At 75.3% G+C, this 45,886-nt stretch carries 39 protein-coding genes and 1 pseudogene; 29 read left to right on the top strand and 11 right to left on the bottom strand.

Annotated elements, in window-relative coordinates:
* The first annotated feature begins 1 nt into the window (after position 1).
* The 8 genes from ACIF8T_RS07675 (at position 2) to kynU (ending at position 8,080) form a co-directional block, all read left to right on the top strand.
* Complete coding sequence (locus ACIF8T_RS07675; protein WP_400032233.1) at positions 2-1,657, top strand: polyamine aminopropyltransferase; 1,656 nt, start codon at positions 2-4, stop codon at positions 1,655-1,657.
* Between the two features lie 271 nt (positions 1,658-1,928).
* On the top strand, positions 1,929-2,876 hold the full coding sequence (locus ACIF8T_RS07680; protein ID WP_400032234.1) for an SRPBCC domain-containing protein: 948 nt from the start codon (positions 1,929-1,931) through the stop codon (positions 2,874-2,876).
* 49 nt (positions 2,877-2,925) lie between these two features.
* Complete coding sequence (locus ACIF8T_RS07685; RefSeq protein WP_400032236.1) at positions 2,926-3,714, top strand: aldose 1-epimerase; 789 nt, start codon at positions 2,926-2,928, stop codon at positions 3,712-3,714.
* A gap of 10 nt (positions 3,715-3,724) precedes the next feature.
* Entirely contained in the window at positions 3,725-4,273 is a 549-nt protein-coding gene (gene pyrE / locus ACIF8T_RS07690) for an orotate phosphoribosyltransferase (RefSeq protein ID WP_400032238.1), read from the top strand.
* A gap of 124 nt (positions 4,274-4,397) precedes the next feature.
* A complete protein-coding gene (fbaA, locus tag ACIF8T_RS07695) occupies positions 4,398-5,420 on the top strand; it encodes a class II fructose-bisphosphate aldolase (RefSeq protein ID WP_400032240.1) in 1,023 nt (340 codons plus the stop codon).
* Between the two features lie 76 nt (positions 5,421-5,496).
* Entirely contained in the window at positions 5,497-5,910 is a 414-nt protein-coding gene (locus ACIF8T_RS07700; protein ID WP_400032242.1) for a DUF3151 domain-containing protein, read from the top strand.
* Between the two features lie 144 nt (positions 5,911-6,054).
* On the top strand, positions 6,055-6,894 hold the full coding sequence (locus ACIF8T_RS07705) for a tryptophan 2,3-dioxygenase family protein (protein ID WP_400032244.1): 840 nt from the start codon (positions 6,055-6,057) through the stop codon (positions 6,892-6,894).
* Positions 6,887-8,080 carry a kynureninase gene (gene kynU / locus ACIF8T_RS07710; protein WP_400032245.1) on the top strand — a complete coding sequence of 398 codons (1,194 nt, stop codon included), beginning with the start codon at positions 6,887-6,889 and terminating at the stop codon, positions 8,078-8,080. Before ACIF8T_RS07705 ends, kynU begins: the two co-directional genes overlap by 8 nt.
* 10 nt (positions 8,081-8,090) lie before the next feature.
* Here kynU and ACIF8T_RS07715 read toward each other — a convergent pair whose 3' ends face one another.
* The gene (locus ACIF8T_RS07715; RefSeq protein WP_400032247.1) at positions 8,091-8,714 is read right to left on the bottom strand and encodes a TetR/AcrR family transcriptional regulator; all 624 of its coding nucleotides are present in this window, start codon (positions 8,712-8,714) and stop codon (positions 8,091-8,093) included.
* 261 nt (positions 8,715-8,975) lie between these two features.
* On the opposite strand from ACIF8T_RS07715, the gene ACIF8T_RS07720 reads away from it, so the two are divergent.
* From ACIF8T_RS07720 to ACIF8T_RS07735, 4 genes are all read left to right on the top strand, one after another.
* Entirely contained in the window at positions 8,976-9,860 is an 885-nt protein-coding gene (locus tag ACIF8T_RS07720) for an alpha/beta hydrolase (protein ID WP_400032249.1), read from the top strand.
* Positions 9,861-10,003: 143 nt separating this feature from the next.
* A complete protein-coding gene (locus ACIF8T_RS07725) occupies positions 10,004-11,344 on the top strand; it encodes a sensor histidine kinase (RefSeq protein ID WP_400032251.1) in 1,341 nt (446 codons plus the stop codon).
* Positions 11,341-12,006, top strand: a complete 666-nt coding sequence (locus tag ACIF8T_RS07730) for a response regulator (protein WP_400032253.1) — start codon at positions 11,341-11,343, stop codon at positions 12,004-12,006. The genes ACIF8T_RS07725 and ACIF8T_RS07730 overlap by 4 nt, the downstream gene beginning before the upstream one ends.
* A 68-nt stretch (positions 12,007-12,074) precedes the next feature.
* Positions 12,075-13,295: a cytochrome P450 gene (locus tag ACIF8T_RS07735; protein WP_400032255.1), complete on the top strand. Its 1,221-nt coding sequence runs from the start codon at positions 12,075-12,077 to the stop codon at positions 13,293-13,295.
* A gap of 352 nt (positions 13,296-13,647) precedes the next feature.
* On the opposite strand, the pseudogene ACIF8T_RS07740 reads toward ACIF8T_RS07735, so the two are convergent.
* Both ACIF8T_RS07740 and ACIF8T_RS07745 read right to left on the bottom strand, forming a co-directional pair.
* Positions 13,648-14,144, bottom strand: a pseudogene (locus ACIF8T_RS07740) (ABC transporter permease); the annotation flags it as partial.
* Positions 14,145-14,317: 173 nt separating this feature from the next.
* Positions 14,318-15,178 carry a diacylglycerol kinase family protein gene (locus ACIF8T_RS07745; RefSeq protein ID WP_400032257.1) on the bottom strand — a complete coding sequence of 287 codons (861 nt, stop codon included), beginning with the start codon at positions 15,176-15,178 and terminating at the stop codon, positions 14,318-14,320.
* Positions 15,179-15,372: 194 nt separating this feature from the next.
* On the opposite strand from ACIF8T_RS07745, the gene ACIF8T_RS07750 reads away from it, so the two are divergent.
* Positions 15,373-16,656, top strand: coding sequence for an adenylosuccinate synthase (locus tag ACIF8T_RS07750; RefSeq protein WP_400032259.1), 1,284 nt, complete (start codon positions 15,373-15,375; stop codon positions 16,654-16,656).
* A gap of 116 nt (positions 16,657-16,772) precedes the next feature.
* On the opposite strand, the gene ACIF8T_RS07755 is transcribed toward ACIF8T_RS07750, so the two are convergent.
* From ACIF8T_RS07755 to ACIF8T_RS07765, 3 genes are all read right to left on the bottom strand, one after another.
* Positions 16,773-17,423 (bottom strand): hypothetical protein, encoded by a 651-nt coding sequence (locus ACIF8T_RS07755; RefSeq protein WP_400032261.1) that lies wholly within the window; start codon positions 17,421-17,423, stop codon positions 16,773-16,775.
* 130 nt (positions 17,424-17,553) lie between these two features.
* Positions 17,554-18,261, bottom strand: a complete 708-nt coding sequence (locus ACIF8T_RS07760) for a GntR family transcriptional regulator (RefSeq protein WP_400032263.1) — start codon at positions 18,259-18,261, stop codon at positions 17,554-17,556.
* A gap of 105 nt (positions 18,262-18,366) precedes the next feature.
* Positions 18,367-19,722, bottom strand: a complete 1,356-nt coding sequence (locus tag ACIF8T_RS07765) for an aspartate aminotransferase family protein (protein ID WP_400032265.1) — start codon at positions 19,720-19,722, stop codon at positions 18,367-18,369.
* A 163-nt stretch (positions 19,723-19,885) separates the two neighbouring features.
* On the opposite strand from ACIF8T_RS07765, the gene ACIF8T_RS07770 reads away from it, so the two are divergent.
* The 5 genes from ACIF8T_RS07770 (at position 19,886) to ACIF8T_RS07790 (ending at position 25,368) form a co-directional block, all read left to right on the top strand.
* Positions 19,886-20,509 (top strand): DJ-1/PfpI family protein, encoded by a 624-nt coding sequence (locus ACIF8T_RS07770; RefSeq protein WP_400032266.1) that lies wholly within the window; start codon positions 19,886-19,888, stop codon positions 20,507-20,509.
* Entirely contained in the window at positions 20,506-20,985 is a 480-nt protein-coding gene (locus tag ACIF8T_RS07775; RefSeq protein WP_400032268.1) for a MarR family winged helix-turn-helix transcriptional regulator, read from the top strand. The genes ACIF8T_RS07770 and ACIF8T_RS07775 overlap by 4 nt, the downstream gene beginning before the upstream one ends.
* A gap of 81 nt (positions 20,986-21,066) precedes the next feature.
* Positions 21,067-23,049, top strand: a complete 1,983-nt coding sequence (locus ACIF8T_RS07780) for a protein kinase (protein WP_400032270.1) — start codon at positions 21,067-21,069, stop codon at positions 23,047-23,049.
* A 124-nt stretch (positions 23,050-23,173) separates the two neighbouring features.
* Complete coding sequence (locus tag ACIF8T_RS07785; protein WP_400032272.1) at positions 23,174-24,778, top strand: PstS family phosphate ABC transporter substrate-binding protein; 1,605 nt, start codon at positions 23,174-23,176, stop codon at positions 24,776-24,778.
* A gap of 158 nt (positions 24,779-24,936) precedes the next feature.
* The gene (locus tag ACIF8T_RS07790) at positions 24,937-25,368 is read left to right on the top strand and encodes a transglycosylase family protein (RefSeq protein WP_400032274.1); all 432 of its coding nucleotides are present in this window, start codon (positions 24,937-24,939) and stop codon (positions 25,366-25,368) included.
* A gap of 44 nt (positions 25,369-25,412) precedes the next feature.
* Here ACIF8T_RS07790 and ACIF8T_RS07795 read toward each other — a convergent pair whose 3' ends face one another.
* The gene (locus ACIF8T_RS07795) at positions 25,413-26,162 is read right to left on the bottom strand and encodes an SLATT domain-containing protein (protein ID WP_400032276.1); all 750 of its coding nucleotides are present in this window, start codon (positions 26,160-26,162) and stop codon (positions 25,413-25,415) included.
* Between the two features lie 287 nt (positions 26,163-26,449).
* Here ACIF8T_RS07795 and ACIF8T_RS07800 point away from each other — a divergent pair, with 287 nt between their 5' ends.
* The 7 genes from ACIF8T_RS07800 (at position 26,450) to ACIF8T_RS07830 (ending at position 32,964) form a co-directional block, all read left to right on the top strand.
* A complete protein-coding gene (locus ACIF8T_RS07800; RefSeq protein ID WP_400032278.1) occupies positions 26,450-26,791 on the top strand; it encodes a YbaB/EbfC family nucleoid-associated protein in 342 nt (113 codons plus the stop codon).
* 58 nt (positions 26,792-26,849) lie between these two features.
* A complete protein-coding gene (gene recR, locus ACIF8T_RS07805) occupies positions 26,850-27,449 on the top strand; it encodes a recombination mediator RecR (RefSeq protein WP_400032280.1) in 600 nt (199 codons plus the stop codon).
* The gene (locus tag ACIF8T_RS07810) at positions 27,442-28,101 is read left to right on the top strand and encodes a DUF5063 domain-containing protein (RefSeq protein ID WP_400032282.1); all 660 of its coding nucleotides are present in this window, start codon (positions 27,442-27,444) and stop codon (positions 28,099-28,101) included. Before recR ends, ACIF8T_RS07810 begins: the two co-directional genes overlap by 8 nt.
* Before the next feature lie 213 nt (positions 28,102-28,314).
* Positions 28,315-29,592 carry an aspartate kinase gene (locus tag ACIF8T_RS07815; protein ID WP_400032284.1) on the top strand — a complete coding sequence of 426 codons (1,278 nt, stop codon included), beginning with the start codon at positions 28,315-28,317 and terminating at the stop codon, positions 29,590-29,592.
* Complete coding sequence (locus ACIF8T_RS07820; RefSeq protein ID WP_400032286.1) at positions 29,592-30,662, top strand: aspartate-semialdehyde dehydrogenase; 1,071 nt, start codon at positions 29,592-29,594, stop codon at positions 30,660-30,662. The genes ACIF8T_RS07815 and ACIF8T_RS07820 overlap by 1 nt, the downstream gene beginning before the upstream one ends.
* Before the next feature lie 530 nt (positions 30,663-31,192).
* Positions 31,193-31,768, top strand: a complete 576-nt coding sequence (locus tag ACIF8T_RS07825; RefSeq protein WP_400032288.1) for a SigE family RNA polymerase sigma factor — start codon at positions 31,193-31,195, stop codon at positions 31,766-31,768.
* Positions 31,765-32,964 carry a hypothetical protein gene (locus ACIF8T_RS07830; RefSeq protein WP_400032290.1) on the top strand — a complete coding sequence of 400 codons (1,200 nt, stop codon included), beginning with the start codon at positions 31,765-31,767 and terminating at the stop codon, positions 32,962-32,964. The genes ACIF8T_RS07825 and ACIF8T_RS07830 overlap by 4 nt, the downstream gene beginning before the upstream one ends.
* A gap of 80 nt (positions 32,965-33,044) precedes the next feature.
* On the opposite strand, the gene ACIF8T_RS07835 is transcribed toward ACIF8T_RS07830, so the two are convergent.
* Positions 33,045-33,836, bottom strand: coding sequence for an SURF1 family protein (locus ACIF8T_RS07835; RefSeq protein ID WP_400032292.1), 792 nt, complete (start codon positions 33,834-33,836; stop codon positions 33,045-33,047).
* Positions 33,837-34,046: 210 nt separating this feature from the next.
* Here ACIF8T_RS07835 and ACIF8T_RS07840 point away from each other — a divergent pair, with 210 nt between their 5' ends.
* Positions 34,047-35,918: a prolyl oligopeptidase family serine peptidase gene (locus ACIF8T_RS07840; protein ID WP_400032294.1), complete on the top strand. Its 1,872-nt coding sequence runs from the start codon at positions 34,047-34,049 to the stop codon at positions 35,916-35,918.
* Positions 35,919-36,020: 102 nt separating this feature from the next.
* Here the strand turns inward: ACIF8T_RS07840 and ACIF8T_RS07845 are convergent, their stop codons facing one another.
* Positions 36,021-37,922 carry an NAD-binding protein gene (locus ACIF8T_RS07845; RefSeq protein WP_400032375.1) on the bottom strand — a complete coding sequence of 634 codons (1,902 nt, stop codon included), beginning with the start codon at positions 37,920-37,922 and terminating at the stop codon, positions 36,021-36,023.
* Between the two features lie 587 nt (positions 37,923-38,509).
* On the opposite strand from ACIF8T_RS07845, the gene ACIF8T_RS07850 reads away from it, so the two are divergent.
* From ACIF8T_RS07850 to ACIF8T_RS07860, 3 genes are all read left to right on the top strand, one after another.
* Positions 38,510-39,439, top strand: coding sequence for a permease (locus ACIF8T_RS07850; RefSeq protein ID WP_400032377.1), 930 nt, complete (start codon positions 38,510-38,512; stop codon positions 39,437-39,439).
* Positions 39,436-40,173, top strand: coding sequence for a TIGR03943 family putative permease subunit (locus tag ACIF8T_RS07855; RefSeq protein ID WP_400032296.1), 738 nt, complete (start codon positions 39,436-39,438; stop codon positions 40,171-40,173). The genes ACIF8T_RS07850 and ACIF8T_RS07855 overlap by 4 nt, the downstream gene beginning before the upstream one ends.
* A 142-nt stretch (positions 40,174-40,315) precedes the next feature.
* Complete coding sequence (locus tag ACIF8T_RS07860; protein ID WP_400032298.1) at positions 40,316-40,504, top strand: ferredoxin; 189 nt, start codon at positions 40,316-40,318, stop codon at positions 40,502-40,504.
* Positions 40,505-41,111: 607 nt separating this feature from the next.
* Here ACIF8T_RS07860 and ACIF8T_RS07865 read toward each other — a convergent pair.
* Together ACIF8T_RS07865 and ACIF8T_RS07870 are read right to left on the bottom strand one after the other, a co-directional pair.
* Positions 41,112-45,131, bottom strand: coding sequence for an AAA family ATPase (locus ACIF8T_RS07865; RefSeq protein WP_400032300.1), 4,020 nt, complete (start codon positions 45,129-45,131; stop codon positions 41,112-41,114).
* Between the two features lie 364 nt (positions 45,132-45,495).
* Positions 45,496-45,744, bottom strand: coding sequence for a hypothetical protein (locus ACIF8T_RS07870; protein ID WP_400032301.1), 249 nt, complete (start codon positions 45,742-45,744; stop codon positions 45,496-45,498).
* Positions 45,745-45,886: the final 142 nt, after the last annotated feature.

Here is a 45,886-nt window from a genome sequence, read left to right on the forward strand (position 1 = left end):
CGTGATCGAAGCGCACGCGCCCGCTCCGCCCGGCGCCCCGACGCCCTGGGGCGGTCCCCCCGGCGGCCCCGAAGCCCCGGCGCGGCTGCCCGTCCGGCCGGGCACGGCCAGGTTCCTGGTCCTGGCGGGCGTGTTCGTCTGCGCGGCCTGCGGACTCGTGTACGAGCTCGAACTCGTCGCCCTCGCCTCCTCGTTGATGGGCGACTCGGTCACCGAGGCCTCCGTCGTGCTGTCCGTCATGGTCTTCGCGATGGGCATCGGCTCCCTCGCCGCCAAGCGGCTGTGCGGGCACGCGGCGGCCGGTTTCGGCGCGGTGGAGGCCGTCCTCGCCCTCATCGGCGGATGCAGCCCGATGGTCCTGTACGCCGTGTTCGCCTGGACCGGCGACTGGGGCGGCCTGTGGGCGGGCGGCCCCCGCGTCGTCCTGGTCGCCTTCTCCCTCGCCTGCGGCGTGCTGATCGGCGCCGAGGTGCCGCTGCTGATGGAGCTGATCCAGCGCATCCGCCGCCAGGACGCGGGCGGCGCGGTGGCCGACCTGTTCGCCGCGGACTACGTCGGCGCCCTCGTCGGCGGCCTCGCCTTCCCGTTCCTGCTGCTGCCGCTCCTCGGCCAGCTGACCGGCGCGCTGCTCACCGGCACGGTCAACGTCGTCGTCGGCGGCGCCCTCGTCCTCGGCCTGTTCCACCGGGACCTGTCCCGCCGGGACCGCCGGCTGCTGACGGCCGCCGGCGCCGCCGTCCTGGCGGTCCTCGCCACGGCCGCGGTCCTCGCCGACGACTTCGAACGGGCCGCGCGCCACGCGGTGTACGGCGAGGACGTGCGGGTGGCGCTGCGGACCGGCGTCCACGAGGTCGTCCTCACCGGCGGCGCCGACGGCCGCTCCTTCGGCCTGTTCCTCGACGGCCGGCTGCGGGTCAGCGGCCGCGACGAGCAGCGCTACCACGAGGCGCTGATCCACCCCGCGATGACCGGCCCGCACGCGCGCGTGCTCGTCCTGGGCGGCGGCGACGGCCTGGCCACCCGGGAGGTGCTGCGCCACCCGGGCGTCGGCCGGGTCGACGTCGTCGAACTCGACGCGGGCCTGGCGCGGCTGGCCCGCCGCGACCCGGCGCTGTCCGCGCGCAACGGGCACGCCCTCGACGACCGGCGCGTCCGGGTGCTGACGGCGGACGCCTTCGGCTGGCTGCGCGGGGCGCCCCCGGCGGGGTACGACGTGGTGGTCTCGGACCTGCCGGACCCGGGCATCACGGCGAGCACCAAGCTGTACTCGCAGGAGTTCTACGGCCTGGCGCGGCGGGTGCTGGCCCCCGGCGGGCGGCTCGTGGTGCACGCCGGCCCGGTCTCGACGCGGCCCCGGGCGTTCTGGACGGTGGAGGCGACCCTGCGCGCGGCGGGCCTGCGCACCGCCCCGTACCGCACGGGCGGCCGCCACGCCGGGTTCCCCGCCGGACCCGACCGCACCGCCTCCCGCGCCCCCCGCGACTGGGGTTTCGTCCTGGCCGCCCGCACGGACCCCGCGCTGCGCCTCGCCCCGGGCGGCCCGCGCCCCCGCACGCTCACGGACGCGTCGCTCGCCGCGGACGCCCGGGCCGCCTCCCGCACCCGGGTCCCGGACCTGCCGCCGTCGACCCTGGTCCACCCCCGCTACACGCACTGACCCGCCCGGACCCGGCGGGTGCCGCCCCGGTCCTGGCGCCCGGCGGCGGACGGGGGCGTTCACCCGGGCGGCCGACGGCACCGCGCCCGGCCCGGCCGCCCGCACCGCCCGGGGACGGAGGCCGCCGGCCGGCCGGTGACGCCGGGCGGGGGCCGACGCCGGACCGTGTCCCGGCCGCCGCGGGCCGGGCGCCGCGGGCCGGGGCCGTACCGCGGTGACTTTGCCGCCGGCGGGGGTGCGAGACCCCGTCGGCTGGGTACGCTCCGGTGACATGGAGCACGAGGTGTTCGTTCCGGTCGCGGCCGAGCGGTTGAGGGCGGTGCTGGACGATCCCGCGCGGGTCGCCCGGGCGGTTCCCGGGCTCCAGCAGGACGCCGGGGCCGGCCCCCTCGCTGGGCGGCTGAAGATCCGCGTCGGCGGCCACTCGGTCACCTACCGGGGCGCGTTGCGGCTGACCGGGCGCGAGGCGGGGGCGTACGCCGTCGAGGGCGACGCGAGCGAGGCGCGCGGCACCGGCTCGGTGAAGTTCGCGCTGCGGCTGCGCCTGCGGGACGCGGCGGGCGGCACGGACCTGGCGTTCGACGGTTCGGCCGGTGCGGACGGGCGGATCACGCAGTTCCCGGCGGACGCGGTGGAGGCGGCCGTGAGCCGGCTGCTGAACCGTTTCGCGGAGAACCTGGCGGACGCGGCGCGGGAGGCCGGGCCGGGGGCGGAGGACGAGCCGGAGGCCGAGACGGACGACTACCTCGCCGCCGGGGACTTCGAGCCCCGGGCGACCGATGACTTCGACACCACCCCGGACGCCGACGACAGCCCGGTCCCGCCGCCCGGCGACGGCCGTCAGGCGTCCCCGCCCGGGGGAGACGGCGGTGGCGACAGCGCCCCCGCCGCCGCGGCGGCCGGGGAGCACGCCGCCGGGGAGGACGCGACGGAGGACGCCGCCGGGGAGGACGTGACGGAGGACGCCGCCGGGGAGGACGCGGTGGAGGACGCGGCCCGGCGCGGTGACCCCGTGGCCGAGGCGGCGCACGCGCGCCGGACGATGATCGGGCGCAGCGCCGAGGAGGTGGACCACGCCCCGCCGCGCGGCCGGTACGCCCCCGTCCCCGCCCCGCAGACCGTCAGCCCGCCCACCTCCCTGCGCTGGGCGGCCCCCGCGGCGGCCCTGGCGCTGGCCTCGGCGATCGTCGCGGTCCGGGCCCTGCGCCGGCGGCGGTGAGCGCGGTGGGCGGGTGAGGCCCTCTTGATCACCGCAGTAGGGTCGTCCCGTGAGTAACGAAGACATCACGCTGACCGCGGGTGACGCGGAGGTGACCGTGCAGCCGGGCAACGGCGGCCGGATCGGAGGACTGCGGGTCGGTGGCGTCGAACTGCTCCGCCAGGGCGAGCGGTTCGGGTGCTTCCCGATGGTCCCGTGGTGCGGGCGCGTCCGCGACGGCCGCTTCCGGGACGGCGCCGCCGTCCACCAGATGCCGCTGAACGCCGCCCCGCACGCCATCCACGGCACGGCCCGCGACGGCGCCTGGCGCACCGCCCGCACGGGCCCCGACGAAGCCGTCCTCACCTACGACCTCGTCGCCCCCTGGCCCTACCCCGGCCGCGTCACCCAGGTGGTCCGGCTGACCCCGGACGCCCTGACGCTGACCATGTCCGTGGAGACGTACGAGTCGTCGTTCCCGGCGCAGATCGGCTGGCACCCGTGGTTCCTGCGCAGCCTGGGCGGCGAGGACGTGCGGATCGACTTCCGCCCCGCCTGGCAGGAGGAGCGCGGCGAGGACCACCTGCCCACCGGCCACCGCGTCGACCCGAAGCCCGGCCCCTGGGACGACTGCTTCGGGATGCCCGACGGCGTCGACGTCACCCTGACCTGGCCCGGGCAGCTGGAGCTGAGGGTGACCAGCCCCGAGCAGTGGGTCGTGCTGTACGACGAGCAGGCCGAGGCCGTGTGCGTGGAGCCGCAGACCGGGCCGCCCGACGGGCTGAACACCCTCCCGCGCCTGGTCACGCCGCTGGAGCCGCTGGAGGCCACCACCACCTGGAGCTGGCGCCGCCTTTAAGCTGGCCACCATGAGTGACGTACGCGGCGCGCTGCTGCAGCAGATCAAGGACAAGGCCGTCGTGCACGGCAAGGTGACCCTCTCCTCGGGTCTCGAGGCCGACTACTACGTCGACCTGCGGCGCATCACCCTGGACGGCGAGGCCGCCCCGCTGGTCGGGCAGGTGCTCCTGGACCTGACCGCCGACCTCGACTTCGACGCGGTCGGCGGGCTGACCATGGGCGCCGACCCGGTGGCCGCCGCGATGCTGCACGCCGCCGCCGCGCGCGGGAAGCGCCTGGACGCCTTCGTCGTCCGCAAGGCCGCCAAGGCGCACGGGCTGCAGCGGCGCGTCGAGGGCCCGGGCATCGAGGGCCGCCGGGTCCTGGTCGTCGAGGACACCTCCACCACCGGCGGCTCCCCGCTCACCGCCGTCGAGGCCGTGCGCGAGGCCGGCGCGGAGGTCGTGGCCGTGGCGACCATCGTGGACCGGGCGACCGGCGCCGCCGAGAAGATCCAGGAGGGCGCCGGGGTGCCGTACCTGTTCGCGTACTCCAAGGACGAGCTGGGCCTCGACTGAGGTCCACTCGGCCCAGCCCGCTTCGTCTGGAAAGATGGGCGCGACGATGACGTCGCACCCAAGGTTCTAGGTCAGGGCCGAAACGCACCCAGCACGCCCACCCGCAGATACAAGGAGCGGACAGATGCCCATCGCAACTCCCGAGGTCTACAACGAGATGCTGGACCGGGCGAAGGCGGGGAAGTTCGCCTACCCTGCCATCAACGTGACCTCCACCCAGACCCTGCACGCGGCCCTGCGCGGCTTCGCGGAGGCGGAGAGCGACGGCATCGTCCAGATCTCCACGGGTGGCGCCGAGTTCCTGGGCGGCCAGCACAACAAGGACATGGTGACCGGTGCGGTCGCCCTGGCCGAGTTCGCGCACGTCGTCGCCGAGAAGTACGACGTCAACATCGCCCTGCACACGGACCACTGCCCCAAGGACAAGCTCGACGGGTACGTCCGCCCGCTGCTGGCGATCTCCGAGGAGCGCGTCAAGGCCGGCCGCGCCCCGCTGTTCCAGTCGCACATGTGGGACGGCTCCGCCGAGACCCTGGCCGACAACCTGGCCATCGCCCAGGAGCTGCTGGAGCGCACCCGCGCCGCCCACATCATCCTCGAGGTCGAGATCACCCCGACCGGCGGCGAGGAGGACGGCGTCACCCACGAGATCAACGACTCGCTCTACACCACGGTCGACGACGCGATCCGCACCGCCGAGGCCCTCGGCCTCGGTGAGAAGGGCCGCTACCTGCTCGCCGCGTCCTTCGGCAACGTGCACGGCGTGTACAAGCCGGGCAACGTGGTGCTCCGTCCCGAGCTGCTGAAGGAGCTCAACGAGGGCGTCGCCGCCAAGTTCGGCAAGGCCTCCCCGTTCGACTTCGTCTTCCACGGCGGCTCCGGCTCCTCCGAGGAGGAGATCCTCACCGCGCTGGAGAACGGCGTCGTGAAGATGAACATCGACACGGACACGCAGTACGCCTTCACGCGTCCGATCGCCGACCACATGTTCCGCAACTACGACGGCGTCCTGAAGGTCGACGGCGAGGTCGGCTCCAAGAAGACCTACGACCCGCGCACCTGGGGCAAGCTGGCCGAGGCGTCGATGGCCCAGCGCGTCACCGAGGCCTGCCGTCACCTGCGCTCCACCGGCACGAAGATCAAGTAACACCGCGTCCCGCAGGCGCCCGTCCGCACCGCCGCCGGTGCGGACGGGCGCTTCCGCGTCCGGCGATACTGGGCTCATGTCCATTCACGAGAACCTCCTCGGGGGCCCGCCCCCGACGCACCTCCCCGACGACCCGGGACCGCGCGAGCTGCTCGCCTCCGGCACGACGCCCGCCGAGGTCGCCGCCCGCTACCCGTCCTCCTCGCTGGCCTGGGCCCAGCTCGCCGACGAGGCCTTCGAGCGGGGCGCGGCCGTGGAGTCGTACGCGTACGCCCGTACGGGCTACCACCGCGGGCTGGACGCGCTGCGCCGCAACGGCTGGAAGGGGCACGGCCCGGTGCCCTGGGAGCACGAGCCGAACCGGGGCTTCCTGCGCGCCCTGCACGCCCTCGCCCGCGCCGCCCGCGCCATCGGCGAGCAGGAGGAGGACGAGCGCTGCACCCAGTTCCTGAAGGACTCCTCGCCGACGGCCGCCCAGGTCCTCGGCTGACCGTGTCACCCGTCGGGCCCGCCCGTGACCGGGCGGGCCTTGCGGTGACCGGCGGTTTTGCGCAGGATGCGGGGTGGGGACCGGGGCCCCGTGCCGGTAACGGCAGGGCGGACCGCTACCCGGAGTGCACAACAGGAGACAGCGATGTCCCATGAGGCTCACGCACCGCAGGAGCCCGAGACCCCGCATCTCGATTTCCAGGGCACGACGCCGTACGAGGACTACGTCAAGGCGGACGTGCTCACCCACCTCCAGCAGCCGCTCTCCGACGATCCCGGAGAGATGGTCTTCCTGGTCACCACCCAGGTGATGGAGCTGTGGTTCACCGTCATCGTCCACGAGTGGGAGACCGCCGCGCAGGCGCTGCGCCGCGACGACGTCCCCACCGCGACCGCCGCGCTGAAACGGTCCGTACGGGAGCTGGAGGCGCTGAACGCCTCCTGGAAGCCGCTGGGCCAGCTCACCCCGGCCCAGTTCAACGCGTACCGCGGCGCCCTCGGCGAGGGCTCCGGCTTCCAGTCGGCGATGTACCGCCGCCTGGAGTTCCTGCTCGGCGAGAAGTCCGCGTCCATGCTCGTCCCGCACCGGGGCGCGCCGCGCGTGCACGCCGAGCTGGAGAAGGCCCTGCACGAGCCGAGCCTGTACGACGAGGTGGTCCGGCTGCTGGCACGGCGCGGGTACGACATCCCCGAGGCGGTGCTGCGGCGGGACGTGTCGCGGCGCTACGAGCCGTCGCCGGAGGTGGAGGCGGCCTGGACGGCCGTCTACGAGGGCGACCAGAACGCCGAGCTGACCCGGCTGGGCGAGGCGCTGACCGACGTCGCCGAGCTGGTGTGGCGCTGGCGCAACGACCACCTGGTCGCCACCCGCCGCGCCATGGGCGCCAAGACCGGCACGGGCGGCTCCGCCGGGGTGGCCTGGCTGGAGAAGCGGGCGCAGAAGAACGTGTTCCCCGAGCTGTGGACGGCGCGGTCCCATGTCTGAACTGGCGAGCAGGGCCGAGGAGCTGGACGCGGTCGACGAACTGGCCGCCAAGCGCGCCGAGTTCGTCCTCGACGAGGTGGTGTACCTCGACGGCAACTCGCTGGGCGCGCTGCCGGCCGCGGTGCCCGGCCGGATCGCGGACGTCGTCGCCCGCCAGTGGGGCGAACTGCGCATCCGGTCCTGGGAGGAGAGCGGCTGGTGGACCGCGCCCGAGCGGATCGGCGACCGGATCGCCCCGCTCGTCGGGGCGGCGCGCGGGCAGGTCGTCGTCGGCGACTCGACCAGTGTCAACGTCTTCAAGGCGCTGGTCGGGGCGGTGCGGCTGGCCGGGCCCGGACGCGACGAGATCGTGGTGGACGCGACGACCTTCCCGACGGACGGCTACATCGCCGAGTCGGCGGCCCGGCTGACCGGTCGCACGCTGCGGCCCGTGGCGCCCGCCGAGGTGCCCGGCGTCCTGGGCGACCGCACGGCCGCCGTCCTGCTCAACCACGTCGACTACCGCACGGGCCGGCTGCACGACCTGCCCGGCCTGACGGCGGCGGTGCACGCGGCGGGCGCGTACGCGGTGTGGGACCTGTGCCACAGCGCGGGCGCGCTGCCGGTCGGGCTCGACGAGCACGGCGTCGACCTGGCGGTCGGCTGCACGTACAAGTACCTCAACGGCGGCCCCGGCGCCCCGGCGTACCTCTACGTGCGCCGTGAGCTGCAGGACCGCTTCGACTCCCCGCTGCCCGGCTGGAACTCCCACGCGGAGCCGTTCGGCATGCGCGCCGACTACCGGCCGGCCCCCGGGGCCCTGCGCGGCCGGGTCGGCACCCCGGACATCCTCTCCATGCTCGCCCTGGAGGCGGCCCTGGAGGTCTGGGACGGGGTGTCGGTCGAGGCGGTGCGGGCCAAGTCCCTGGCGCTGACGGACTTCTTCCTGGAGTGCGTGGCGGAGTACGTGTCCGCGGGCCGGGTCGAGTGCCTGACGCCGTCGGCGCACGCCGAGCGGGGCAGCCAGGTCGCGCTGCGCTGCGCGGACGCGGGCCCGGTGATGGCGCGGCTGGTCGAGCGGGGCGTGGTCGGCGACTTCCGCGCGCCCGACGTGCTGCGGTTCGGCTTCACGCCGCTGTACGTGGGGTTCGCGGAGGTGGAGCGGGCGGCGCGGGTGCTGGCGGAGGTGCTGGCGGGGGCGGGGTAGCCGGGACGGGTCAGCCGGGGGTGGACGGCGCCCCGGTGACGTACACCCCCGCCGACGCGGCGGCGAACGCGGCGCGGGCCGCGCGGTCGGCGGCGGCCGGGTCGGGCGGCGTGCCGGTGGTCAGCAGGGCGTAGTACAGCGGTGCCGACACGGCCCGCACCACCGCCGCCGCGTCGGTCCCGGCCGGCAGCTCGCCGCGCGCCACCCCCCGCTCCACGCAGGGCGCCCACTCGGCGACCCGGACGTCGTAGAACCGGCGCAGGGCCTGTGCCGTCCGCGCGTCGCAGGCCGCCGCGGCGATCACCGCGCGGAACAGGGCGCCCTGCCGGGGGTCGGCGAGGGTGCGCTGGACCAGTGAGGCGTTGGCGCGCAGGTCGCCGAGGACCGAACCGGTCTCCGTGCGGGGCAGCGACTGCTCGGCCATGTCCTGGAGCAGGTCGGCCACCAGGCCCGTCACCGAGCCCCAGCGCCGGTACACGGTCGTCTTGCCGACCTTCGCCCGCCGGGCGACGTCCGCGAGGTCGAGGTGGGCGAAGCCCTGCTCGGCCAGCACGTCACCGGCGGCCCGCAGGACGGCCGCCCGGACGCGCGCGGTACGTCCTCCGGGGCGCAGGGTGCCGGGTTCGGCGGGCATGGCGGCCTCCTTGGCGGGGGCGGTCCGGCGGGCGGGCGCACGGTGCCGGCGGGCGGTGGCGAGGGGCGCCGGGGGTCCCGGGCGGCCGGCGCGGCCGGGCCGGGGCGGGAGGCCAGCGTAACGGAACGGCCGAACCGTTTGCCTCTTCACCGAGCGTCACGTCCCCGTGTCCACGCACGTCACCCGCCTGGTACCGTCCCGCCGACGGCCGCATACTCCCCTGGTCCGCCGCCATACGTTTCATCGCTGAGAGGTTGGAGCATGACGGACGACGCCGCAGCAATCCGGGCCGCCGCCGAGGAGAAGTCGCTCTTCTCGCACCCGCCCGTCGCCCCCGGCACCACCGTGGCCTACGGCGACCACCCCGACCAGGTGATCGACCTCCACGCCCCGCGCCAGGGGGACGGACCGGCCCCGCTGGTCGTCGTCCTGCACGGCGGTGCCTGGCGCGCCCCCTACGACCGCCGGCACACCAGCCCCTTCGCGGACTTCCTGGCCCGCCGGGGCTTCGCGGTGGCCAACGTGGAGTACCGGCGCGGGGCGGGTGACGAGGCCGGGCGCGGTGCGGGGGACGGCGGCGCGGTCGCGGGCCGGTGGCCGGACGTCCTCGACGACGTCGCCGCCGCGCTGGACGCGCTGCCCGCCCTGGTCCGGGACGCGCTGCCGCAGGCCGACCCGCGCCGCACGGTCGTCACCGGCCACTCCGCCGGCGGCCACCTGGCGCTGTGGGCCGCCGCCCGGCACCTGCTGCCCGCCGACGCCCTCTGGCGCACCGACCGCCCGGCGCCGCTGCGCGGCGTGGTCGCCCTCGCCCCGATCGCCGACCTCGCGGTCGCCGACAAGCTGGACGTGTGCGGGGGAGCGGTACGGCAGCTGCTCGGCGGCGACGAGCCGTTCGCCGAGCGGCGGCCGTACGCCGACCCGGCGCTCCTGCTGCCCACCGGCATCGCGACCACCCTCGTCCAGGGCCGCGCCGACCTCGTCGTCCCGCAGGCGGTGGCCGAGTCGTACGCGGACGCGGCGGCGAGGGCGGGCGAGGTGGTGGGGCTGACGCTGCTGGAGGACGTCGGCCACTTCCCCCTCGTCGATCCGGCGGCGGACGCGTGCGCGGTGGTGGGGGAGGAGATCGCGCAGCTGGCGTGGTGAGGCGGGGGGCCGGGGGCGGCGGACCCGTGGGACCACCGCGCCCGCCGGTGGTACGCGCCCGCCCGTAGTACCTGAGAGGGATGCCGCAGGACCCCTCTCACAGGGGACGCCTCCGGTACGGGCCTGCCCCTACCGTTTGGTACGTGACCGAGACGACCCAGACGCACGTGATGCCCCCGGGGCACGGGGACAAGCCGCGCAGCCCCGAGTTCCGGCTGGCCGCGGACGCCCTGCGCGGGCTGCGGCAGGACCTGCTCCACGACGCCTTCGCCTACCGCCCGCTGCCGCGCATGCGCGTCGACGGCCCGCTCACCGGGCGGCTGCCCGGCCGGCTGCGGGAGTACGCCGCCTGGACACCGCACGCGGTGATCGCCGTGGTGGCCCTGCTCACCCTGATGATCTCCGGCATCGACACGGGGGCGGGCCTTCTCCTGATCGGCCCGGTCGGGGCGCTCCCCGTCCTGCTGACCCTGGTCCGGCCGGTCGGGGCCTTCTGGCTGTCCATGGCCGCCACCCCGGTCGCCGCCCTCTTCGGCAGCGAGTGGGACGACTGGCCGTGGCGGCCCGGCAGCTTCGCCTGCCACCTGGCGGTGCTGACCGTCGTGGCCCTGCGGACCCGGCCGCGGACCGCCGCGCACATGTGGGTGGTGACCGCGGCCTACGGCCTCCTGGCGGAGGCGGCGTTCGGCTCCGGTCACTACTACGGCACCAACACCGCCCCCATGCTGGTCGTCTCCGCGCTGATCCTGCTCTGCGTGGCCCTCCGGCACATCCGCCGCGACGCCCGGCAGGAGGTCACCGCCCAGCAGACGGTGACCGCGCGGGAGCGCTCCCGCCGCACGCTGCTGGAGGAGCGCACGACGATCGCCCGCGAGCTGCACGACGTCGTCGCCCACCACATGTCGGTGGTCGCCATCCAGGCGGAGGCCGCGCCCTACCGGGTGGAGAACCCGCCGCCGGAGCTGGAGAAGGCGTTCGCCACCATCCGGGAGAACGCGGTGGCGGCCCTGACCGAACTGCGCCGCGTGCTGGGCGTGGTGCGCGCCGAGGACTACGAGGCGCCGGACGCCCCGCAGCCCACCCTCGCCGACCTGGACGGCCTGCTCGACAACGTGCGGGACGCCGGCCTCGCCGTCGAGAAGGTGGTGACCGGCGCGGTGCGCGAACTGCCGCAGGGCGTGGAGCTGTCGGCGTACCGGATCGTGCAGGAGGCGCTGAGCAACACCCTGCGCCACGCGCCCGGCGCGAGCGCCCGCGTCGAGATCGGCTACGTCCTGGGCGGTCTGGGCCTGCGCATAGTCAACGGCCCGCCGCCCGAGCCGTCGCTGGTGAAGCCCTCGCCCGGTGCCGGGCACGGCATCACCGGCATGCGGGAGCGGGTCTCCATGCTCGACGGCGTGATGACGGCGGGCCCGGCGGACGACGGCGGGTACGAGGTGACCGTGTTCCTGCCGGTCGCGGCGGTGAGCGAGGGTGCGGCATGACCATCCGGGTCCTGATCGCGGACGACCAGATGATGGTCCGCGAGGGCTTCTCCGTCCTGCTGAACGCGATGCCGGACATCGAGGTCGTCGGCGAGGCCGTCAACGGCCGGGAGGCCGTCGCCAAGGTCCGCGAACTCGCCCCGGACGTCGTCCTGATGGACATCCGCATGCCCGAGCTGAACGGCATCGAGGCGACCCGGGAGATCGTCGCCGCCGACGGCACGGCGAAGGTGCTGGTGCTCACCACCTTCGACCTCGACGAGTACGTGTACCAGGCGCTGCGGGCGGGTGCCTCCGGCTTCCTGCTGAAGGACGCCTCGGCACGCCGGCTCGCCGAGGGGGTACGGGTGGTGGCCTCGGGGGAGGCCCTGCTCGCGCCGTCCGTGACCAGGCGTCTGATCACGGAGTTCTCCAAGATCTCCGGCGGCCCGCGCCCGATGCCCTCCGCGCGGGCGGCGTACGGCGACCTGACCGAGCGGGAGACGGAGGTGCTGGTGCTGATCGCGCAGGGCCTGTCGAACGCGGAGATCGCCGAGCGGCTGGTGGTCGCCGAGTCGACGATCAAGACGCATGTGAGCCGGATCCTGGTGAAGCTGGGCCTGCGGGACCGCACGCAGGCGGCGGTGTTCGCGTACGAGGCACGGCTGGTGACGCCGGGCTGAGGCGCGGACCGGCCCGGCCGGCCGGTCACCCCTGGTCAGACGGGGGACCACCGGGCTACCGTCCGTCCATGGCAGCCCCTTCCGTCCTCGCGTTCGACCCGTGGGACCCGGCGTTCCTCGCCGACCCCTACCCCGCCTACGCCGAGCTGCGCGCCCGGGGCCGGGTGCACTGGTTCGAGCCCACCCGCCAGTGGCTCGTGCCGCACCACGCGGACGTCTCGGCGCTGCTGCGCGACCGGCGTCTGGGCCGGACGTACCAGCACCGGTTCACGCACGAGGAGTTCGGCCGCACCGCGCCGCCGCCGGAGCACGAGCCGTTCCACACGCTCAACGACCACGGGATGCTCGACCTGGAGCCGCCGGACCACACCCGGATCAGGCGCCTGGTGTCGAAGGCGTTCACCCCGCGCACGGTGGAGCGGCTCAAGCCGTACGTGCGGGAGCTGGCCGACGACCTGGTGTCCCGGCTGGTCGCGGCGGGCGGCGGCGACCTGCTGACGGACGTGGCCGAGCCGCTGCCGGTCGCGGTGATCGCCGAGATGCTGGGTGTCCCGGAGGCGGACCGGGCCCCGCTCCGCCCCTGGTCGGCGGACATCTGCGGGATGTACGAGCTGAACCCGTCGCGGGAGACGGCGCAGAAGGCGGTCAGGGCGTCGGTGGAGTTCTCGGAGTACCTGCGCGGGCTGATCGCCGAGCGGCGCAAGGAGCCGGGGGACGACCTGGTCTCGGGCCTGATCGCGGCCCACGACGAGGACGACCGCCTCACCGAGCAGGAGATGATCTCGACCTGCGTGCTGCTGCTCAACGCGGGCCACGAGGCGACGGTGAACGCCACGGTCAACGGCTGGTGGGCGCTGTTCCGCAACCCCGGGCAGCTGGCGGCGCTGCGCGCGGACCACGCGCTGGTGCCGGCGGCGGTGGAGGAACTGATGCGGTACGACACGCCGTTGCAGCTGTTCGAGCGGTGGGTGCTGGACGACATCGAGATCGACGGGACGGTGATCCCGCGCGGCTCGGAGGTCGCCCTGCTCTTCGGTTCCGCCAACCACGACCCGGCGGTGTTCACCGGGCCCGAGCGGCTCGACCTGACCCGCGGGGACAACCCACACATCTCCTTCAGCGCCGGCATCCACTACTGCATCGGCGCCCCGCTGGCCCGCATCGAACTGGCGGCGTCCATGACGGCCCTGCTGGAGAAGGCCCCTTCCCTGAGCCTGGCGGCGGAGCCGCGGCGCAAGCCGAACTTCGTGATCCGGGGGCTGGAAGGGCTCCGCGTGACGACGGGGTGACGGCGGGGATGACACGACAGGGCCCGTCGGCCGCCGCCGGGCCCGTTCGGCCCGGCCTGTGGCCGCCCCCTGCCCCGGCGCGGAACGGCCCCCGGACCGGCCTGACGCCCCGCGCCCGCCCGGCCCTTCCTCACCACCCGGGCCCGCCTGGGCGTGGCCGCCCGGCCCGGCCCCGGCCGCGAGCCGCCCGGCCGGCCTGACGCCCCGCGCCCGGCCGGCCCCACCAGCACCGCCCGAGTCGCCTGCCGTTCCCCACCGGGCCGGGCGAAGCCCTCGCCCCTGCCTCCCCACCAGGCCCCGGCGCCCGGCCGAAATCCTCCACCCCGGCCGCGTCCCCCACCCCCTGCGCCCTCATATCCCGTCTCCGCGCCCCCGCCGGTCCGCAGCCCACGAGGACGGCCGCCGAATCCAACAGCACCGGGACGGGCGGCCACCGCATCCCACCGCCCGGCAGCTTCGGCAGGTGGCTGAAGGGGGAGGGGTTCAGGACGGCTCGGGGGAGGTCCAGTGCCGGTCCGACCAGGCTGAGCGGCAGCACCGCCCCGGCGACCGCCCGGGCCGCCGGGCCGCCCGGGGCACCACCCCGTACGGCAGGACCGCCACCCCGCCGATCACCCACACCGCGGCCACCGCACCGGGCACGCCCCGAGGCCGGGCCCGGCCTGCCTGCCGTGGCCCACGGCGGGACCGAGGCCGGCGAGCGGCACGAGCGGCACGAGCGGCACCGTGCCGCCGAAGGCCACCGCCAGGTGCCCCGCAGCCCACCGCAGCCGCCCCACCGGGTGGGCCGGTACCGGCTCGGCACGGCCCGGCGGTCTCCTCGCCGTGCAGGCGCAGCACGGACGCCAGGGACACCCGGGAGGCGGCGGCGTGCCCCGGGTTCCGCACCGGCTCCCCGGCCGCCTCGTGGTACCGGCCCACCGGCGCCCCTGCCCGGACGGCCGGCCCTCTCCGGACACGCCGGCGGCCGGGCGGGCGGCGTACCGGGGACCCGCCGGGCGGAGCCCCAGGGCTTCCGCACCTCACCGCCCCGGCAGCACCAGCCCCAGCGCCTCCTCCCGCACCGTCCAGGTCCGTATCCCCACCGGGCCCGAGACCGTCGCGTCCGCGCGGTAGCGGAAGTGGGCGCCGGAGACGGTCACCGTGCGGCCCCGCGCCAGCAGTGGGGAGGCCTCCGCCCCGACGGACACCGGGCGCACCTCCACCTCGGCCACCCCCGCGGCGCCCGGCGTCACCGACACCGCCTCCACCGGCTGGTCCAGGTCGACGAGCGTCTCGCCGTCCACCTCGACCCGCAGCCGGGACGGCCCGGCCACCGGCGCGGACGCCACGCGGGACGGCCGGGCCGGCACCAGCGTCCGGACGAGCGACTGGCAGGTCCGCAGCCACGGGTGCCCGGCCGCACCGGCCGGGGCCTCCTCGGGGTCCGCCTGCCACGGGTCCGCCCGGACCGGCGGGATCCGCAGCGCGCCGAGCACCACCCCGTCGCTGTCGTCGACCAGCAGGTCCAGCCGCCGCTCCGCGCCCTCCAGCGCCGCCCGCGCCGCCGCCACCGCCCCGGCCGGCACCCCCAGCGAGCGGGCGAGGCTCTGCGCGCTCCCGACCGGCACCAGCGACAGGGCACATCCGGCCAGCTCCCGCTGCCGGTGCAGCACCGACACCGCGCGGATCAGGGCCCGGTCGTCGCCGATCACCACGGGCCGCCGGGACCCCCGCCGGGCGAGCGCCCGGGCGAACTCCTCCGGGCTGTCCGGCAGGCACACCTTGGTGGCCGCACCCGCGCTGAGCACGTCTTTCGCGATCCGTACGGACTCGCTGTCCGTCCGACGGGCGACCGGGTCGATGACCACCAGCAGCTGTTCGGACGTCGCGGAAGTCGCCACCTCGGTCCTGCCTCGCTTCCTCGGGTAGCATCTTTGTGCAAGAGCCCCTTGCGCTATTGCGCCAGGGGCTTCGTCTATTCCGGGGCATCCGGTCCGACGGTTGGCGGCCAACGGTGGTCGCGGTGCACGCGGCGGGAACCCTCCGCGTACGCCCCTGACCATGGACATGCCCCGCCCGGAAGGGGTGTACGCGCGTGCCCGCACTTGTGCTGCTCGGTGCTCAGTGGGGTGACGAAGGCAAGGGAAAGGCGACGGACCTCCTCGGTGGTTCCGTCGATTATGTGGTGCGCTACCAGGGCGGCAACAACGCCGGCCACACGGTAGTCGTGGGCGACCAGAAGTACGCCCTCCACCTGCTCCCTTCCGGAATCCTGTCCCCCGGCTGCACGCCGGTCATCGGCAACGGCGTCGTCGTCGACCCGTCGGTCCTGCTCTCCGAGCTGAGCGGTCTGAACGAGCGTGGCGTCGACACGTCCAAGCTCCTGATCAGCGGTAACGCGCACATCATCACGCCGTACAACGTCACGGTCGACAAGGTGACGGAGCGTTTCCTCGGCAAGCGGAAGATCGGCACCACCGGCCGCGGCATCGGCCCGACCTACGCCGACAAGATCAACCGCGTCGGCATCCGCGTGCAGGACCTGTACGACGAGTCGATCCTGACGCAGAAGGTCGAGGCGGCCCTCGACGTCAAGAACCAGATCCTCACCAAGCTGTACAACCGGCGTGCGATCGCCGTCGAGCAGGTGGTCGAGGAGCTGCTGGGCTACGCGGAGAAGCTGCGCCCGTACGTCGCCGACACCGTCCTGGTGCTCAACCAGGCGCTGGAGGAGGACAAGGTCGTCCTGTTCGAGGGCGGCCAGGGCACCCTGCTGGACATCGACCACGGCACGTACCCCTTCGTCACCTCGTCCAACCCGACCGCGGGCGGCGCCTGCACGGGCGCGGGCGTGGGCCCGACGAAGATCAGCCGGGTGATCGGCATCCTCAAGGCGTACACGACCCGGGTCGGCGCCGGTCCGTTCCCGACCGAGCTGTTCGACGAGGACGGCGAGGCGCTGCGCCGCATCGGCGGCGAGCGGGGCGTGACCACGGGCCGCGACCGGCGCTGCGGCTGGTTCGACGCGGTCATCGCCCGCTACGCGACCCGCGTGAACGGCCTGACCGACTTCTTCCTCACCAAGCTCGACGTCCTCACCGGCTGGGAGCAGATCCCGGTCTGCGTGGCCTACGAGATCGACGGCCGGCGCGTCGAGGAGCTCCCGTACTCCCAGACGGACTTCCACCACGCCAAGCCCGTCTACGAGATGCTGCCGGGCTGGAACGAGGACATCAGCAAGGCGAAGACCTTCGCCGACCTGCCGAAGAACGCCCAGGCGTACGTGAAGGCGCTGGAGGAGATGTCCGGCGCCCCGATCTCCGCGATCGGCGTGGGCCCGGGCCGCGACGAGACGATCGAGATCAACTCGTTCATCTGACGCACCCCGGGTCCGCCCGCCGCCCCCGTGCCCGCGGGGGACGGCGGGCGGACCCGTGGAGAGGGGTGCCGCGGCGCGCGGGGCGGCCCGCGGGTGCCCGCGCCCGGCGGACCGGCTCAGCTGAACACGATCATCGACCCCTGCGCCAGGCTCCGCGTCGCCGCCGCGTGCAGCCCCAGCCAGACGTGGCGTTCGCGGGCGAAGGGGCTGGGGTCGTAGGGAGCGGGGACGGCCGGCTCCTCCAGCTCGGTCGGGGCGAGGGGGGCCCGGGGCGCGGCCGGCGGGTTGGCCGGGTCGATGCCCAGGGACGGGGCGACGTACTCCAGCTCCCGCAGCAGGGCGTGGGAGGAGCCCAGCGGGCCGCCCGCCGCCATCAGGTCGTCGTCGGCCAGCGGGTGCGGGAAGTCGACGGGGACGTAGGCGCCCGCGTGGTCGTAGTGCCAGACGAGGTGGGACTGCTGGGCCGTCGACTCGAACATCTCCAGCAGCTGCTCGTAGTCGCCGCCCAGTTCGTCGACGGGCGTGACGGGCAGTCCGCAGACCTGGAGCAGGTAGGCGCGGCGCAGGAAGTGCAGGGCGTCGTAGTCGAAGCCGGCCACCGGGGCCACCTCGCCGGACAGCCCCGGCATGTACTGGTACACCGGCACCGGGGGCAGCCCGGACTCGGCGAGCACCTTGTTGTATTGCGCGAGTTCCTCGGCGAACGGGTTGTCGGGCGTGTGGCACAACACGTCGACGAGCGGTACCAGCCACAGGTCACAGGCCAAAAGAGGGCTCCTCACACAGCGACGCGGCAACCCGGCGGCAACGGCGCGGGCAGTGGTTTCGTCAAGGCGGGCTTCGCAGGGTCAGCAGGTTAATCGGTGCGTGCCCGTCCCATACCCCTCCCGGTGATCCTCAGCCCTGCGCCAGCCCTTCGATGAGGGCGAGGGAGTGGGCGTCGTACGCGTCGACGAGGGAGCGGGCGGCCCGGCCGTCGCGCCGCGCCAGGGCGTCGGCCAGCTCCGTGTACCCGGCCCACAGCCGGCCGCGCAGGTCGGCCAGCCGGCGCAGGTGCTGCACCGCGCACACCCAGGTCTGCACGCGCAGCCGGTGCAGGAAGTCCGAGAGGTGGGGGTTGCCGAACAGGGCGGCCAGCTCCCGCCAGAACCTCAGGTCGTAGCCGATCAGGACGGTCAGGTCGCCGGCGGCGGCGGCGCGCTGCGCCTCCTCGCCGCGGCGCCGCACCCCGGCGAGCGCGGCGGCGGTCTGCGGGTCGCCGGGCGGCGCGGAGCGCGCCCGGCCCTCGGCGAGGGCGTGGAACATCCCGCCGATGACCAGGCTGCGGGCCTCGATCATGCCGCGGAAGTCGTCGGGGGAGTACTCGTGCACGCGGAACCCGCGGTGCTGGTCGGCGTCGAGCAGCCCCTGCGCGGACAGGTCGACCAGCGCCTCGCGCACGGGGGTGGCGGAGACGCCGTACTGGTCGGCGATCTCCTTGACCGTGAACTCCTGGCCCGGTTGCAGCCGCCCCGCCAGCACCTCGTCGCGGAGCGCGTCGGCGATCTGCTGCCGCAGGGTGCTGCGGGTCACGGCACCGGTGCCGCCGCTGCGGTGGCCGGGCATGGTCGGGCGTCTCCTCGTCGCGTTCGGGTGGCGTGCGCGTACATGTGTACGGGCACGCCACCTTACGCGTTCGAATCCCGTTCGGCGCCCCTGCCGGGCGCGGGGTCACTCCGTGTGCTCGTCCGCCACCGTCAGCGCCGCGTCCAGCGCCGCCAGACCCTCCTTGACCTCGGCCTCGGTGATGGTGCACGGGGGGACGACGTGGGTCCGGTTCATGTTCACGAAGGGCCACAGGCCGTGCGCCTTCGCGGCGGCGGCGAAGGCGGCCATCGGGGCGTTGGCCTCGCCGGCCGCGTTGTACGGGACCAGCGGCTCGCGGGTCTCCCGGTTCTTCACCAGGTCCAGGGCCCAGAACATGCCGACGCCGCGCACCTCGCCCACCGACGGGTGCCGCGCGGCCAGCTCGCGCAGCCCCGGCCCGACGACCCGGGCCCCGAGGTCGGCCGCGTGCTCGACGACGCCCTCCTCGGCCATGACGCCGATCGTGGCGACGGCCGCGGCGCAGGCCAGCGGGTGCCCGGAGTAGGTCAGGCCGCCCGGGTAGGGGCGGCGGGCGAAGGTCCGCGCGATCTCCTCGGAGATGGCGACGCCGCCCAGCGGCACGTAACCGGAGTTGACGCCCTTGGCGAAGGTCATCAGGTCCGGCACGACCCCGGACAGGTCCGCCGCGAACCACGTCCCGGTCCGCCCGAAGCCCGCCATGACCTCGTCGAGCACGAAGACGATGCCGTGCCGGTCGCAGATCTCCCGCACTCCGGCCAGGTAGCCCGGCGGCGGCACCATGATCCCCGCGGTCCCCGGGATCGTCTCCAGGACGATCGCGGCGACGGTCGAGGGCCCCTCGAAGGCGATCGTCGTCTCCAGGTGCTCCAGCGCCCGCGCGCACTCCTCCTCCTCGGTCCGCGCGTAGAAGCGGGAGCGGTAGAGGAAGGGCGCCCAGAAGTGCACGACGCCCGCGGTGCCGCTGTCGCTGGCCCAGCGGCGCGGGTCGCCGGTGAGGTTCACGGCCTGCTGGGTGCCGCCGTGGTAGGAGCGGTACGCCGTGAGCACCTTCGGGCGGCCCGTGTGCAGCCGGGCCATCCGCACCGCGTGCTCCACGGCGTCCGCGCCGCCGTTGGTGAAGAAGATCTTGTCCAGGTCGCCGGGCGTCCGCTCGGCGATCAACCGGGCCGCCTCCGAGCGCGCCTCGACGGCGAAGGCCGGGGCGAAGGTCGTCATCGTCGCGGCCTGCTCCTGGATCGCGGCGACGACCTTCGGGTGCTGGTACCCGATGTTGGTGTAGACGAGCCCGCTGCTGAAGTCGAGGTAGCGCTTGCCGTCGTAGTCCCAGAAGTACGACCCCTCCGCGCCGGCGACGGCGAGCGGGTCGATGAGCTCCTGGGCGGACCAGGAGTGGAAGACGTGCGCACGGTCCGCGGCCTTCACGGCCGCGCCGGCCCGGGGATTCGGCTGAGGGGTCATGCGGGCGAGCCTAGGTGTCCGCCCTGCGGACGCGGTATCGGCGTCCTGTCTGCGGTGGGCGGCTTTCCGCGACAGGTTGTCCAACGCGGCGGCCCGCCTCGATTGACAGCATGCTGCGTCAGTGACAGCATGCTGTCATGAGCTTCGGGCCCGAGGAGGAGCCATGAACGCCAGCGCCGGCCGCGACCGCAAGCCCGTGCACCTCGCCGTGTACGACACCCTGGCCGACTGGGAGACGGGCCACACCACCGCCCACCTCGCCCGCGCCGGGTACGAGATCATCACCGTCGGCCCGTCCGCCGCCCCGGTCACCAGCATCGGCGGCCTGCGCGTCCAGCCCGGCACCGCGCTGGACGACCTGCGGCCCGAGGACAGCTCCCTGCTGATCCTGCCGGGCGCCGACCTGTGGGACACGGGCGACGACCTCGCGCCCTTCGCCCGCAAGGCCCGCGCGTTCCTGGACGCCGGCGTGCCCGTCGCCGCGATCTGCGGGGCCACCGCCGGCCTGGCCCGCGAGGGCCTGCTCGACGACCGGGCCCACACGAGCGCGGTCCCCTTCTACCTGGCCGCGACCGGCTACCGGGGCGGCGAGCGGTACGTCGAGGCCGACGCCGTCGCCGACGGGGGCCTGGTCACCGCCGGCCCCACCGACCCCGTCGCCCTGGCCCGCGAGGTCCTCCGGCTGCTCGGGGTGTACGACGGGGAGCTGCTGGACGCCTGGTACCGGCTGTTCCACGACTCCGACCCGGAGGCGTACGCCGTGCTGGCGAAGGCCGGGGCGGCATGAGCCGGCAGACCCAGGACCTGCTCAGCCGCGGCGCCCTCGGGGTCTTCCGGCTCAACGGGCAGTTCCTCGCGGTGGCCGAGGAGCTGGCGCGGCCCGCCGGGCTCACCGCCGCCTGGTGGCAGGTGCTCGGCGCGGTCCTGCGCGAGCCGCTGCCCGTCTCCGGCATAGCCCGGGCCATGGGCATCACCCGGCAGAGCGTGCAGCGCGTCGCCGACCTGCTGGTGGAGCGCGGCCTGGCCGAGTACCGGCCCAACCCCGCCCACCGCCGGGCCAAGCTCCTCGCCCCGACCGAGGAGGGCCGCGCGGCCGTCTCCCGCATCGACCCCGGCCACGCGGCCTTCGCCGACCGGCTGGCGAAGGCCTGCGGCGAGGCCGAGCTGGCGCGGGCGGTGCACGTCCTGGAACGGCTGTCGGCGGTGCTCGACGAGCTCGGCCCGCCCGTCTCCGTACCGGTACGGGCCGTTACGGAACCGTAGAGACGGCCCCGGCCCCGCCCCGCTGACCCGGCACTATTCTCGGTCTGTCGCACAGGCGCGTAACGGGGGAGGGGCGCGGCCATGGAGATGCTGGGGCCCGGGGATCCGCACCGGATCGGCGCGTACCGGCTGCTGGCGCGGCTCGGCGCGGGAGGCATGGGGTACGTCTACCTGGCCCGGTCGGACCGGGGGCGCACCGTCGCCGTGAAGCTGGTGCGCGAGGAGCTGGCGCGGCAGGAGGAGTTCCGGGCGCGGTTCCGGCAGGAGGTGCGGGCCGCGCGGCGGGTCGGCGGGCACTGGACGGCGCCGGTGCTGGACGCGGACACCGAGGCCGCCGTCCCCTGGGTCGCCACCGGATACGTCGCCGGGCCCAGCCTCCAGCAGGTCGTCGGCTCCGACCACGGGGCGCTGCCCGAACGCTCGGTGCGCATCCTCGCGGCCGGGCTCGCGCACGCGCTGAAGGACGTCCACGCCGCCGGCATCGTGCACCGCGACCTGAAGCCGTCCAACGTGCTGGTGACCATCGACGGCCCCCGCGTCATCGACTTCGGCATCGCGCGGGCCCTGGAGACCGTCGCCGGCGACGGGCTGACCCGCACCGGCGCGCTCGTCGGGTCGCCCGGCTTCATGGCCCCCGAGCAGGTGCGCGGCGACCGGATCACGCCCGCCTGCGACGTCTTCTGCCTCGGCTCGGTCCTCGCGTACGCCGCGACCGGCAGACTGCCCTTCGGCACCGCCGACAGCGGCGTGCACGCCCTGATGTTCCGCATCGCGCAGGAGGAGCCCGACCTGGAGGGCGTCCCCGAGGGCATCGCCGACCTGGTGCGCGCCTGCCTGCGCAAGGACCCGGCCGCCCGGCCCGCCCTCGGCCGCATCCTGGAGCGCACGGGCGCGGACGACACGGTCGCCGACGGCCGCTCCCGCGACCCCTGGCTGCCCGGCGCGCTGGTGGCGCAGCTGGGCCGGCACGCCGTGCGGCTGCTGGACACGGAGGACCCGGAGACGCGGCCGGCCCCCGCCGGCCGAGAGGAGGACCGGACGGAGGACCGGGCGGAGGACCGGGCCCCCTCGGACCGGCAGCCCGGGCGGGCGCCGCAGCCCCCCGCCTTCGGCCCGGCCGTCCGGCCGGCCCCCGCGGCCACCCCCGAGCACGCCCCGGCCGCCGACTCCGCGCCGGGCCCCGCCCTCCCTCCGGCCCCGGCCGCGCCCCCCGCCGCACCGGTCCCCGGCACCCCGGGCCGCCCGGGTGACGGCGTGCCGCTCGACCACCTGCCCACCCTGGCCGCCGGACCGGCCCCGGGCACACCCCCGCCGGGCCCGGCCCCGTCGTACGGCGTGCCCCAGCAGCACCCGCAGCCGCCCGGCCACGGGTATCCCGACGCCCCTCGGTACCCGGCCGCTCCGTACGGCGGCGCCGGCCCCACCCCGCCGTACGGACCGCCGTCCTTCGGCCCGGCCGCGCCCTACGGCCCGGGTCAGGAGCCGCCGCGCCGCGACGGCCGGTCCACCGCGCTGCTCGTCGTGATCGCGCTGGTCGTGGCGCTCGCCGCGGGCGGCTCGGTGTACGCGCTGATGGACGGCGGCGACGCCGACCGGGCCGACGGCGACCCCACCACCACGCCCACCACCGGCGCGCCCACGACCCCCGGCCCCACCACGCCCGGCCCGTCCCCGTCGACCGCCGGGCCGACCGCCTCGGTCCCGGCGGACGGCGCGGTCCCGGCGGCGTACCTCGGCACCTGGAGCACGACCGTCGACAACGCGGACGGCGAGCACACCCGCCGGCTGACCCTCCGTCAGGGGGAGGTGGGCGACACGGTGCTGTCCCTGGTCGCCGACGGGCCCACCGCGAACGGCACCTACCACTGCGTGTTCGAGGCCGAGCTCGCCGCCGCCCCGGCCGGCGGCGGGCCGCTGGAGATCGGCCCGTCCGGCGTCACCGTCGGGCAGCCGCGCACCGCCTGCACACCGGGCGGCGCCACCGAGGTCACCCTGCTGCCGGACGGCACGCTCCGGCGCGTGAACACCGGCAGCGGCGAGGAACTGACGTACACCCGGCAGTGACCGGGCCGCCGGTGCGGGGCGGTTGAACAGCGGGAGAACATCGGCGCACACCTGTACCGCGCCCGCCGGCACGGCCGTACGGTGATCACCCGATCGGACACCGGGCAGTCGCGGGGGCATCCAGGTGGAGCTGCTGAACGCGGAGAACCTCGTCGCCATCGGGACGGCGGTGCTCGGCATCGCCGCCTCCGGCGTGATGGTCTGGTACGAGCGCCGGGTGCCGCGCCGCAAACGCATCGGCTACCGGGTGCAGATGGACAACCCCATCGGCGACGACGTGCGCTCGGGCCGGGCCAACGTACGGCTCGGACTGTTCGACGAGGCGCCCGTCATGGCCGACGCCACCCTCGTCCTGCTGCGCGTCGAGAACGACGGCTCGCAGGGCATCGACCGGGACGACTACACGGGGCCCGAGGCGCACGGCCTGACCGCGGTGTTCACCGGCCGCACGATCCGCGGGGTCTCGGTCACCCAGCCCTCGCACGCCGACCACCTCATGGACCACTTCACCGCGGCCCGGGGCTTCGGCTACGAGGGCGGCACCCTGCGCATACCGCGCGTCCCGCTGAACCGGGGCGACCACTTCAAGCTGCTCGTGCTGCTGTCCGGCGGCGACGTGGGCGACGCGATACGGCTGACCGGCGGCCTCAGGGACGGCGAGGTGCACCCCAACCGCAGCGCCACCCCCGACGACAAGGCGCCGGTGTTCAGCCGGCCGGCCCGGGTGTTCACGGCCCTGCTCACCGCCTCCGTCCTGGTGCTCGCGGGCATCATCGTGCTGCGCGACGGCAGCCGGCCGCCGATCGGCTGCGAGCGGGGCACGCTGACGGTGGTCGGCTCGACCGCCTTCGCCCCGGTCCTGCGGACGCTGGCCCGCGAGTACGAGAAGGACTGCGCGGGCGCCGACATCACCGTCGAGGCGCGCGGCAGCGAGGCCGGGGTCAAGGAACTGGCCGCCGCGGGCGCCCGGTCCGCCGAACGGGCCCGGTCCGTGATCGCCTTCTCGGACGGCCCGATGGGCGACCGCCTGGGCCTGCGGCAGTGGCGCAGGCCGGTCGCGCTCTCCGTCTTCACCCTGGTCGTCCACGCGGACGTCGACCTGGGCCCGCAAGGGCTGTCCCGCAAGGAGCTGAACGCCCTCTACGACGGCACGGTCACCCGCTGGAGCGACCTGAACCGCGCGGGCCGGCACCTGCCCGACCTGCCCGTCGTCCTGGTGAGCCGGGACGCCTACTCGGGCACCCGGCAGATCCTGCAGAACGGGCTGCTGGACCAGAGGTGGGAGATGGCCCCCACGACCTCCCTGGACTGCCGGCCGCCCGCCCGGGTCACCGCGCGCACGCCCGTCACCCGCTGCGAACTCGGCTCCACCGAGGACGTGCTGGCCAAGGTCGCCGAGCAGCCCGGCGCCCTCGGCTACAGCGAGCTCGGGCTGGCCCGGGAGCGCGCCCGCGCGGGGGACCGGAAGGACGGCCGCGGTCTGCGCCTGGTGGCCGTCGCCGGGGAGGCCGGCGACGTGCGGCGGATCGAGCAGGAGGGGAGCGCGTACCCGTACCGGGGCGTGGAGTACGCCTACACCCACGGCGCCGCGCGCCCCGGTTCGCTCGCCGGGAGCTTCCTCGCCTACCTCGACGAGGGCACCAGCCGCATCGCGATCCGGGACCACGGCCACCTCCCGTGCGCGGAGCGGCAGGACCTGTGCGGGGAGGCGCCGCCGAGGCCGGAGTGACCCCGGTCGGGGGCATGGCGTCCCGGGACCCGCGGGTGCGGCCCGCGGTTGTACACCAGCAGCGGCTGCTGTCCGCCCCGCGCCCTGCCGATACCCGGGGGAGCCGCCGCCACGGCGGCGCCTTTCCGCTGCCCGTCGCTCCCCCGCGAGGTGTCCGCATGTCCCGTACCGCTCTGCGCGCCGCCGTCCTGACCGCCTGCGCCGCCGTCCTCCCGCTCACCGCCGCACCGGCGGCCTCCGCCGCCTCCGTCGCCACCTGGGACAAGGTCGCCCAGTGCGAGAGCGGCGGCGACTGGAGCCTCGACACCGGCAACGGCCACTACGGCGGCCTGCAGTTCACCGCCTCCACCTGGCGCGCCTACGGCGGCGAGGAGTACGCCCCGTACGCCCACCGGGCGACCAAGAAGGAGCAGATCCTCATCGGCGAGAAGGTGCTCGCCGGCCAGGGCGAGAGGGCCTGGCCGGTCTGCGGCCCCCGGGCGGGCCTCGGCAGCGACCACGCCGTGCCCTACCCCCCGGCCGGGACGCCGGCCCCCGCCGGACAGGGCGTCCTGACCGCGCTGCACGCGCTGTTCGGCCCCGCCCGGTGACCCTGCCGGCGGACCCAGGCCCCGCGCCCGGCCGCGCGACCCCGTCAGCGGGGCTCGGGCGGCCGCTGCCGGGGCATGTTCGGGCGGGCGCCGTTGGGCGGCGCGGGGAACCGCCCGCTCAGGGTGGCGCCGTCCTGCCGCCCCGCCCCGGAGGCGACCGCCGCCTGGATGCCGAGCGGCGCGCCCCCCGTGCGGAACTCCACCATCCAGTCGGCGGTCTCCACGCGCACCAGCTCCGTCACGTCCTCCGAGAAGCGCCGCAGCACCCCCAGGCACCGCTCGGCGGCCTCCGCCGCCGTCCCCTCCGCCGGCCCCAGCACCTCCCGGACGCTCTCCGACGCCCAGTCGAACTGCAGCGCCTGCAACCGCCGCTGGACGGCCTGCGCGGTCGCCACGTCCCTCGTCCAGCCGGAGGTCACCCCGAAGAACCGGTCCGCGGCCACGCACGCCACGGCCAGCAGCAGCGCCAGGTACCCCCAGGGCGCGACCCCGCCGACCACCCCCGTCATGTCCAGCAGGGGCAGCGCGGCCCCGGCGACCGCCCCGAGCGCCGCCCCGCCGCGCAGCGAGCACGCCGCCCGCCGCCTCCAGACCCGGTCCGCGAGGTACCAGGCGACCGTGTCGAGCGCCCCGCGCTCCACCCACCGGTACAGCTCGTCCAGCCGGGCCGCCGGCTCGCCCCAGTCCCCGAGCGGGAACGCCCGCCCGGTCAGATCTCCCGGCCGCAGCCCGGTCGCCCCCTCGCCCCGCCCGTCCTGAGGCGGCCCCTCGGGCTGCATCTCCGGCTGACCCACCCCGGCACTCCCTACTGGCCACGCCTGACCACGACCGACCACGACTGATGACGCGCGTGACGTCGGACACCGCCGGTCACGCTGACGCGCCGGATACTTCCTACCGCCCAATGGGTGGCGAAGGGGAAGGTTTCGCCTCTTTTCCGTCCGGACGGATGCGGTGATCAGGCGGGGGCGCGAGGGCGACTCACCCGAAAGAGTGCCGGGGCGGGGGCTGCCTGGACCACGTAGGCTCGTGCCAGGCGGGAAAGGCCCGCCCGGACAGCCGTACGACACAGGAGCTGATCGTGATCCCCGGTGGTGGCCAGCCCAACATGCAGCAGCTGCTCCAGCAGGCCCAGAAGATGCAGCAGGACCTGCAGAAGGCGCAGGAGGAACTGGCGCAGACGGAGGTCGAGGGCCAGGCGGGCGGAGGTCTGGTGCAGGCCACCGTCACGGGCGCCGGCGAACTGCGCGGACTGCGCATCGCCCCCGAGGCGGTGGACCCGGAGGACACCGAGACCCTCGCCGACCTGGTCGTGGCGGCCGTGCAGGCGGCCAACGAGAACGCCCGGAACCTCCAGCAGCAGAAGCTCGGACCGCTCGCCCAGGGGCTGGGCGGCGGCGGCTTCCCCGGCCTGCCTTTCTAAGACCCCGGCGGGCCTCTACCGTACGTACTGAAGGAAACCCAGGAAGGACGGAAGTCCGTTGTACGAAGGCGTGGTCCAGGACCTGATCGACGAGCTGGGGCGGCTGCCCGGCGTCGGTCCCAAGAGCGCCCAGCGGATCGCCTTCCACATCCTGCAGGCGGAACCGACGGACGTACGGCGCCTCGCGCAGGCGCTGATGGAGGTCAAGGCGAAGGTCCGCTTCTGCGCGGTGTGCGGCAACGTCGCGCAGGAGGAGCTGTGCAACATCTGCCGCGACACCCGGCGCGACCCGGCGGTCATCTGCGTCGTGGAGGAGCCCAAGGACGTCGTGGCGATCGAGCGGACCCGTGAGTTCCGCGGCCGCTACCACGTCCTCGGCGGGGCGATCAGCCCCATCGACGGGGTGGGACCCGACGACCTGCGGATACGAGAACTTCTCGCGCGGTTGGCCGACGGGACGGTCACGGAGCTCATCCTGGCCACGGACCCGAATCTGGAGGGCGAGGCGACGGCGACGTACCTCGCCCGCATGATCAAGCCCATGGGCCTGAAGGTCACCCGCCTGGCCAGCGGCCTCCCGGTGGGCGGCGACCTGGAATACGCGGACGAGGTGACCCTCGGCCGCGCCTTCGAGGGGAGACGACTCCTAGATGTCTGACGCCACGCTGCACGCGAGGAACCAGAGCCCCGACGACTTCGCGGTCCAGATCGCGGACCAGATCGAGAGCTTCCTGGTCGCCGTCACCGAGGTCGCGAGGGGCGACGAGCCGGACTCGGCGGTCCCCTTCCTCCTCCTGGAGGTCTCCCAGCTGCTCCTGGCCGGCGGCCGCCTGGGCGCCCACGAGGACATCGTCCCGGACGAGCGCTACGAGCCCGACCCGGGCCCGGAGCCGGACGTCGACGAGCTCCGCGAGAACCTGGCCCGCCTGCTGGACCCGATCGACGTCTACTCGGAGGTCTTCGACCCGTACGAGCCCCGCAAGGCGCCCGTGCCGGCCCGGATCTCCGACGACCTGGCCGACGTCATCGCCGACCTGCGCCACGGCATGGCCCACTACCGCGCGGGCCGCACCACGGAGGCCCTGTGGTGGTGGCAGTTCTCGTACTTCTCCAACTGGGGCTCGACGGCCTCGGCGACCCTGCGCGCCCTGCAGTCGGTGGTCGCCCACGTCCGCCTCAACCAGCCCCTGGAGGAACTCGACGGCCTCGACACCGACCAGGGCCTGGGCGACGACACGCTGGAGTTCGAGGCGGGCCGCGTGATGGCCCGGGAGATCGCGGGACCGCTCGGACTGCGGCCCACGCCGTAGCGTGCGCGTGCCGTGCGCCCCGGCGCGCGCTGTGACCCGGGGCACTTTCCGCGTGGCCCGCGGGCGTCTGGGCAGGAACAGCTCCGGACGAGCCGCCCGGACATCTCAGCATGCGATATCGCGGAAGTGGTTTTCGGACGCTCGATAGACTGAACCGACCCGCAGTACACCGGCGTATATGCGGAAAGAACACAAACGGAGCGAGGAGCGCACGTGGGCCTTGTCGTGCAGAAGTACGGAGGCTCCTCCGTAGCCGATGCCGAGGGCATCAAGCGCGTCGCCAAGCGGATCGTGGAAGCCAAGAAGAACGGCCACCAGGTGGTCGCCGTGGTTTCCGCGATGGGCGACACGACGGACGAGCTGATCGATCTCGCCGAGCAGGTTTCCCCGATTCCTGCCGGGCGCGAGCTCGACATGCTGTTGACCGCCGGAGAGCGGATCTCCATGGCCCTGCTGGCCATGGCGATCAAGAACCTGGGCCACTCGGCCCAGTCGTTCACCGGCAGCCAGGCAGGTGTCATCACCGACTCGGTCCACAACAAAGCCCGGATCATCGACGTCACGCCGGGGCGGATCCGGGACTCGCTGGACGAGGGCAACATCGCCATCGTCGCCGGTTTCCAGGGCGTCAGCCAGGACACCAAGGACATCACCACCCTCGGACGCGGCGGCTCCGACACGACGGCCGTCGCGCTGGCGGCCGCCCTCGACGCCGAGGTGTGCGAGATCTACACCGACGTCGACGGCGTGTTCACCGCCGACCCGCGCGTGGTGAAGAAGGCCCGGAAGATCGACTGGATCTCCTTCGAGGACATGCTGGAACTGGCGGCGTCCGGGTCCAAGGTGCTGCTCCACCGCTGTGTGGAGTACGCCCGCCGGTACAACATCCCGATCCACGTCCGCTCCTCCTTCAGCGGGCTGCAGGGCACGTGGGTCAGCAGCGAGCCGATCGAGCAAGGGGACAAGCAGGTGGAGCAGGCCATCATCTCCGGTGTCGCGCACGACACCTCCGAGGCCAAGGTCACGGTCGTCGGCGTGCCGGACAAGCCGGGCGAGGCCGCCGCGATCTTCCGCACGATCTCCGACGCCGAGATCAACATCGACATGATCGTGCAGAACGTGTCCGCCGCCGCCACGGGCCTGACGGACATCTCCTTCACGCTGCCGAAGGCCGAGGGCCGCAAGGCCATCGACGCCCTGGAGAAGAACAAGGCCGGCATCGGCTTCGACTCGCTGCGCTACGACGACCAGATCGGCAAGATCTCCCTGGTCGGCGCCGGCATGAAGACCAACCCGGGCGTCACGGCCGACTTCTTCAAGGCCCTGTCCGACGCGGGCGTGAACATCGAGCTCATCTCGACCTCCGAGATCCGCATCTCGGTCGTCACCCGCGCCGACGACGTGCCCGAGGCCGTGCGCGCCGTGCACAGCGCCTTCGGGCTCGACTCCGACAGCGACGAGGCCGTCGTCTACGGGGGCACCGGACGCTGATGACCGGAGATGCCGGGCGCACCGGCAGGCCGGCGCTCGCGGTCGTGGGGGCGACCGGAGCCGTCGGCGCGGTCATGCTCCAGATGCTGTCCCAGCGGGCGGACGTCTGGGGCGAGATCCGTCTGATCGCCTCGCCGCGCTCGGCCGGCCGCAAGCTGGCCGTGCGCGGCGAGCAGATCGAGGTGGCGGCGCTCTCCGAGGAGGCCCTCGCCGGGGTCGACGTCGCGCTGTTCGACGTGCCCGACGAGGTCGCCGCCCGGTGGGCGCCGGTCGCCGCCGCGCAGGGCGCGGTGGTGGTGGACAACTCCGGCACGTTCCGCCTGGACGCGGACGTGCCGCTCGTCGTGCCCGAGGTCAACGCGCACGCCGTGCGCAGGCGCCCGCGCGGGATCGTCGCCAACCCGCACTGCACGACGCTGTCGGTGATCGTGGCGCTGGGCGCGCTGCACGCCGAGTTCGGGCTGCGCGAGCTCGTCATCTCCTCCTACCAGGCGGTGAGCGCGGCCGGGCACGCGGGCGTGGCGACGCTGCGCCGGCAGCTCTCCCTGGTCGCCGGCACCGAGCTGGGCACCAGCCCCGGCGACCTGCGGCGGGCCGTCGGCGACGACACCGGGCCGTTCCCGGAGCCGGTCGCGCTGAACGTCGTGCCGTGGGCCGGGACGCCCCGCGCGGACGGCTGGTCGTCGGAGGAGATGACCGTACGGGACGAGACCCGCAAGATCCTCTCCCTGCCGCAGCTGCCCGTGGCGGTGACCTGCGTGCGGGTGCCGGTGATCACCGCGCACGCGCTGACCGTGCACGCCCGCTTCGAGGGCGAGGTCACCGTCGCCGGGGCGCGCGAGATCCTGGCCACCGCGCCGGGGGTCGTCCTGTTCGACGACCCGGAGGCCGGGGAGTTCCCCACGCCCGCCGACGTGGTGGGCACCGACCCGACCTGGGTGGGGCGGCTGCGCCGGGCGCTGGACGACCCGACGGCGCTCGAACTCTTCGCGTGCGCGGACAACCTCCGCAAGGGCGCCGCGCTCAACACGGTGCAGATCGCCGAGCTCGTGGCGGCGGAACTCCGCTGAGACGTTCGTCGCGCCGTAAATACCCCGGGTGTTCCCGATCCGGTTTGTAGGATCTGTGTAAGAGATGTGAGCCGGTCGATGGTCCGGATCACTTGAACCGGGCCCCCTCGGCGACCGAGGATTTAGCTCCCCGCCCTCCGCAACCACGCGGACGGCGGGGAGCGTCTTTGCGGACACCCCTTCAGGGGGCGTGGGGACGCGGTCGTCCGGACGTGGGGACGTCCGGAACCGGGCGTGGGGACGCCCGTTCATATGGGACATAGGGGAAGAGCGGGACGCATGAGGGCTTTTGACGTGCCGTCGGTTGTGCTGCCTGACGCAGGCGGGACGTCGGCCGCGCAGGCCGACGCGAATGTGTCGTCCGGCGCGTACAACCCTGGCGGGGGGAGACGTGTCCAACTGGCGTGGCAGAGGTACTCGACATCCCCCCCAGGCTCTTCGAGCAGGGGGTACCCCCAGCGCGCGGCACGGCCTCACGGCCGCCCCGCCCGGCGGCTCTCCGGCCCCGCAGGGCCGGCACGCCCGGCGGCATGCCGGTGATCGCGCCCGTGCCCGCGGCGCGGCCGGCCCGCATACCCGGTCAGCGCGACGGCGCCGAGGACGGGGTGGCGGCCGGCACGACCGTCGACCACCTCACGGAGACCTACCGGGCGCACTACCGCTCGCTGCTGGGTCTCGCCGCCCTCCTCCTCGACGACACCGCCTCCTGCGAGGACGTCGTCCAGGAGGCCTTCATCCGCGTCCACTCGGCGCGCAAACGGGTCCGCGACCCGGAGAAGACCCTGGCCTACCTGCGCCAGACGGTCGTGAACCTCTCGCGTTCGGCGCTGCGCCGCCGCATCCTCGGGCTGAAGCTGCTGTCCAAGCCCATGCCCGACATGGCGAGCGCCGAGGAGGGCGCCTACGACCAGCTGGAGCGGGACTCCCTCATCAAGGCGATGAAGGGCCTGCAGCGCCGCCAGCGTGAGGTGCTGGTGCTGCGCTACTTCGCCGACATGACCGAGGCGCAGGTCGCCGAGACGCTCGGCATATCGCTGGGCTCGGTCAAGGCCTACGGGTCACGCGGGATCGCCGCGCTCCGGCTGTCCATGGGGGCGTCGGCATGAGCGAGGGCAGTGACGCGCGGCGCGACGCGCGCGACCGGCACGAGCCCCTCGACCGGCACGAGCCGGCCGGGCCGGACGGGCAGCGGCCCGAACGGCCCGGACCGGACGGGCAAGAACCGAAGCAATCGCACGCTGGGAACGGAACTGTGAACCACGGCCCCGACGAAATGAGCCCCGAAGGGCTCGGCTCGGACGAGCTGGCCCTGCGCAGGCTGCTGCAGCAGGCGGTGGAAGAGGTGGAGCCGCGCGACGGCACCCTGGAGTACCTGCGGCGGGCGGTGCCCGCCCGCCGGGCCCGCAAGCGGCAGGCCGTCGTCGGCATGGCGGCCGCCGCCCTCTTCGTGGGCACCGCGATCCCCGCACTCGTCCACGTCTCCAACGCCACCGGGCCGGACGCCAACCCGGCCGCCATCGGCCACACCTCCGAGGCGCAGGGCGGCACCGGCCAGGGCAAGGACCCCGACGGCGGCCCGAGCTCCTCCGGCGGTGCCTCGGGCAAGCCCGAGGACAAGCAGAAGGACGAGAAGAAGAAGGACGGCAAGGGCAAGGAGACCGGGACCGGCTCCGGCACGTCCCAGGGCACCGGCCCGTCGTCCAGCAGCGTCGCCGGCGTCCCGGCGTGCACGGCCGCCCACCTGGGCCCGGCCGTCGCCAGCATCGGCGCCCCCGACTCCACCGGCGCGGTCTACGGCTCCTTCCGCGTCACCAACGTCTCCGCCGGCGACTGCACGGTCGGCGGTCCCGGCGGTGTCAGCGCCTTCGCGCAGGGCGCCGCCGACCCGGCCAGGGTCGGCTCGGCGCGGCACGCGGCCGGGGACGCGGCGGCCGGGCTGCCCGACCCGTCGCTGGAGTCCGCCCCGCTGACGCTGGCCGCGGGCGCCGCGTACGAGGTGCGGTTCGCCTGGGTGCCGACCGAGACCTGTCCCACCACGGGGGGCTCGACCGGCAGCGACGGCGGCACGGGCGTGCCCTCGCCCGACCCGACCCCCACGCAGGAACCGGCCACCACGACCGGCGCCACGTCGACCGGCACCGACACGGGCACCACCACCCAGCTGGTGACGGAGGACGTGGTGGCCGACGGCAGCGTGGCGGTGTCGTACACCCCGGAGACGGGCGCGGGCTCGGCCACGACCGTGGTGTCCAACGCGTGCGCGGGCACGGTGTACTGGACGGGGATGCTGGCGGGCGCCTGACGGCTTGACGCCGGGGAACGGCCGGGCGGTCCTGGGGCGGTTCCCGGGCGGCCCGGGCGGTCCCGCGCGGGTGCCGGGTCTCAGACGCCGGACGGGCTGGGGCTCCGCTCCTCGTCCGGGACCAGCCCGAGCTCCGCGTCCCGCGCGAACTCCACCTCGCGCCGCAGCAGCCGGAACCACATGAAGACCACGAAGCCCACGAAGGCGAACCACTCCGCGGTGTACCCGAGGTTCTGGAACGCCTTCAGGTCCAGCCCCGTGTTCTGCGGCGCGGTCGCGGGCACGGCCTTCATGCCGGAGTCGCCCGCGTTGAGGGTCACCCACGCGTCGTACACGTCGTACGGCACCAGGTTGACCAGCGACGCCGCGCTGATCGCGGCGGTCTGCCCGGCCGGCAGGCCGCTGCGGGCGCTCACGCCGTTGTCGCCCGGGGTCTCCGACGCCTGCAGCGCCCCGGTGACCGTGACCTCCCCGGTGGGCGGGGCGGGCGCCTTCACCTGATCGGGGGACCCGGGCAGCCAGCCCCGGACGACGGGGAGCGCCTTGCCGGAGCCGGTGCGCAGCAGGGTGAGGACGTACGTGCCGCGCCTGCCGTCCAGCTCCCGGTCCGGCACCAGCAGCTGCTCGGCGTACCGGCCGCGCGCGGTGACCTGCCGGCCCGACGTGGCCTTGTCCACGGGCAGCAGCTCCGCCAGCGGGCGGGGCGCCTCCTCACGGGCCGAGGCGACCTGCTGCTCGGCCGTGCGGTGGTCCTGCACGCGGTCCTCGAACCGGCCCAGCTGCCAGGACCCCATGAAGACGCAGAAGGGGATGGCGAGCAGCACGAAGACGTTGATCCCCCACCAGCGGGGCGTCAGCAGAAACCGGTACACGCCTCCCACGGTACGGGGCCGCCGCCCGCCGCCCGGCGCGGGGGCCTCCTCCGGTCCGCGCGACGGCGTCCTGCCGCGTGCGCGAAGGCGCGGGGGAGGAGACCCGCGAAGGGCCCGCGGGGAGCGCGGGGGCGGCGGGACCGGTGGAAGTTGTCCACAGGCTGGGGGCCTCGCCAGCGCGATGTCCGCCGGGACGTGCACTATGGGGCCATGACTGAGCGCAACGGGTCCGACGCACCGGATCAGCGGGAGTGGCGGGACCAGACCGAGCACGACGGGCAGGCGGGACGGACCGGGGAGATGCCGGACTGGGAGAAGCGTTTCCGGGCGCCCCGGGTCTCCCTGCCGGACTGGGCGGAGGACGCGCCCGACCGCTCCCTGTTCGTGTCGAACGCGACCGGGACGTACGAGCTGTACGCCTGGGACCGCTCGACGGGTGAGCAGCGCCAGGTGACGAACCGGCCGAACGGCACGACGGACGGGGTGCTGTCACCGGACGGCCGGTGGATCTGGTGGTTCGACGACAAGGACGGCGACGAGTTCGGCGTGTGGCGCCGCCAGCCGTTCACCGGCGGTGAGGACGAGCTCGCCGCCCCGGGCCTGGACCCGTCGTACCCGGCGGGCCTCGCCCTCGGCCGGGACGGCCGTACGGCGGTCGTGGGCCGTTCCACCGACGAGGACGGCACCACGATCCACCTGGTCCGCACCGGCGAGGCCCCGGTCGAGATCTACCGCCACCGCGAGTCCGCGGGCGTCGGCGACCTCTCCCACGACGGCTCGCTGATCGCCGTCGAGCACACCGAGCACGGCGACGCGATGCACTCCGCGCTGCGCGTGCTGCGCCCCGACGGCACACCGGTCGCCGAGCTCGACGACACCAAGGGCGGCGAGCGGGAGCTGGGCCTGGAGGTGCTGGGCTTCGCCCCGGTCGAGGGCGACACCCGTCTGCTCGTCGGCCACCAGCGGCGCGGCCGCTGGGAGCCGCTGGTGTGGGACGTGGCCACCGGGGAAGAGACGGACCTGGCCCTGGAGCTGCCCGGCGACGTGAGCGCCGAGTGGTACGCGGACGGCTCGGGCCTGCTGATCGCCCACAGCTTCGAGGCGCGCAGCGAGCTGTTCCGCTACGACCTGGCGAGCCGGGAGCTGGTGCGGGTGCCGACCCCGCCGGGCTCGGTGTCGGGGGCGACGGCCCGCCCCGACGGCAGCGTGGAGTACCTGTGGTCGTCGGCCGCCGAGCCGCCGGCGGTCCGCTCCACCGCGGGCGGTGTCGTCCTGGACCCGCCGGGCCTGAGGTCCCCGGGCTCGGTGCCGGTGGAGGACGTGTGGGTGGAGGGCCCCGGCGGCCGCATCCACGCCCTGGTGCAGAAGCCGGCGGGCGCGAGCGGGCCGCTGCCGACGGTCTTCGAGATCCACGGCGGGCCGACCTGGCACGACAGCGACTCCTTCGCGGCGGGCCCGGCGGCCTGGGTGGACCACGGGTACGCGGTGGTGCGGGTGAACTACCGCGGCTCCACGGGGTACGGCCGGGCCTGGACGGACGCCCTGAAGCACCGGGTGGGCCTGATCGAGCTGGAGGACATCGCCGCCGTGCGGGAGTGGGCGATCGGCTCGGGCCTGGCCGACCCCGCCCGGCTGGTCCTGACCGGCGGCTCCTGGGGCGGCTACCTCACGCTGCTCGGCCTCGGCACCCAGCCGGACGCGTGGGCGCTGGGCATCGCGGTGGTCCCCGTCGCGGACTACGTCACGGCGTACCACGACGAGATGGAGGCGCTGAAGGCGATGGACCGCACGCTGCTCGGCGGCACCCCGGAGGAGGTCCCGGAGCGCTTCGAGGCGTCGTCGCCGATCACGTACGTCGACCGGGTCAAGGCCCCGGTCTACATCTCGGCCGGTGTCAACGACCCGCGCTGCCCGATCCGCCAGATCGAGAACTACGTCAAGCGCCTGGAGGCGCGGGGCGCGGTCCACGAGGTGTACCGCTACGACGCGGGACACGGGTCGCTGGTCGTGGACGAGCGGATCAAGCAGGTGAGGCTGGAGCTGGACTTCGCCCGGCGGCACCTGGGGGGCGCCGAGGGGTGACGCCGGGGCGGCCGGGCCGGGCGGCCGGCGGGGCTCGCGTCCCGGGGGCGGAGACCGGCGGGACCCCTGCGGAAGGGGTCCCGTGCGGCCGCCCGCCGGGCCTCACCCGCCGGCGTCCGCGGCCCGCCGCCTGCCCAGCAGCTCCGCCAGGCCCCGGCGGGTGGCCGCCAGCACCACCCGGTCCCCGGAGCGCAGGACGTACGTCTCGGGCAGGTCCCACACCAGGTCCGAGGAGGTCCTGTTCTCGTCGCCGGGCGCGTCCGACGCCAGGTCCTGGCGCCGTTCGCCGGGCGCGGCGGTGTCCAGCGCCAGCACCCGCCAGGCCCCGGGCCGGAAGGCCTCGCCGACCGTCCGGCCCTCCAGTTGCGGATGCCCGGCCACCTCGACGGCGGCGAACAGCAGCACGCGCCGCTCGACCGGGATCGCGCCCAGGATCTGCCGTCCCATCATCGCCCCGGCGAAGGCGGGGGCCGCCAGGTGGGAGACGCTGCGGCTGCGGGTGAGGGCCTGCGGGTGCGCGGCCCGCAGCGTGCGGTACACGGCGGTCGCGAAGTCGTCGTCGTACAGGCGCAGCACGACCCGCAGGTCGGGGCGGACGGACCGGGCGTACAGCACGGCCTCCAGGTTGGTGGTGTCCGCGCTGGTCAGGGCGAGCAGGGCGTGCGCCCGGTGGATCTTGGCGGCTTCCAGGACGCCTTCCTGGGTGACGTCGCCGAGCACCACCGGCACCCGCAGCCGGCGGGCCGTGGCGAGGCCGCGCGCCTCGGGGTCGGACTCGACGCAGACCACGGGGATGTCGAGTTCGCGCAGCCGGGTCAGCACCCGGGTGCCGATCTTCCCGAGGCCGAGCAGCACGAGGTGCCCGCCGAGTCCGCGCGGCGGCTTGCGCAGCGCGGACGCGGTGCGGAAGGTGCCCAGCGCTTCGAGCACCGCCGCCAGCAGCACCGGCAGCAGCAGCAACCCCATGAGGCCGGACAGCAGTTGGAGGACCTGCCGGCCGGTGGAGTCGTTCAGGGCGGGTTCGTTGATGGCGAAGAGGTCGAGGAGGGTGACGTACGTGGCGCGCAGCGGGTGGTCGCCCGTCACCACCGTCAGCGCGAGGGCCAGCGCGATCACGCACCCGGTCAGCCCCGCCAGCGACCACCGCAGGCGACGCGAGAACAGCGACGCGAAGGGCGGCACGCCGGCGCGCCCGGCCGGCAGCGGCGGCCCGGAGTACGACACCTGCTCCAGGACGACGGTCCCCCGCCCGGTCGCCCCCGCCACGGCCGCCGCGTCGGGCAGCAGCCGCGGTCCCTGCTCGCCGCTGCCCTCCGAACCGTCCGCGCCGGCCGGGTCGTTGCTGGTCGCGGAGAGCAGCGCCAGCGTGCACAGGCCCGGGTCGGCCACCTCGCCGGGCCGCGGCGGCCGCCGTTCCACCGCGCGGAGCAGCAGTCCGTCGGTCTGGACGACCTTGCCGGTGCCGGCGAGGGCGGTGGCGGCCAGCGCGGGCGCGGCCGTGTCGGCGTCGGACAGCACGGTCGTGGAGGCGTCCCCGGCCGACTCGCCGCCGCCCGCCAACGCGGCGGCCTGGTCGAGGAGTTCCTCGATGTGCTGGCCCAGCCGCCGGTTGTACAGCCGCAGGACGAGGCGCAGCCGGGGGTTGAGCCGGCGGGCGGTGAGGGCGGCGCGGATGTTGGTCTCGTCGTCGTCGTACACGAGCGCCAGGGCGGCCGCCCGTTCCACGCCCGCCTCGGCGAGCACCGCCTCGGTGGGTTCGCCGGCCTCCAGGACCCGTTCGGGGGTGCCGGGCGGCGTACCGGCCGCGCCCGTCCGGTTGACGGCCGCGCTCACCACGCGGACCCGGTCGAGCAGGGCCGCCGAGGCGGCCCGGGCCCGTCCGACCACGGGCTGCTGCACCGCGCGGCGGGACGGCGGCACGACGAGCGTCACCTGCTCGCCGTACACCCCGCGCAGTTCGGCGGCGAGCCGGTGGGCGAGCCCGTCGTCGCCGCACACCACCATGGGCGCGGCGGGATCACCGGCCGGCCCCTGGCGCTGCCCCTGCTGCGGAACGCTCGTCACGAGGGAAGAGACTGCCCACCGGGACGTGTGGTTCCAGGGGGCGGCCGGGAGGACGGCGTGAACGGGCCTCAAGGAGAAGAGGGTTGGCGGAGCGCGGGCCGGGGATTGAACGGCGGCGGCCGTCCGGGCGTAGGGAGGGGAAGGGAACCCGTCGGGGCTTCCTCGGGCGCCCGCCGGGAAGGGACCCGGGCGGCCCCGCGCACCACCGGAGGCAGCGGCCCGTGGGCATCACCAGAGCAGCACCGCAGGCGCCCGGCGGCGGGCCGCAGGAGCCGGCGCGGACCGGGGAGGGCCGGGAGGGCGCCCAGGACCGGGACACGGACCAGGGCCCGGGCACGGACCAGGGTCTGGGCACGGACCACGGGCGGGGCGCGGACCAGGACCGGGACACGGACCAGGGTCCGGACACGGACCAGGGCCCGGGCACGGACCACGGGCGGGGCGCGGACCAGGGCCCGGGCACGGACCAGGGCCCGGACCCTGGTCGGGCTCCGGACGGTGCCGAGGAGCGTCGTCTCACCTCCTCGTTGCTGCTCGTCCTGGTGCTGCTCACGGCCGTGATGCTGCAGGACCCGGTCCGCCGGGCCCTGTCCGCGCCGGTGACGCAGAGCTGGATGACGGTGTTCGTCGCGGTGCTGGTCCAGGCCCTGCCGTTCCTGGTGCTCGGGGTGCTGCTGTCGGCGGCGCTCGCGGTGTTCGTCCCGCCGTCCTTCTTCGCCCGCGCGCTGCCGCGGCGGCCCGCGCTGGCGGTGCCGGTCGCGGGGGCCGCGGGAGCGGTGCTGCCGGGCTGCGAGTGCGCGTCCGTGCCGGTGGCGGGGGCGCTGATGAGCCGGGGCGTCACCCCCGCGGCGGCGCTGGCCTTCCTGCTCTCCGCCCCCGCGGTCAACCCGGTCGTGCTGACGGCGACGGCCGTGGCCTTCCCCGGCGCCCCGGAGATGGTCCTCGCCCGGTTCGTGGCGAGCCTGCTGGTGGCGTGCGCGATGGGGTGGCTGTGGCACCGCCTCGGCCGTACCGACTGGCTGCGGCCGCCGGCCCGGGCGGCCCGCGACGGGCAGGGCCGCGGGGAGGCGTTCTGGGGGTCGGTCCGGCACGACGTGCTGCACGCGGGCGGGTTCCTGGTGGCCGGCGCGACGGCCGCGGCGACGCTCAAGGCGGTGGTGCCGGACGGCTGGCTGCGCGCGGTGGCCGGCCACCCCGTGCTGTCGGTGCTGGCGCTCGCCGTGCTGGCCGTGGTGCTGTCGATCTGCTCGGAGGCGGACGCGTTCGTCGCGGCGTCCCTGACCGCGTTCTCGCCGACGGCCCGCCTGGCCTTCCTGGTCGTGGGACCCATGGTCGACCTGAAGCTGGTCGCCCTGCAGTCGGGCACCTTCGGCCGCGCCTTCGCCCTGCGCTTCGCCCCGGCGACCTTCGTGCTGGCCGTCGCGGTGTCGGCGCTGACCGGGGCGGTGCTGCTGTGAACCGCCAGGCCCAGGCGGCCCTGCTGTTCCTGCTCGGCGCGACGGTGCTGCACGCGGGCCTGACCGACCTCCACCTGCGCTACGTCAAGGCCGGGCTGCGCCCGCTGCTGCTGCTGTCGGCCGCGGCGCTGATCGCGACGGCGCTCGCGACGGCCTGGTACGCCCGCCGCCGCACCCCCGCGGGCGGATCTCCCGCCGGGCCCGGGGAGCACCCGCACGGGCACCACGCCCCCCGCGTCTCCTGGCTCCTCGTCCTGCCCGTGCTCGCCCTCGTCCTGGTCGCCCCGCCGGCCCTCGGCTCCTACAGCGCGGCCCGTGCGGGCACGGCCGTGCAGAAGCCGTTCGGGTTCCCCGCGCTGCCCGCCACCGGGCCCCTCCGCCTCGGCGTGGCCGACTACGCGGCCCGCGCGGTGTACGACGACGGCCGCCTCCTGCGCCACCGCACGCTGAGGATCACCGGCTTCGTCGCCGTGGACCGGTCCGGGACGCCCTACCTCGTCCGCATGACCCTCGACTGCTGTGCCGCCGACGCCCGGCCGGTCAAGATCGCGCTGACCGGCGAGGTCCCCCCGGTCCTGCGCCCGGACACCTGGCTGGAGGTCACCGGCTCCTACAGCCCCCGCCGCACCGCCGACCCGGTCAACGGCGCCCCGATCCCGTACCTGGAGGTCGTCCGCGCCGCACCGGTGCCGGCGCCGCGCGACCCGTACGACGGGACCTGGAACGGGCAGTGACGCACGGGCGGGGCGGCGGACCCGGCCGGTTCGAGGGCCGGCCGGCCGGGCAGGCACGTCCTGGGAGTGTCCGGGTGAGTCGGGGGTCCGCGCCGGCGGCGACGCCGTACGGCCCGGTGCCCCGTTCTGGAGGGGAGCGCACATGAAGATCTCCGTGGACCGCGACGAATGCTACGGCTCCGGCGACTGCGCCTACCGGGTGCCGTCCGTCTTCGCCCTGGCGGACGGGTTCGGGACCGTCCTGCCCGGGCGGGAGGGCGACGGCGACGACCCGGAGGTGCGCGAGGCGGCCGAGAAGTGCCCCTCGCAGGCCATCCTCCTCGGCGAGTAGCGCCTCCGGGACACCGCCACGGCGAGGACGCCGGGCCCGCGCCCCGGTCGCCGCCACCGCCGTGCGCGCCTCCCGTCCGGCGTGGTGGTCGTGCGCCGCCCGGAAGCCGGGGACGGTGCCGCGCTCGACGGGCCCGGCCCTCCCTGACGGAAGGTCACGTGCCCGTCGTCGAGTACGTCCGTACGGGCGGACGGCGCCGGTGCGGCCGCCGTCCCGGCCGTTGCCCTTCCCGGCCCGGGGGAGAAGGGGGCGCCATCACCCTGCGACTCCCTTGTGTTTCCCTCGAGTTCAGGGGAGAGCCGGGAAGCCGCTCGTGAAGTGCCCGCCGAATACGGGCCATTCAGGAGGGAGGCGGTGAACTGCGGGCTGTCGTGACGAAAAGCGCGCGCGATTTGCCTGAGAGGCAAAAAAGCGCGGTGTACTTGTCCGGCAAGGGAATTGAGCCGTCCGGGAAGGAAAAGGCCCGATCGCTGGCGACGGGGGAAGCACCAGCGATCGGGCTGCGGCCAGCGTAACAAGGCTGCTGGAACGGCGGGGGCAGAACCTCCGACTCCGTCCGGCGGCTGTGAGGGGGATCACGCGGCACGGGCCGGGCATTCGCCCGCCGTCACTCCTCGCACGGCGGGTCGAACGAGAGCCGGGGCAGATACTCGTGCCATTTCTCGGCGGTCAGCACGCCCCGGGTGACCGAGCAAATGCGGTCGACAGCCGCGTCGACGTTCAGGTTCCACAAACGGACCGTTCCGGCGCCGCTGGAAACGCCGAGCAGGGGGCCGCGCGGACTGAATGACAGGAAATTGCCGGTCTTCGCGTTGGGGCTCATCGACTGGCCGATGGCGGTGGCGCGGGTGGGCCGGGCGACGTCCCACAGCCGGACCGTGGTGTCGTTGCCGCCGCTGGCCAGGGTGCGCCCGTCGCTGCTGAACGTCAGGGACACGACGGCCTCGGTGTGGCCGGTGAGGGCGGCGCCCGCCCGGGCGGCCGCGGCGCCGCCCGCCGGGGCCGTGCCGGCCGTGCTCCCGGCGGGGACGCTCCACAGCCGGACCGTGTCGTCGTCGCCGCCGCTGGCCAGGGTGGCGCCGTCCGGGCTGTAGGCGAGGACGTTGACGGGCCCGTGGTGCCCGGTGAGCGGCCGGCCGAGCGGGGCGGCGTGCCCGGGATCGGCCACGTTCCACAGCCGGACCGTGCCGTCGGCGCTGCCGCTGGCGAGGGTGCGGCCGTCGGGGCTGAAGACGAGGGCGTTGACGTAGCCCTTGTGGCCGGTGAGCCGCGGGCCGGCCGGCACCGGGCGGGACCGGTCCGAGACGTCCCACAGCTGGACGGTGCGGTCGTCGTAGGCGGTCGCCAGGGTGCGGCCGTCCGGGCCGAAGGCCAGCGCGTCGGGGCCGGTGAACCGGGTGCGCAGCTCGAACGGCGGCCCGTGTGGAACGGGCCGCGACGGGTCGGCGACGTTCCACAGCCGCACCTCGCGGTTCCCCCGCAGCACGGCCAGGGTGCGGCCGTCGGGGGAGAACACCAGCGTCCGCAGGCCGGCGTCCGCCGGTGTGAACGGTCCGCCCAGCGCCACGGGCCGGTGCGCGGCCGTCACGTCCCACAGCCGGATCCGCCCGTCGCGCGCGGCCGTGGCCAGCACCCGCCCGTCCGGCCGGAACACCCCGGTGCGGCCCGTCATGTCCGAGGTCGGCACCGACCACAGGCGGACCTTGCTGTCCCCGCTGCCGGTGGCCAGGGTCCGCCCGTCGGGGCTGAAGCCCACCGCGTACATCTCGCCGCTGCTGCCCGCGAGCGGTTCTCCGATCTGCGACGGGTGCGCCGGGTCGGCGACGCTCCACAGGCTCGCCGTGCTGTCCGCGCTGCCCGCGGCGAGCATCCTCCCGTCGGGGCTGAAGGCCACCGACCAGACCGGGCCGGTGTGCGCGGTCAGCGGGGCGCCGAGCGGTTCCGCCTCCCGCGGGTCGGCCACGTCCCACAGCTGGATGCCGTCGTCGGCGCCGCCGCTGGCCAGCGTGCGCCCGTCGGGGCTGAACGCCACGGAGTGCACCGTGCCCCGGTGCGCGGCCAGCCCGCCCCCGGCCGGCTCCGGCCGGCGGGGGTCCCCGACGTCCCACAGCCGGAGGGTGGTGTCGTCGCCCCCGGTGGCCAGCGTGCGCCCGTCGGGGCTGAACGCCACCGAGCGCACCGCGGCGGTGTGCCCGGTGAGCGGCGCGCCGAGGCGCTCGGGGCGCGCCGGGTCCGACACGTCCCACAGCCGTATGGTGCGGTCCTCGCTGGCGGAGGCCAGGGTGCGGCCGTCCGGGGCGAAGGCGAGCAGGTAGATCGTGCCGCGGTGGCCGGTCAGGGGCGCGCCGAGCGGGCGCGGGCGGCGCGGGTCGCGCACGTCCCACAGCCGTACGGTGCCGTCGTCGGCGGCGCTGGCCAGCGTGCGGCCGTCCGGGCTGAAGACCGCGCTGCTCACCCAGCTGGTGTGGCCGGTCAGCGGCGGGCCGAGCGCGGCGGGCCGGGTCGGGTCGCGCACGTCCCACAGCCGCACGGTCCGGTCGTAGCTGGCGGTGGCCAGGAGCCGCCCGTCCGGGCTGAACGAGGTCAGGTACACGGCGCCGGTGTGGCCGAGCAGCGGGGTGGCCAGCGGCGCGTTCACGATGGAGACCAGCCGGTTGCGGGTGCCCTGGTCGCCGGGGCGCAGCCGGTGCGCCACCAGGTCGAGCTGGGCGGACAGCGACGGATCGGTGTACTGGACGCGGTCGGCCTCGGCGACCACCTGCTCGAACACCGCGTCGTCCCGCTGCTGGCGGGCCACCATCGCCGCGCCCGCGGCCACGATCGCCAGCACGACCAGCGCCGCCACCGCGCTCCGGCTGATCCAGACCGTACGCCGGCGCAGCCGGACCGAGGCCGCCAGGAACTCCACGGCGCTGCGGGTCAGCGAGGTGTCCCCGGCGGACCTCGCCCAGGAGTGGGCCTGTTCCAGGCGCGACCCCCGGTACAGCAGCGAGGAGTCCCGCCCCGACCCCTCCCAGGCCCTGCCGTCCTCCTCCAGCCGCTGGCGCAGCAGGTTGCCCTGCCGGTCCTCGTCGATCCAGTCGCGCAGCCGGGGCCAGGCGTGCAGCAGCGCCTCGTGGGTGATCTCCACCGTCTCCGCGTCGAGCGTCACCAGCCGGGCGCGGACCAGGGCCTCCAGGGACTCCTCCGTCTTGCCGGGGTCCGCCGACTCCGCCGAGAGCTGGCGGCGGGTGCCCCGCCTGCGGGTGGCCTGGGTGTCCTCGCCCAGCCGGACCAGCCGCAGCAGGAGCAGCCGGGCCGCCGTGCGGGCCGCCGGGTCGAGCCGGGACCAGGCCCGCTCGGCGGTCGCCGCGACCGCGCCCTGGATGCCGCCCGCGGCGCGGTAGCCGGCCAGTGTCAGCCGGCCCGCCTTGCGCCGCTGCCAGGTGGCGAGCAGGGCGTGCGAGAGCAGCGGCAGCACCCCGGCGTCGTGCGCGCCGCGCGGCCCGTCGGCGCTCACCTCCCGGACGATCAGCTCCGCCAGCCCCGGCTCCAGCTCCAGCCCGACGGCCTTGGCCGGGCCGGTCACCGCCTCGCGCAGCTCCGCGGTGGACAGCGGGCCGAGGACCATGTGCCGGTGCTGGAGCGCGTCGGCCAGTTCGGGGTACCCGAGGCAGTGCTCGTAGAAGTCGGCGCGGATGCCGATCACCACCCGTACGGGGGCCGGTGAGCCGGGTGCGGCGGGCGCGCACGCGGCGTGCAGGGCGCGGACGAACGTCCGGCGGTCCCGCTCGTCGGGGCAGAGGGTGAAGGTCTCCTCGAACTGGTCCACGATGACGACCGGGCGTCCCGCCGGGCCCGAGCCGTCCGCCCAGGCGCGGACGGCGTCCCGCACCGCCGCCGCGAACCGCGCCGCGTCCGCCTCCTCGTCCGGCTCCGCCGCCCGCGCGGCGGCGACCACGGGCGCCAGGTCCGGGATGCGGCGGGACAGTTCCGCGAGCGGATCGCCGCCCGGCACGAGCTGCACCACCTCCCGCGCCGGGTCGGCGCGCAGGGCCGGCACCAGCCCGGCGTTGAGCAGGGAGGACTTCCCCGCGCCCGAGGCGCCCACCAGCATGACCAGGCCGCCCGCCGCCTCCGCCGCGTCGAGCTGGGCGACCAGGGCGTCGGTGCTGCGCTCCCGCCCGAAGAACCAGCGGGCGTCCTCCTGCCGGTAGGGGGCCAGTCCCCGGTACGGGCACACCCCGCCGGGGACGGCCGGTGCCTCGGCGGGCGCGCCCTCCTCCTCGTCGGGGACCGCCGCGGGCCGGTCGCCGGCCGGGTCGGCGACGGCCCGCTCCCACAGCCGCTGCCACTGGGCCAGGTCGTACAGGCCGGGGGAGACGGGCGCGGGCCTGACGCGCCGCGCCTGGGGTATCAGGACGTGCAGGACGGCGGCGAGGGCGGCGAACTGGGCGGGTACGTTCTTGGCGCGCCGCCAGTCGCTGATGCGCTGGGCGGACACCCGTACCGGCCGGCCGCGCTCGTCCACCCTCTGTAAGCGGACGACGGCCTCGGAGACGCGTTTCAGGGGTGGGTTGCCGGCCTCCTTGTACAGCAGCGCGAGACGTTCCGCGAAGGCCGTGCGTGCCGCCGAGTCGGAACCCAAGGCTCCACCCCTCACTGTTCGCGCACCTGGACGTCCGGACCGGAAAACTCACTTTATACGGCTGACCTGCGGCTAAGCCGTGGACCGGAGACCGGGACCTCCCCCGCCGGAGGTGCAGCGGGCAGGATCTCACCGTAGCGACGCGGTAACCGCGCGTCGCCGTACGGGCTGTCGGCCCGGCCTGTGCCGAGGCGCCGCCGCAGTCCCGTCTACCCCGGTCCCCCTCGTCCGTGCCTGTTTCCCTCGGACGGGGCAGCCCACCGTTCGGCACCGGTCCCCACGAGGGGAGGGACCGGTGCCGAACGAGATGGCCCCCGTGCGGGGCGGGTCGCGGACCGTGCCCGGAACCGGGCGGTCCGGTATGTCAGACGCGGGTCCAGCCCTGCATCGGAGGGGTGCTCAGGGCCTCGTCCACCGTGCGCAGCGCCGCCGGCGCCGCGACGCCGTCCGGGGCCGTGACGGAGAGGGTGGCGGTGCTCGGCGTGGTGCCGACCGGCCGCACCACCCAGTCCTGCGGCAGGACCGAGACCAGGCGGACGACCGCCGTCTCCGGTGCCGCCGAGGGCAGGGCGTCCGCCGTCTTGCGGATGCCGACCAGCAGCTGCGTGGGCATGGGAACTCCGGGGGTGGGGGTGTGGCGCCCCGGGGGGGCCCCCCGGGCCCCGGGGGGGGGGGGGGGCCGGGGCGGGGGCCCGACGGCGCGCCCGGGGGGGGGGCCCCCCCCCCCGCCCCCCGTGCCCCCCGGGGGGCGGGCC

Origin of the sequence: Streptomyces sp. NPDC085946 (genome assembly GCF_044540485.1) — a bacterium.
In the GTDB taxonomy this organism is placed as follows: domain Bacteria; phylum Actinomycetota; class Actinomycetes; order Streptomycetales; family Streptomycetaceae; genus Streptomyces.

Bases quoted from the DNA above. Each gene is read 5' to 3' on its own strand.
- ACIF8T_RS07715 (WP_400032247.1), bottom strand. From the start codon at position 8,714: ATGCCCGCCGAACCCGGCACCCTGCGCCCCGGAGGACGTACCGCGCGC.
- pyrE (WP_400032238.1), top strand. From the start codon at position 3,725: ATGAGTGACGTACGCGGCGCGCTGCTGCAGCAGATCAAGGACAAGGCC.
- ACIF8T_RS07870 (WP_400032301.1), bottom strand. From the start codon at position 45,744: ATGCCCACGCAGCTGCTGGTCGGCATCCGCAAGACGGCGGACGCCCTG.
- ACIF8T_RS07735 (WP_400032255.1), top strand. From the start codon at position 12,075: ATGGCAGCCCCTTCCGTCCTCGCGTTCGACCCGTGGGACCCGGCGTTC.
- ACIF8T_RS07770 (WP_400032266.1), top strand. From the start codon at position 19,886: ATGAACGCCAGCGCCGGCCGCGACCGCAAGCCCGTGCACCTCGCCGTG.
- ACIF8T_RS07790 (WP_400032274.1), top strand. From the start codon at position 24,937: ATGTCCCGTACCGCTCTGCGCGCCGCCGTCCTGACCGCCTGCGCCGCC.
- ACIF8T_RS07845 (WP_400032375.1), bottom strand. From the start codon at position 37,922: ATGGTGGTGTGCGGCGACGACGGGCTCGCCCACCGGCTCGCCGCCGAA.
- ACIF8T_RS07830 (WP_400032290.1), top strand. From the start codon at position 31,765: ATGAGCGAGGGCAGTGACGCGCGGCGCGACGCGCGCGACCGGCACGAG.
- ACIF8T_RS07840 (WP_400032294.1), top strand. From the start codon at position 34,047: ATGACTGAGCGCAACGGGTCCGACGCACCGGATCAGCGGGAGTGGCGG.
- ACIF8T_RS07720 (WP_400032249.1), top strand. From the start codon at position 8,976: ATGACGGACGACGCCGCAGCAATCCGGGCCGCCGCCGAGGAGAAGTCG.
- ACIF8T_RS07680 (WP_400032234.1), top strand. From the start codon at position 1,929: ATGGAGCACGAGGTGTTCGTTCCGGTCGCGGCCGAGCGGTTGAGGGCG.
- ACIF8T_RS07705 (WP_400032244.1), top strand. From the start codon at position 6,055: ATGTCCCATGAGGCTCACGCACCGCAGGAGCCCGAGACCCCGCATCTC.
- ACIF8T_RS07760 (WP_400032263.1), bottom strand. From the start codon at position 18,261: ATGCCCGGCCACCGCAGCGGCGGCACCGGTGCCGTGACCCGCAGCACC.
- kynU (WP_400032245.1), top strand. From the start codon at position 6,887: ATGTCTGAACTGGCGAGCAGGGCCGAGGAGCTGGACGCGGTCGACGAA.
- ACIF8T_RS07860 (WP_400032298.1), top strand. From the start codon at position 40,316: ATGAAGATCTCCGTGGACCGCGACGAATGCTACGGCTCCGGCGACTGC.
- ACIF8T_RS07825 (WP_400032288.1), top strand. From the start codon at position 31,193: ATGCCGGTGATCGCGCCCGTGCCCGCGGCGCGGCCGGCCCGCATACCC.
- ACIF8T_RS07775 (WP_400032268.1), top strand. From the start codon at position 20,506: ATGAGCCGGCAGACCCAGGACCTGCTCAGCCGCGGCGCCCTCGGGGTC.
- ACIF8T_RS07780 (WP_400032270.1), top strand. From the start codon at position 21,067: ATGGAGATGCTGGGGCCCGGGGATCCGCACCGGATCGGCGCGTACCGG.
- ACIF8T_RS07810 (WP_400032282.1), top strand. From the start codon at position 27,442: ATGTCTGACGCCACGCTGCACGCGAGGAACCAGAGCCCCGACGACTTC.
- ACIF8T_RS07765 (WP_400032265.1), bottom strand. From the start codon at position 19,722: ATGACCCCTCAGCCGAATCCCCGGGCCGGCGCGGCCGTGAAGGCCGCG.
- ACIF8T_RS07700 (WP_400032242.1), top strand. From the start codon at position 5,497: ATGTCCATTCACGAGAACCTCCTCGGGGGCCCGCCCCCGACGCACCTC.
- ACIF8T_RS07730 (WP_400032253.1), top strand. From the start codon at position 11,341: ATGACCATCCGGGTCCTGATCGCGGACGACCAGATGATGGTCCGCGAG.
- ACIF8T_RS07820 (WP_400032286.1), top strand. From the start codon at position 29,592: ATGACCGGAGATGCCGGGCGCACCGGCAGGCCGGCGCTCGCGGTCGTG.
- fbaA (WP_400032240.1), top strand. From the start codon at position 4,398: ATGCCCATCGCAACTCCCGAGGTCTACAACGAGATGCTGGACCGGGCG.